Origin of the sequence: Verrucosispora sp. TAA-831, from assembly GCF_050780145.1 — a bacterium.
Taxonomy (GTDB): Bacteria; Actinomycetota; Actinomycetes; order Mycobacteriales; family Micromonosporaceae; genus Micromonospora.
Genome location: NZ_CP192240.1, coordinates 2577100 through 2633002, shown reverse-complemented (window position 1 = coordinate 2633002; position 55903 = coordinate 2577100). Strand labels below are relative to the sequence as shown.

53 protein-coding genes (1 of these 53 cut by a window edge) are annotated in these 55903 nt (G+C 73.2%); 15 read left to right on the top strand and 38 right to left on the bottom strand.

Annotated features, from left to right (window positions below):
• Window positions 1-1166, bottom strand: the 5' portion of a protein-coding gene (locus ACQVFL_RS11965) for a SpoIIE family protein phosphatase (RefSeq protein ID WP_431729364.1). 577 nt of this gene lie to the left of the window's left edge; only the first 1166 of its 1743 coding nucleotides appear in the window; its start codon is at window positions 1164-1166; the stop codon falls past the left edge of the window.
• Window positions 1167-1442: 276 nt separating this feature from the next.
• Here ACQVFL_RS11965 and ACQVFL_RS11960 point away from each other — a divergent pair, with 276 nt between their 5' ends.
• Both ACQVFL_RS11960 and ACQVFL_RS11955 read left to right on the top strand, forming a co-directional pair.
• Window positions 1443-1796, top strand: a complete 354-nt coding sequence (locus ACQVFL_RS11960) for an STAS domain-containing protein (protein WP_396694933.1) — start codon at window positions 1443-1445, stop codon at window positions 1794-1796.
• Between the two features lie 62 nt (window positions 1797-1858).
• Complete coding sequence (locus ACQVFL_RS11955) at window positions 1859-2215, top strand: STAS domain-containing protein (RefSeq protein WP_431729363.1); 357 nt, start codon at window positions 1859-1861, stop codon at window positions 2213-2215.
• A gap of 90 nt (window positions 2216-2305) precedes the next feature.
• Here ACQVFL_RS11955 and ACQVFL_RS11950 read toward each other — a convergent pair whose 3' ends face one another.
• Entirely contained in the window at window positions 2306-2608 is a 303-nt protein-coding gene (locus ACQVFL_RS11950; protein WP_396694937.1) for a hypothetical protein, read from the bottom strand.
• Window positions 2609-2837: 229 nt separating this feature from the next.
• Here ACQVFL_RS11950 and ACQVFL_RS11945 point away from each other — a divergent pair, with 229 nt between their 5' ends.
• A complete protein-coding gene (locus ACQVFL_RS11945; RefSeq protein ID WP_396694939.1) occupies window positions 2838-3818 on the top strand; it encodes a 4a-hydroxytetrahydrobiopterin dehydratase in 981 nt (326 codons plus the stop codon).
• A 39-nt stretch (window positions 3819-3857) separates the two neighbouring features.
• Here ACQVFL_RS11945 and ACQVFL_RS11940 read toward each other — a convergent pair whose 3' ends face one another.
• From ACQVFL_RS11940 to ACQVFL_RS11920, 5 genes are read right to left on the bottom strand one after another with little or no spacing between them, the layout of a single operon-like run.
• Complete coding sequence (locus ACQVFL_RS11940; RefSeq protein ID WP_431729362.1) at window positions 3858-5159, bottom strand: NAD(P)/FAD-dependent oxidoreductase; 1302 nt, start codon at window positions 5157-5159, stop codon at window positions 3858-3860.
• A 48-nt stretch (window positions 5160-5207) separates the two neighbouring features.
• A complete protein-coding gene (locus ACQVFL_RS11935; protein ID WP_396694943.1) occupies window positions 5208-5495 on the bottom strand; it encodes a DUF6510 family protein in 288 nt (95 codons plus the stop codon).
• A 12-nt stretch (window positions 5496-5507) separates the two neighbouring features.
• Window positions 5508-6230 carry a ferredoxin reductase gene (locus ACQVFL_RS11930; RefSeq protein ID WP_431729361.1) on the bottom strand — a complete coding sequence of 241 codons (723 nt, stop codon included), beginning with the start codon at window positions 6228-6230 and terminating at the stop codon, window positions 5508-5510.
• An 8-nt stretch (window positions 6231-6238) separates the two neighbouring features.
• Window positions 6239-6838 carry a sulfite oxidase-like oxidoreductase gene (locus tag ACQVFL_RS11925; protein ID WP_396694948.1) on the bottom strand — a complete coding sequence of 200 codons (600 nt, stop codon included), beginning with the start codon at window positions 6836-6838 and terminating at the stop codon, window positions 6239-6241.
• Between the two features lie 40 nt (window positions 6839-6878).
• Window positions 6879-7895, bottom strand: a complete 1017-nt coding sequence (locus tag ACQVFL_RS11920; protein ID WP_431729360.1) for a TerC/Alx family metal homeostasis membrane protein — start codon at window positions 7893-7895, stop codon at window positions 6879-6881.
• A 263-nt stretch (window positions 7896-8158) separates the two neighbouring features.
• Here ACQVFL_RS11920 and ACQVFL_RS11915 point away from each other — a divergent pair, with 263 nt between their 5' ends.
• Window positions 8159-9325: a CaiB/BaiF CoA transferase family protein gene (locus ACQVFL_RS11915; protein ID WP_431729359.1), complete on the top strand. Its 1167-nt coding sequence runs from the start codon at window positions 8159-8161 to the stop codon at window positions 9323-9325.
• A gap of 1 nt (window position 9326) precedes the next feature.
• Here ACQVFL_RS11915 and ACQVFL_RS11910 read toward each other — a convergent pair whose 3' ends face one another.
• Window positions 9327-9734, bottom strand: coding sequence for a DUF2267 domain-containing protein (locus ACQVFL_RS11910; RefSeq protein WP_396694954.1), 408 nt, complete (start codon window positions 9732-9734; stop codon window positions 9327-9329).
• A 142-nt stretch (window positions 9735-9876) separates the two neighbouring features.
• Here ACQVFL_RS11910 and ACQVFL_RS11905 point away from each other — a divergent pair, with 142 nt between their 5' ends.
• The gene (locus ACQVFL_RS11905; protein ID WP_396694957.1) at window positions 9877-10149 is read left to right on the top strand and encodes a DUF2795 domain-containing protein; all 273 of its coding nucleotides are present in this window, start codon (window positions 9877-9879) and stop codon (window positions 10147-10149) included.
• 267 nt (window positions 10150-10416) lie between these two features.
• Here the strand turns inward: ACQVFL_RS11905 and ACQVFL_RS11900 are convergent, their stop codons facing one another.
• The 6 genes from ACQVFL_RS11900 to ACQVFL_RS11875 all read right to left on the bottom strand — a co-directional run bounded on the left by ACQVFL_RS11900 (window position 10417) and on the right by ACQVFL_RS11875 (window position 15461).
• Window positions 10417-11079 carry a hypothetical protein gene (locus tag ACQVFL_RS11900; RefSeq protein ID WP_431729358.1) on the bottom strand — a complete coding sequence of 221 codons (663 nt, stop codon included), beginning with the start codon at window positions 11077-11079 and terminating at the stop codon, window positions 10417-10419.
• Window positions 11080-11123: 44 nt separating this feature from the next.
• A complete protein-coding gene (locus ACQVFL_RS11895; RefSeq protein ID WP_396694961.1) occupies window positions 11124-12095 on the bottom strand; it encodes a pirin family protein in 972 nt (323 codons plus the stop codon).
• A gap of 32 nt (window positions 12096-12127) precedes the next feature.
• Entirely contained in the window at window positions 12128-13063 is a 936-nt protein-coding gene (locus ACQVFL_RS11890) for a hypothetical protein (protein WP_396694963.1), read from the bottom strand.
• Window positions 13064-13258: 195 nt separating this feature from the next.
• Entirely contained in the window at window positions 13259-13603 is a 345-nt protein-coding gene (locus ACQVFL_RS11885; protein WP_396694965.1) for a MazG-like family protein, read from the bottom strand.
• A 287-nt stretch (window positions 13604-13890) separates the two neighbouring features.
• Complete coding sequence (locus ACQVFL_RS11880; RefSeq protein ID WP_431729357.1) at window positions 13891-15006, bottom strand: erythromycin esterase family protein; 1116 nt, start codon at window positions 15004-15006, stop codon at window positions 13891-13893.
• Between the two features lie 65 nt (window positions 15007-15071).
• A complete protein-coding gene (locus ACQVFL_RS11875) occupies window positions 15072-15461 on the bottom strand; it encodes a MerR family transcriptional regulator (protein WP_431729356.1) in 390 nt (129 codons plus the stop codon).
• Window positions 15462-15524: 63 nt separating this feature from the next.
• Between ACQVFL_RS11875 and ACQVFL_RS11870 the strand changes: the two genes are divergently transcribed.
• On the top strand, window positions 15525-16121 hold the full coding sequence (locus ACQVFL_RS11870; protein WP_431729355.1) for an NADPH-dependent FMN reductase: 597 nt from the start codon (window positions 15525-15527) through the stop codon (window positions 16119-16121).
• Between the two features lie 104 nt (window positions 16122-16225).
• Here ACQVFL_RS11870 and ACQVFL_RS11865 read toward each other — a convergent pair whose 3' ends face one another.
• From ACQVFL_RS11865 to ACQVFL_RS11855, 3 genes are all read right to left on the bottom strand, one after another.
• A complete protein-coding gene (locus tag ACQVFL_RS11865; protein WP_431729354.1) occupies window positions 16226-16843 on the bottom strand; it encodes a hypothetical protein in 618 nt (205 codons plus the stop codon).
• 13 nt (window positions 16844-16856) lie between these two features.
• Window positions 16857-18641 carry a DUF4012 domain-containing protein gene (locus ACQVFL_RS11860; RefSeq protein ID WP_431729353.1) on the bottom strand — a complete coding sequence of 595 codons (1785 nt, stop codon included), beginning with the start codon at window positions 18639-18641 and terminating at the stop codon, window positions 16857-16859.
• A 79-nt stretch (window positions 18642-18720) separates the two neighbouring features.
• A complete protein-coding gene (locus tag ACQVFL_RS11855) occupies window positions 18721-19971 on the bottom strand; it encodes a glycosyltransferase family 4 protein (RefSeq protein ID WP_431729352.1) in 1251 nt (416 codons plus the stop codon).
• A gap of 162 nt (window positions 19972-20133) precedes the next feature.
• On the opposite strand from ACQVFL_RS11855, the gene ACQVFL_RS11850 reads away from it, so the two are divergent.
• Entirely contained in the window at window positions 20134-20688 is a 555-nt protein-coding gene (locus tag ACQVFL_RS11850) for a low molecular weight phosphatase family protein (protein WP_396694981.1), read from the top strand.
• Here ACQVFL_RS11850 and ACQVFL_RS11845 read toward each other — a convergent pair.
• Window positions 20669-22135: a polysaccharide biosynthesis tyrosine autokinase gene (locus tag ACQVFL_RS11845; RefSeq protein ID WP_431729351.1), complete on the bottom strand. Its 1467-nt coding sequence runs from the start codon at window positions 22133-22135 to the stop codon at window positions 20669-20671. The genes ACQVFL_RS11850 and ACQVFL_RS11845 overlap by 20 nt on opposite strands.
• A 366-nt stretch (window positions 22136-22501) precedes the next feature.
• Here ACQVFL_RS11845 and nhaA point away from each other — a divergent pair, with 366 nt between their 5' ends.
• Window positions 22502-23827 (top strand): Na+/H+ antiporter NhaA, encoded by a 1326-nt coding sequence (gene nhaA, locus ACQVFL_RS11840; RefSeq protein ID WP_396694985.1) that lies wholly within the window; start codon window positions 22502-22504, stop codon window positions 23825-23827.
• A 15-nt stretch (window positions 23828-23842) separates the two neighbouring features.
• On the opposite strand, the gene ACQVFL_RS11835 is transcribed toward nhaA, so the two are convergent.
• The 9 genes from ACQVFL_RS11835 to ACQVFL_RS11795 all read right to left on the bottom strand — a co-directional run bounded on the left by ACQVFL_RS11835 (window position 23843) and on the right by ACQVFL_RS11795 (window position 31222).
• On the bottom strand, window positions 23843-24121 hold the full coding sequence (locus ACQVFL_RS11835; RefSeq protein WP_396694987.1) for a hypothetical protein: 279 nt from the start codon (window positions 24119-24121) through the stop codon (window positions 23843-23845).
• On the bottom strand, window positions 24118-24480 hold the full coding sequence (locus tag ACQVFL_RS11830) for a DUF1622 domain-containing protein (RefSeq protein WP_396694989.1): 363 nt from the start codon (window positions 24478-24480) through the stop codon (window positions 24118-24120). The genes ACQVFL_RS11835 and ACQVFL_RS11830 overlap by 4 nt, the downstream gene beginning before the upstream one ends.
• Before the next feature lie 48 nt (window positions 24481-24528).
• Window positions 24529-25116 carry a TMEM165/GDT1 family protein gene (locus ACQVFL_RS11825; protein WP_396694991.1) on the bottom strand — a complete coding sequence of 196 codons (588 nt, stop codon included), beginning with the start codon at window positions 25114-25116 and terminating at the stop codon, window positions 24529-24531.
• A gap of 248 nt (window positions 25117-25364) precedes the next feature.
• On the bottom strand, window positions 25365-26330 hold the full coding sequence (gene egtD / locus ACQVFL_RS11820) for an L-histidine N(alpha)-methyltransferase (RefSeq protein ID WP_396694993.1): 966 nt from the start codon (window positions 26328-26330) through the stop codon (window positions 25365-25367).
• The gene (gene egtC, locus ACQVFL_RS11815; protein WP_396694995.1) at window positions 26327-27109 is read right to left on the bottom strand and encodes an ergothioneine biosynthesis protein EgtC; all 783 of its coding nucleotides are present in this window, start codon (window positions 27107-27109) and stop codon (window positions 26327-26329) included. Before egtC ends, egtD begins: the two co-directional genes overlap by 4 nt.
• 22 nt (window positions 27110-27131) lie before the next feature.
• Window positions 27132-28466 carry an ergothioneine biosynthesis protein EgtB gene (gene egtB, locus ACQVFL_RS11810; protein WP_396694997.1) on the bottom strand — a complete coding sequence of 445 codons (1335 nt, stop codon included), beginning with the start codon at window positions 28464-28466 and terminating at the stop codon, window positions 27132-27134.
• A complete protein-coding gene (egtA, locus tag ACQVFL_RS11805; RefSeq protein WP_396694999.1) occupies window positions 28463-29698 on the bottom strand; it encodes an ergothioneine biosynthesis glutamate--cysteine ligase EgtA in 1236 nt (411 codons plus the stop codon). Before egtA ends, egtB begins: the two co-directional genes overlap by 4 nt.
• A gap of 143 nt (window positions 29699-29841) precedes the next feature.
• Window positions 29842-30597 carry a hypothetical protein gene (locus ACQVFL_RS11800; protein ID WP_431729350.1) on the bottom strand — a complete coding sequence of 252 codons (756 nt, stop codon included), beginning with the start codon at window positions 30595-30597 and terminating at the stop codon, window positions 29842-29844.
• Window positions 30598-30613: 16 nt separating this feature from the next.
• A complete protein-coding gene (locus ACQVFL_RS11795; protein ID WP_431729349.1) occupies window positions 30614-31222 on the bottom strand; it encodes an RNA polymerase sigma factor in 609 nt (202 codons plus the stop codon).
• Between the two features lie 497 nt (window positions 31223-31719).
• On the opposite strand from ACQVFL_RS11795, the gene ACQVFL_RS11790 reads away from it, so the two are divergent.
• Window positions 31720-33075 (top strand): protein kinase domain-containing protein, encoded by a 1356-nt coding sequence (locus tag ACQVFL_RS11790; protein WP_431729348.1) that lies wholly within the window; start codon window positions 31720-31722, stop codon window positions 33073-33075.
• Window positions 33076-33172: 97 nt separating this feature from the next.
• A complete protein-coding gene (locus tag ACQVFL_RS11785; RefSeq protein ID WP_396695007.1) occupies window positions 33173-34435 on the top strand; it encodes a nucleotide sugar dehydrogenase in 1263 nt (420 codons plus the stop codon).
• A gap of 35 nt (window positions 34436-34470) precedes the next feature.
• Here the strand turns inward: ACQVFL_RS11785 and ACQVFL_RS11780 are convergent, their stop codons facing one another.
• From ACQVFL_RS11780 to ACQVFL_RS11760, 5 genes are all read right to left on the bottom strand, one after another.
• A complete protein-coding gene (locus ACQVFL_RS11780; RefSeq protein WP_431729347.1) occupies window positions 34471-36957 on the bottom strand; it encodes an ABC transporter permease in 2487 nt (828 codons plus the stop codon).
• Complete coding sequence (locus ACQVFL_RS11775) at window positions 36954-37745, bottom strand: ABC transporter ATP-binding protein (protein ID WP_396695011.1); 792 nt, start codon at window positions 37743-37745, stop codon at window positions 36954-36956. Before ACQVFL_RS11775 ends, ACQVFL_RS11780 begins: the two co-directional genes overlap by 4 nt.
• Before the next feature lie 132 nt (window positions 37746-37877).
• Window positions 37878-38561 (bottom strand): response regulator, encoded by a 684-nt coding sequence (locus ACQVFL_RS11770; RefSeq protein WP_396695013.1) that lies wholly within the window; start codon window positions 38559-38561, stop codon window positions 37878-37880.
• On the bottom strand, window positions 38558-39835 hold the full coding sequence (locus ACQVFL_RS11765; RefSeq protein WP_431729346.1) for a histidine kinase: 1278 nt from the start codon (window positions 39833-39835) through the stop codon (window positions 38558-38560). The genes ACQVFL_RS11770 and ACQVFL_RS11765 overlap by 4 nt, the downstream gene beginning before the upstream one ends.
• Window positions 39836-39878: 43 nt before the next feature.
• Window positions 39879-40574: a DUF305 domain-containing protein gene (locus ACQVFL_RS11760; protein WP_431729345.1), complete on the bottom strand. Its 696-nt coding sequence runs from the start codon at window positions 40572-40574 to the stop codon at window positions 39879-39881.
• A 141-nt stretch (window positions 40575-40715) separates the two neighbouring features.
• Between ACQVFL_RS11760 and ACQVFL_RS11755 the strand changes: the two genes are divergently transcribed.
• Entirely contained in the window at window positions 40716-42170 is a 1455-nt protein-coding gene (locus ACQVFL_RS11755; protein ID WP_396695020.1) for an LVIVD repeat-containing protein, read from the top strand.
• A 429-nt stretch (window positions 42171-42599) separates the two neighbouring features.
• Window positions 42600-43814 carry an SLC13 family permease gene (locus ACQVFL_RS11750; RefSeq protein ID WP_431729344.1) on the top strand — a complete coding sequence of 405 codons (1215 nt, stop codon included), beginning with the start codon at window positions 42600-42602 and terminating at the stop codon, window positions 43812-43814.
• Window positions 43815-43834: 20 nt separating this feature from the next.
• Here ACQVFL_RS11750 and ACQVFL_RS11745 read toward each other — a convergent pair whose 3' ends face one another.
• From ACQVFL_RS11745 to ACQVFL_RS11730, 4 genes are all read right to left on the bottom strand, one after another.
• Window positions 43835-45445, bottom strand: a complete 1611-nt coding sequence (locus ACQVFL_RS11745; RefSeq protein WP_431729343.1) for an asparagine synthetase B family protein — start codon at window positions 45443-45445, stop codon at window positions 43835-43837.
• 2 nt (window positions 45446-45447) lie between these two features.
• Window positions 45448-46401, bottom strand: a complete 954-nt coding sequence (locus tag ACQVFL_RS11740; protein ID WP_396695026.1) for a DUF5715 family protein — start codon at window positions 46399-46401, stop codon at window positions 45448-45450.
• A gap of 159 nt (window positions 46402-46560) precedes the next feature.
• Window positions 46561-47166 (bottom strand): response regulator, encoded by a 606-nt coding sequence (locus tag ACQVFL_RS11735; protein WP_396695028.1) that lies wholly within the window; start codon window positions 47164-47166, stop codon window positions 46561-46563.
• Entirely contained in the window at window positions 47163-48320 is a 1158-nt protein-coding gene (locus ACQVFL_RS11730) for a sensor histidine kinase (protein ID WP_431729342.1), read from the bottom strand. Before ACQVFL_RS11730 ends, ACQVFL_RS11735 begins: the two co-directional genes overlap by 4 nt.
• Before the next feature lie 133 nt (window positions 48321-48453).
• Between ACQVFL_RS11730 and ACQVFL_RS11725 the strand changes: the two genes are divergently transcribed.
• Both ACQVFL_RS11725 and ACQVFL_RS11720 read left to right on the top strand, forming a co-directional pair.
• Window positions 48454-49341, top strand: coding sequence for a hypothetical protein (locus ACQVFL_RS11725; protein ID WP_431729341.1), 888 nt, complete (start codon window positions 48454-48456; stop codon window positions 49339-49341).
• Window positions 49342-49445: 104 nt separating this feature from the next.
• Window positions 49446-51143: a DEAD/DEAH box helicase gene (locus ACQVFL_RS11720; protein WP_396695034.1), complete on the top strand. Its 1698-nt coding sequence runs from the start codon at window positions 49446-49448 to the stop codon at window positions 51141-51143.
• Between the two features lie 201 nt (window positions 51144-51344).
• Here the strand turns inward: ACQVFL_RS11720 and lon are convergent, their stop codons facing one another.
• The gene (lon, locus tag ACQVFL_RS11715) at window positions 51345-53681 is read right to left on the bottom strand and encodes an endopeptidase La (RefSeq protein WP_396695036.1); all 2337 of its coding nucleotides are present in this window, start codon (window positions 53679-53681) and stop codon (window positions 51345-51347) included.
• A 267-nt stretch (window positions 53682-53948) separates the two neighbouring features.
• Here lon and ACQVFL_RS11710 point away from each other — a divergent pair, with 267 nt between their 5' ends.
• Entirely contained in the window at window positions 53949-54293 is a 345-nt protein-coding gene (locus ACQVFL_RS11710) for a histone-like nucleoid-structuring protein Lsr2 (protein ID WP_396695038.1), read from the top strand.
• 73 nt (window positions 54294-54366) lie between these two features.
• On the opposite strand, the gene ACQVFL_RS11705 is transcribed toward ACQVFL_RS11710, so the two are convergent.
• A complete protein-coding gene (locus ACQVFL_RS11705; protein ID WP_431729340.1) occupies window positions 54367-55644 on the bottom strand; it encodes a hypothetical protein in 1278 nt (425 codons plus the stop codon).
• Window positions 55645-55903 lie beyond the last annotated feature (259 nt).

Below are 55903 nucleotides of genomic sequence, written 5' to 3'. Positions count from 1 at the left end.
TGCAGCGCGTGCAGGCACTGCCGGAGCTGGCCGGTGAAGACGGCCGCCTCCACCCCCTTGCCCGAGACGTCGCCGAGGAAGAACACCGAGCCGCCGTCGGGCAGCCGGTGGGAGCCGTAGAAGTCGCCGCCGATGCGCAGCCCCGCCTGGGCCGGGCGGTACGCCGTACCCCACTGCACGCCCGGCGCCTCCGCCGGTGCCACCGGCAGCAGGCTGGACTGCAGGGTGTCGGCCACCTCCGCCTGCTCGCGATAGAGCAGCGCGGTGGTCAGCGCGGCACCGGCGCGGGCGGCGAACGCCCGGAGCAGGTCGACGTCCTCCTCGGCGTACCAGTCGGTGGCCGCGCGGGCCACCAGCAGCACTCCTGCGGGTGCGTCCCGACCGGGCAACTGCACCAGTCGGGCACAGACGTCGGCGGCGGCCAACCCGGGCAGCCAGCCCGCTTCGACGGCCTGTTCGACGAGCCAGTCGACGGTGTGCGGCTGGACGCCCTCAAGACTGTCCGCAACAGCCGGCGGCAGGTCGGTGGCGGAGAGCACTCCCCGGTCCACCACCGGTGCCTCGTCGTCGGCGCGGCGGGCCCGCCACCAGCGGGCCCGGCCGGAGCGCGGTGCCAGGACCAGCACCGCCACCTCCGCCAGGGTGGGTACGGCGAGCCGGACCACGGCAGCGGCGGCCCGGTCCGGATGCAGCGGATTGCCCAGCTTCTCGCCGACGACGGCCAGGAAGGCGGACCGGGCGCGCTCGGCGGCGAGCGCCTCGACACGCTCGGCGCTCTCGCTGACGTCCTCCACGTACCAGCAGCTCCGACCGGCCGTCAGCGGCACCCGGCGGGCCCGGAGTCGACGGCCGTGGTGGAGGAAGTCGGTCTGCCCGGTGCGCAGCCCGTCGACCGTGGCCGGCGTGCCGCCGACGGCGATCTCCGGCAGGAGGCGTTCGGCGACCGGGCTGACGTGCCACACGATGTCGTCGGGGCCGCACACCACGATTCCCTCGCGGAGGTGCTCGACCACCTCGGGCCAGTCGGCTGCCGAGTGGGAGCGCTCCAGGGCGGAGAGACCGGTGGGCCGGGGCGTCTCCGGGCGCCATGCCGGGACCCGGGCGACTCGTGGCGGGGTAAACCGTCCGTCGCCGGGCTCGAGATCCCTGACGTCGGCACCCGTCACCAGCTCGGCCCTACTCCTTGTCGATTCCGCACCCGCGTTGCGCGGGGCGCACGGTCGTGGTTCCTCCACCCACCCTACGCTGCTCGCGGCATACCGCCACCTGGCAGCGACGGCGGCCGGCGCCCCGCCCGGTACGGCTCACCCGGGGTCGGCCGCGCCCGAGAGGCGGTGCAGCTCAGGGATTGTTACGATCCGGAACGCCGCTGCCCACCCACCCCCGCGGAAGGCTGATCGTTGCTGTCACACGGTCGGAGACCCGAGTCGACGCCACTGAGCATGTCCGTCGACCGGGCCGATCCCCGGGCACCCGTCATCCGGGTCGGCGGCGACCTGGCCTACACCACGGCGACCCCACTCCGGGTGGAGATCGACCGGCTGCTGACCGGCGGTCCGGCCAGGGTCGTGCTGGACTTCGCGGACCTGCAGTTCATCGACAGCACCGGGCTCAGCGTGATCGTGCACGCCTGGCGGGAGGGACAGCGGTACGGCAGCACGGTGGAGCTGTGCGCGGTGCCGCGGTTCCTGGAGACCATCCTCGACATGACCGGCGTCACCGGGCTGCTCGCCCGTCCGGTCGGTGACGGTGGACCGGCGACCGGGCCGGAGGACCAGCCGACCGTCACCGCGTGAAAGTTGTTCTCCGGGCGAAAACGCCGACCCCGCGACTTGCGTCAGACGCAGAGGCTGGGAGCATGGAGTCCATGTCCTCCCCGCTGTTGGCCATCGAGGTCAGCCGTCTCGACGCCGGACGCGCCGAGCTGCGGCTGACCGGTGACCTGGACTTCGACAGCGCACCCGACCTGATCGCCGCCGTCGCGGAACTGCGCCGCTCCGGCTACGGGCAGCTCGTCATCGACCTCGCCGGGGTCGGCCTGTGCGACTCCTCCGGGCTGAGCGCCTTCGTGGTGGCCCATCGCAGCGGGTCCGACCCGATCCGGCTGGTCAACGTCAACCCGATCCTGCGTCAACTGCTGGACCGCACCGGCTTGGCCGAGCTGCTGCAACTGCCGCCGGCCGTGGACGGCGACGGCGTCACCGCGGTCGGCTGAGTCACCGCGCGGTCGGCCGAGCGCGCGAGGCGCGGCCCGACCGGGGTGGCCCCCGACCCTGGGACCAGGGGCCGGGGGCCGGAGGAAGGCTCAGGGCGTCGGGACCGGACGGGTTCCCACGCGATGCGGCTCGGCGGTGCTCTCCGCGTCGTCGGGCGGTCCCGCCTCCGGCGGCTGGAACAGATACCGGACGAACTCCCCGTCCGTGCCGTCGTCCTCCGCACCGGGCCACTGGCCGGCGCAATCGACGCCGATCACCTCGCGGCCGGTGCCGTCGGGCTCCTCCAGCAACGCCCACAGCGTCACCGGGTAGCACCGGGTGTTCTCGGCGGTCAGACGCCATCGCGCGTACCAGCCCGGTCGGGCGGGGACGATCTCGACAATCTGCTTCATCGGACCTTCCCTTCCGCGTGCCTCGGAAGTTCGTGCCTCACACCGGGTTCTCCGGCGACCCCGATCGTCCGGCCGGCCCGGGTGAGCGCCCCTCACCCGGGCCGGATGAAGCCCTCCGGCCCGTCCGGGAACGATCGTCTCGCGGGCCGAGCGATCGTTTCCTGCTCGCTGGCAACGGGAACGCGGCACGGTGAGGCCCGACGAGAACCGACGGAAGCGAGGTGTCACCGTGCGCAAGCAGATGGAGGGCGACAACCAGCGCCGCCGCGCTCTGGCCCGGCAGGCCCGTGAGCGCGGTATTCAGGCCGCCGACACCGGTGCGAGTCTGAGCGCCTCCAAGCAGCTCACGCACCTGGAGCAGAGCAAACGCGCCGGTCCGCCGCCGGCCGGAAAGAACCACAAACCGGACACGACGCGCGGTGGGCCCGCGCCTCCGCCGGCCGGGGTCGCCGCGAACCCTCGGCCCCGACCCGAGCCGGGCACGAACGCCCCGGGAGTCACCAGCATGGGCTACCGCGAACTCGTCGAGGACGTCGTCCGGCGGTCCGGCGTCGACTTCCGTACCGCCAAGGTCGGGGTCGAGTCGACGGTGCTCGTACTGGCCACGGCCCTGGAGGCTAGCGAGCGCCGGCGCCTGCTGCGGGCGGTACCGACCTCGCTGCACGACGTCGTGCCGGTCGACGGCATCCGACGCCACCGGGACCTGTCCGGATTCCTGTCCGAGGTGGGCCGGATCAGCGGACGTACCCCGGAGCAGGCCCGATACCAGGCTGAGGCCACCCTGGCGGCGCTCGCCGAGCAGGACCGCGACCTGGTCGACTCGCTGCACGTCCCGGACGAGTTGCGCGACCTGCTCGACCCGCCGGCAGCCGGCGGCGGTGTGGTCGGCGTCGACGGCAGCACCCCGCCGCTCACCGACGGCGAACTGCGCGACGCGCTGAGCGGGCTGCCCTACTGGTCCGGCGACGGCGAGGCGCTGTCCCGGACGCTGGAACTGCCCGCGGACAACCTCGACCGGGTGCTCGACCGGCTCGACCTGCTCCGGGACGAGACCGGCCGACGGCCGCGCATCGGCCGCGCCGGCCCCACCACGGCGGTGCTGACCGTCAGCAGCCGCAACGCCGGAGCGGTGACCGCGATGGACGTCGACCTGGCCCACGCCGTCGACGACGCGATCGACGAGGCGGGCGCCGGGTTGGCCGCCGGCTGATCACCGCCGCCGGGCGGGCGTCCCCCGCCCGGCGGCCGGTCAGCGGGCGTGGCTCGGCAGCTCCGGCGACTCGCTCTCCAACGGCACCGCGTCGGCGGGGATCAGACCCAACTGGGCCGCCGACCGAGGCAACGCGGCGTCGAGCAGCCAGTCCGCGCTCACCCGGGCCCGGTTGCCCGGCATGGCCAACAGGTGGTAGCCACGGGTCACGGCCTTCGCCGGCAGGCCCGACAGGGGCACCTTGAGCGGGTTCGCCGCCGCCTGCTTGCCGCCGAGGTCGACCACCCAACCGAGGTCGTGGTGCTTGTACGGCCGACGCCGACCCTGCCCGTACGAGGCGGCGATGTTGTGCGCGGCGAGCTTGCCCTGCCGCTGGGCGTGCTGCGCGGTCATCGTGCAGATCTCGCCGGGCCGGGTCAGGTCGGGCACGGCGGCGGCGTCACCGCAGGCGTACACCTCGGGGAAGCCCGGCACGTTGAGGTACTCGTCGACGACCAGCCGTCCCTTCTCCGTCCGCAGGCCCAGTTGCGCCACGAACGGGTCGGGACGGACGCCGACGCACCAGATCAACGAGCAGGTCGGCACGTACTCCCCGTCGGTGAGGGTGACCCCGTCGGCGGTGGCGACCGCCACCGAGGTGCCCATCCGGACGTCGACGCCGCGGCGGCGCAGCACCCGGTCGGCGGTACGCGACATCCGCCGGTCCAGCTCCGGCAGCACCCGGGGCGCGACGTCCAGCAGCATCCACTTCGGGCGGATCGGCAACCGGGGACGCTGGGCGGTCAACGCGTCGGTGAAGAGTTGCCCGTGCGCGGCCACCTCGGTCCCGGTGTAGCCGGCGCCCACCACCACGAACGTGGCCCGGGCCTGCTGTTCGGCCGGGTCCTCGGCCTGCTCGGCCAACTCGATCTGACGGACCACGTGGTCGTGCAGGTAGAGCGCCTCCGGCAGACCCCGGAAGCCGTGCGCGTACTCGGTCACGCCGGGAATCGGCAGCAGCTTGTTCACGCTGCCGACGGCGAGGACCAGCCGGTCGTACGCCAGGCGGTTGTGCTCCCCCTCGGGCTGGGTGAACCCCACCCACCGGTTCTGCAGGTCGACGTGGTCCGCCTCGCCGATGACCACCCGCACCCCGTCCAGCGTGCCGGTCAGCGGCACCGCGATCCGACCCGGCTCCACCACACCGGCGGCCACCTCGGGCAGCAGCGGCAGATAGAGGAAGTAGTCGGTCGAGTTCAGCAGGACGATCTCGGCCCGGTCGCGGGCCAGGCGGCTGAGCGTCTTCGCCGCGTGGTACCCGGCGAAACCGGCCCCCACGATCACCACACGAGGCTTCGTCATTCCGGGGCCGTTCCCACCCCGCAGGCCGACAAACGTCGCCCCGGCCACCTACCGGCCGAAGGGCCGGTCCGACGGCATCGGGAACTGGAGGAACGTTGCTCCGCGCAGGTCCAGCCAGGCCCGGTCCGGTGCGCGGACCAGCCGGAGCATCACGTCCGCGCAGGCCGGACAACGGGCCACCAGCCCCGGGGCGTGCGAGTAGACCCGTAGGCCGGCCATCGGGCCGGCGGTACCGCAGTGGGCGCAGCGACCGGTGGCCGTGCTCAGGTCCACCGCGAACACCTCCCCCAGCGGGCCGTCGAGCATGTTCCCGTCCACGTACGGCAGCGCGGTCATCCGTGGCTCCTCTCAGCCGGTCGGGCCGAAGCGTTCGGTGCGCACCCGCCGGGCCGGGTGGCCCAGGCCGACGAGCAGGTCGGAGACGGTCTCCACGAAGCCGGTCGGGCCGCAGACGTAGACCAGCGGTGTCAGCTCCGGTGGCCAGCCGTGCGTGTTGACGTCGGCGAGGCCGAGCCGGTGCGGTTCGCCCGACCAGCCGTCCGGGGCCTCGCGGGTGTAGACGTACGCGACGTCGAGACCGGCGTCGTCGCGGACCCGCCGCCGCAGCTCGTCGGCGTAGAACACGTCGGTCGGGGTGCGCACGGAGTAGATCAGCCGGAACGGGGTGCGGCTGCCGGCGGACCGGCGGGACCGGATCATCGCCATCAACGGCACCACACCCGAGCCTCCGGCGACCAGCAGCACCGGGTCGGTCTGGGTGGGCCGCCAGACGAACCAGCCGCCGATCGGGCCGCGCACCTCGATCGGGTCACCCTCGCGGTAGCCGTCGACCAGGAACGGCGACACCTCGCCGTCGGGCACCCGTTGCACGGTCACCTCGATGTGGTCGCCGTCGGCCGGCGCGGCCAGCGAGTACGACCGGGCCGCCTGGTACCCGTCCGCAGCGGTGAGCCGCAGGTCGACGTGCTGCCCGGGCACGTGGGCGGGCCAGCCCGGCACCTGGAGCACCAGGGTGTGCGCGGTGGGCGTCTCGACCCGGCGGTGCACCAGCCGGGCCTGCTGCCACCGCATCCGCCCGCTCAATCGCCCTGGTACCGCTGCTCACGCCACGGATCCCCGTAGTCGTGGTAGCCGGCGGTCTCCCAGAAACCGGGGGTGTCCTCCAGGCCCAGCCGGATGCCGCGCACCCACTTGGCGGACTTCCAGAAGTACAGGTGCGGCACCAGCAGCCGGGCCGGTCCGCCGTGCTCGGCGGGCAGCTCCGCGTCGTCGTACGTGTGCACCAGCCAGGCCCGACCGTCCATCAGGTCCTCCAGCGGCAGGTTCGTGCTGTAGCCGCCGTAGGAGTGGGCGAGGGCGTAGTCCGCCGCGGTGTCCACCCCGTCCAGCAGGGTGTCCAGCGAGACGCCCCGCCAGGTGGTGCCGAGCTTCGACCAGCGGGTGACGCAGTGGATGTCGACCGTCGGGGTCTCCTGCGGCAACGCCATCATCTCGGCCCAGGACCAGCGGTACTCCGTGCCGGTCTCGGTGGTGATGACGAACTCCCAGCTCTCGCGCGGCACCTTCGGTGTGGGGCCGGCGGAGAGCACGGGGAAGTCGGGTGTCAGGTACTGACCGGGTGGCAGGTCCGGTGCGTCGGCGCGTGGCCGACCCTGGAAGCCGGGCGTGACGATACCCACCGCACAGTCGTACCACGCCCGGCCCCGTCACGGGGGCGGGTCACTTCCGTTCGGTGACGACCTCCTTGGAGCCCGGCACCACGTTGCGGGTGGCACGCAGGCTGGTGATCGTCACGACCGTCAGCACACCGATGATGACCAGCAGGGACGCCACGGTCGGGATCTCCGGCACGCCCTCCCAGATGCCGTGCGCCCAGTGCAGGCCGAGCTTGACGCCGATGAACGCCAGGATGATCGCCAGGCCGTAGGTGAGGTGGACCAGGCGGCTGAGCGCGGCGTGCAGCACGAAATAGAGCGCCCGCAGACCCAGCAACGCGAACGCGTTCGTGGCGAAGACGAGGTACGGGTCCTCGGTGATGCCGTAGACCGCCGGCACCGAGTCCACCGCGAAGACCACGTCGGTGGCGAAGACGGCCACCACCACCAGCGCCAGCGGCGTGAGGGCGCGCCGACCGTCGACCCGGACGACCATCTTGGTGCCGTGGTACTCGCGCACGACGGGCATGAACTTGCGCAGCAGTCGCACCGAGCGCATGTTGCCGATGTCGACCGACTGCTCGTGCCCGGTGAACGCGTCCCGCAACAGCTTCGCCGCAGTGAACAACAGGATCAACGCGAAGATCAGGAACGCGAAGTCCAGCGTCTGCAACGCCGCCGCACCCAACGCGATGAAGATGCCCCGCAGCACCAACGCGCCGGTAATCCCGAACAGCAGCACCCGCTGGGCCAACTCGGCCGGCACCGCGAATGCCGCCAGCAGCAGCATGAACACGAACAGGTTGTCCACCGACAGCGACTTCTCGACCAGATAGCCGGTCAGGTACTCGAAGCCCCGTTCCGAACCGAACTCGGACCACACCCAGGCACCGAAGGCCAGCGGCAGCGCGATGTAGAAGGTCGACCAGCCCAGTGCCTCCCGCAGGGACACCTCGTGGGGCTTGCGCGTCACCACGAAGTCGAGTACCAGCAGGGCCAGCACGCCGGCGATCGTCACCGCCCAGAGAGTGGGCGTACCCACCGACTGCAAACCGGCAGCAGCATAGGACAATTCGGACATGGGGCCTCCTCGAACACCGTGTCATGTTCGAGGTCTCCTTCACCCACGTTTCGGTGGGCAACCACCCGAGGCACACCCGGGGTGCGCCGTACTGACCGGTATGGTTCGTGGGAAGTACTCCCCTCGTACCGCCAAGGTTAGGACAGCCCGATCCGACCCGCCAGACGGGGGCTCCCATCGGCGTGGACCGCGTCCGACCAGGTCGGAACGCGGAGTGACGATGCCGGTACCGGACTCGGACACGAGCGCCTATCGTGATGACGATGACCGCAGAACGGGCGGCCGGCCCACTCGCCGGAGTACGCGTGGTCGAGCTGGCCGGGATCGGTCCCGGCCCCTTCGCCGCGATGATGCTGGCCGATCTCGGCGCGGACGTGATCCGGGTGGACCGGGTCACCGAGGTGGACCCCACCGCCTTCGGCACCGCCCATCCGGACCTGCTCAACCGGGGCCGACGCTCGGTCGGCGTGGATCTCAAGTCCGCCGGTGGACGCGAGGTGGTGCTGGCGCTGGTGGAGGGCGCGGACGCGCTGGTCGAGGGGTTCCGGCCCGGCGTGACCGAGCGCCTCGGCCTCGGCCCGGCCGACTGCCACGCGGTCAACCCGAGACTGGTGTACGGCCGGATGACCGGTTGGGGGCAGGACGGCCCGAGCGCCCCGTACGCCGGGCACGACATCGACTACCTCGCGTTGACCGGCGCGCTGCACGGCATCGGGCGGGCCGACGATCGGCCGGTGCCCCCGCTCAACCTGCTCGGCGACTTCGGCGGCGGCGGGATGATGCTGGCCCTGGGCGTGGTCTGTGCGCTCTACGCGGTGCGCGGCGGCGCCACCGGCCAGGTGATCGACGCGGCCATCGTGGACGGGGTGGCGGTGCTCGGCACGCAGATCCACGCGTTACGGGGACTCGGCCTCTGGCAGGACCCGCGCGGGGTCAACCTGCTCGACGGCGGCGCGCCGTTCTACGACACCTACGAGTGCGCGGACGGACGGCATGTCGCGGTCGGTGCGCTGGAGCCGCGCTTCTACGAGGAACTGGTCCGCCGTACCGGCTTCCCGGTGTCGGGCGACGAGGCGCCGGACCGGACCGACCCGGCGAACTGGCCGGCGTTGCGGGCCGCCTGGGCGCGGCTGTTCCGGACGCGGACCCGGGACGAGTGGGCGGCACTGCTCACCGCCTCGGACGCGTGCGTGGCGCCGGTGCTGGACTGTGCCGAGGCGCCGCAGCACCCGCACCTGGCCGCCCGGGACACGTTCGTGGTCCGGGACGGGGTGGTGCAACCGGCCCCGGCCCCCCGCTTCTCCGGCACCCCCACCTCGGTACGCCGGCCGCCGCCCTGGCCCGGCGAGCACACCGACGAGGTCCTCGGCGAGGTCGGCTACGGTCCGGAGCGGGTGGCGGCCCTGCGGGCCGACGGGGCGGTGGGCTGAGTCACCGGCGGCGCAGGGTCGCGCCGGGAGCCAGTGCGGGTTCGACCAGGTCGCGATAGTCGCGGGGCAACTGGACCACCAGCGTGTCGAACTCGCCGGCCAGCGCCTCGCGCAGCGCGGTGAAGACGGCGCGGACCCCGCCCCGGGCCGCCGACGTCTCGACGCCGAGACGGAACGCCACCCGGGCCGCGAACTCGTCGGCGTCGAACCGCTGTGCCGCCTCGCTGTCGGGGGTCGACCGCATCGACTGCCGCAGCGGCACCGGCAGTTGCAGAGCCAGGTCCAGGGCCTCGCCGCCGGTGAGCCGCTCGGCCAGGGTGACCAGCGTCGCCCGGGTCAGCTCCACCGCCCGCTCCGGCGTGGTGCCCGCCCGACGGGCGACCCGGTCGACGAAGGTGTCGTAGTCCATCGCGTACCCCCTCGGGCGGCGGTTACCCGGCGCAGCGGGCCGGAAACGGCGGCCGATTCTGCACCGGGTCGGGCGTGACGGCAGCCGCGGCGGGTAACCGCGCCCGGTCGTGGCCGGATCGAAGCCGGGAGGAGCCGAACCGATGGCGAGTTACGCCGACGTCCTGCAGTACCTGTCCAGCCTGGACTACCCCGCCGGCAAGGACGACGTGGTCCGCGAGGCCGAACGTGAGGGGGCGCCGCCGGACGTGGTGCAGGCCCTGCGCGCACTGCCGCCGGTGGACTACGCGAACAGCACCGAGGTGGCACGTTCCGCCCACATCGACGCGAGCGAGGACGCCGACGACGCGCAGCGCGGCGCGGCCGGACGCGACAAGCGTCACCAACGGGTGTCCCAGCACCTGCGCAGCATCTGATCCGGCGGCCGGTCCACGGGCGAGGGCCCGGACCGGCTGTCGGCATGTCGAGGGGACGGCGCTCGACGGGGCGCCGACAGGCGGGCGCCCCGGTCGCGAACCGCGACCGGGAGCGCCGCTACGTAAACGCCTGCCCTGGTGGCACTGCCGACCCGAACCGGGTCGACATGACCAGACGGCGACAACCACCCGAACCGGGCGGCTGCTACTGCGACCACCTTACCCCACGCCATCAGCCGAACGGACAGGGGGTGCCGACGAAGGTATTCATCCGGTCGGTGCGGCGTACCGCCGCTCCAGATCGACCCGTGCCAGAGCCCCTACCAGCCAGGCGAAGCGCTCCGATTCGCGCCCCCCGGACAGCGCGGCGAGATCCTCGGCGGACCGGCCCAGACCGAGGCGGCGGGCTGCGGTCAGGGCACGCCGGTCGGCCACCGGTCCGACCTCCCGCCACAGCGCCTGCGCCTCGCGGAGGAACAGGTCGACCGCCTCTCCGTCCGCCCCGGGCAACGCCGCCAGCAGGGCCCGCTGCCGCGCCGGGTCGTAGCCGGCCGCGGACTGCAGCCGGCGCAGGTCGCCGCCGTACTCGTCGCGCACCGTCCGGGCCAGATCGCCGAGCAGCGTCGCCACCGCGTCCACGTCACCGCGCCGGCCGCGCTCGCGCAACACCCGGACCAGGTCGGCGTGAGTGGCACGGGCCAACCGGGCCGCGCTGTCCCACCCGGCGTCGGGCAGCGCGTGCGCGCTGTCCAGAGCCCGCCGGAAGTCCCCCCGGCGGGCCAGCAGGACCGCGAGGCAGAGCACCTGGAACAGGCTGGACGGGTTGTTGGTGACCCGGAAGCCGTACTGCTCGGCGAAGCCCCGGCCGCTGCCGGCGAGCCGCCGGGCCAGGCGTCTACGGTCCTCGACGGTGGTCACGGTGCTGGTCATGTCGGCTGTTACCCGCGCCGACGGCGGCCACGCCTGCGACGCGGTCAGTCCCGGAAGCCGCCCGAACGGTCCCGGGCCTTGAGCCGGACCGTGGGCAGCGCCGGGGCGGGCAGCGGCGGGTCGGGGTCGTCGGCGACGGTGCCGAACCGCCGACCGGCCATCCAGTCCTCCCGGGCGGTGGCGATCTCCTCGTGGCTGCGGCCGACGAAGTTCCACCACATCACCAGCGGCTCCTCGAACGGCGTCCCGCCGAGCAGCATCAGCCGGGTCCCCGGCCCGCCGCGCACGGTCAGGACGTCCCGGCCGGTGCCGAGCCAGAGCAGCGCCCCGGGTTCGAGCGCCACCTCGTCCACCTCGGCGGCGCCGTCGAGCGCCAGCAGCGCGTACTCGAAGTCGCGGCGCAACGGCACCGCGACCGGACCGGCACCGCGCAGGTCGAGCTGCGCGCCGAGCAGCGGGGTGTGCACCCGGGCGGGCGAGACCTCGCCGCCGAGGTCGCCGACCAGCAGCGTGACGTCCAGGTCGCCGTCGCGCCACCGGGGCAGCTCGGCGTGGTGGGCGAAGTCGGCCGCGCCGGCCCGGGCCGGGTCCGGCAACGCCACCCAGAGCTGCACGCCGTGCATCAGCGGCGGATGGGCCGCCGGGGACCGTTCGGAGTGCGCGATGCCGTGACCGGAGGTCATCACGTTGAGCTGGCCGGGCCGGATCGGCTGCACGTTGCCGAGGCTGTCGCGGTGCAGGATCTCGCCGTCGAGCAGCCAGGTCACGGTCTGTAGCCCGGTGTGCGGATGCGGTGGCACCTCCATGCCGGGCCGTTGCGCCACGTCGTCCGGACCGAAGTGGTCCACGAAGCACCAGGCGCCGACCATCCGGCGGGTGCGTTGCGGCAGCAGCCGACGCACCGTGGTGTAGCGCCCCAACGGCACGTCGTGGCCGGGCAGCAGGACGCTGCCGGGGTCGACGGTGGCCACACCGGGTGGTCGGGTCTGCGCGGGCATCGACTCGGCACGTTCCACCATCCGACTGTACGCCCGTGCGTCCGGCCCGCTCAGCCGCCGCGTACGGTCACCCGGTTCGCGCCCGCCACCAGGTCCAGGAAGATCCGGTCGCCGGCCCGGTCCCAGCCCGGCGACCCGAGCACCGTCTGCGGGGCGACCCCGTCGAGGCGCTCGTCGTACACGGCGACCGCGCCGGCACCGGCGACCGACCGGACGCGGACCGGCACGCTACCGACCACGGTGACGTCGAACCGGTTGACCCCACCGGTGACCCGCACCACGACCAGGCCCTCCACCGCGGGCAGCCGCAGCGTGGTCCGGGTCGCCCCGCCGGCCAGTTCCAGGCCGCTGAGTCGGGCGGCGGCGAGGTCCAGCCGCCGGTCGGTGCTGCCGCCGGTGAGCGACACCTGCCAGCGCACCCGGGCGTTGAGCAGCACCTCGACCTCGCCCGGCCCGTCACCCTCCCGGGACAGGCGCAGCCGCACCCGGTCGCCGACCAGTTCCGGACGCAGCCGGGTCACCGACTCGGCCGGGGTGATGATCCGGTACAGCTCCTCCCCCAGGTCCGCCACCCGCAGGTCGAACCGGGTCACCCCGTCGACCAGTTCGAAGGTGGCCTGTCGGCGGCCGTCCAGCGGCGCGGTCTCCACCTGCTCGGGGCTCTGCGCCGCCGCCCGGGCCGCGCCGCCCAGTCCGCTGGTGCCCTCGGGCGCGGCGGTGACCTCGGGCAGGTCGCCGGAGAAGACCCGACCGAGCCGGTGCGGGTCGGAGAGGATCACCACCACGGCGGTCGCGCCCAGCCCGAGCATCAGCACCGCGGCGGCGGCGAGCAGCCGCGCCCCGGCCGACCAGGTCGGTCGTCCGGCCGCGACGTCGGCCGGGCCCCCCGGCTCGTCCCGACGTGCGGGCTGGTCCCGCTCGTCCTCTTCGCCGGGTGGGCCCTGGGACTCGGGTCCGTCCGGGGCGCCGGCCTCGTGTCGACTCACGGCCGCTTCGTCACCCAGGGTCACACCGCCCGCGTGTCGCGGCTCGTCACCGACGGTCACCGGTGGCGCCGGCACCTCGTCTCCCGACCCCTGTCCCGAGGGTCTCGGACGGTACGCCTCGTGCTCCGACTCGGCCATGCCACGTCCCCTTCCACGGTCCCCTACCAGCAGGTACGCGCCAGAGGGCGGGTCGGATCAGTCAACCCGGCGACGAACCTCGCCCCCGGCCGGCGGATCCAGTCGTCCGGCGACCTTGCCGGCACAGTCGCCGAGGACCTCCCGGGCGTCCAGACCCAGGCTCTCGATGGCCACCAGCGCGGTGAACGCCACGTCGGCCAGCTCCGCCGCCACGTCCGCCCGGGTGTGCGTGACCCCCTTGCGCGGGTTCTGGCCGAGGCACCCGATCCAGGCGCCCGCCACCTCACCCGCCTCCTCGGTGAGCTTGAGCATCCGACAGGTCAGCTCCGCCTCCCCGGTGCCGTTGGTCGCGTCCAGCCAGTCACGCGCGGTGCGTACCGTCGTCCAGATCGTCTCGTCCACTCCGCCAGTGAACCGGACGGCGGTCACCATCCGTATCCGGGGCACCGCCGTGACGGCGGTGCCGAGGCGCGGCGACGACGCCGTGCGCGGACCGCAAGGACGTGTCGGTGATGCCGGAGACGGTCGAGTCGGTGTTCGCCGCTGTGGTCGACCGCAACCCGGGTGAGCCCGATTTCCACCAGCCCCCCCCGCCTCCACCCTGTTGATCAAGGAGTTTTGGTGCTCGACGCGCCCCGAAAGCACCGAAACCTCTTGATCGACAGGGCGGGACGGCGGCGCGGGACGGTCTAGATCGGGTGGACGGCGGTGATCGTGGGGAGGACCGCGACGACGTCGAAACTGTGTCGGGGGGACGGCAGCTCGTGGTAGTGCTCCTCGTCGCGCTCGGGGTCGTACCTGCCGGAGACCACCCGGGTCCGCGCGGGACGGTCGAGAAGCGGGGCCAGCTCGGTCGGAGACGGCGAGCGCAGGTCCACGATCCGTACGTCGACGCCACCGCCGGCCAGCAGCACCGACTCCAGCGAGTTCGGGCTCGCCCGGGGAAGGTCCCGGCCGGGAATCCGGCCCTGGCCGAAGGTGAGGTGCACGGCGGCGTATCCGTCGCCGAGAGCCGCCCGGAGATGGCCGCCGGTCATCACCTCGTGTGCCGCGACCCGCGTGCTGCCCTCCCAGAAGACGATGCGGGCGCCGGTGCGCCGCTGATGGGCGAGGAGCCGGTCGGCAGTCTCCCGTTCCTCCCGCGCCAGGTCGTGACCCACCCCGATGGCGTTGGCGTGGTGCGCCACGATCGCGTCGAGCAGCGACAGTGCCTCGTCGCGCTCCGGGCCGGGGTCGAGCCCGACGACCAGATCGTGGGCGGCGCGGGCGAGGTCGACGAAGGGCGTGCCGGGGTGGGTGCCCCGCGCCCGTCGGACGTGCTCGCCGTCGTCGTGGGCGGTGCGGATGATGTCGAGCAGGCTCTTGGCCTGCGTCGCCGTCGTCGGGTCCAGCCGCGCGAGCAGCCTCACGACACGGTCGTAGTCGGCGGGCAGCACGCGCGAACCGCCGACCGCGACGATCCGCACCGGGTCCGTGGGGTGCCGCTCGTTGTGCCGGCGGAGCCCACCGAGCGCCTCGCGCATCTCGGCCGTCCGCCACGGCCCCCACGCCTGGCCGAGCGCCGCGTCGAGATCGATCGCCCTGCCCTGAACGAAATCGTCGTACCGCTCACCGAGGCGCGGGTTGTCGACCACCGCGACGACGCGGAATCCGGATTCGATCAGCGCGTGGGTGCTCTGCTCGACGAGGCCGAAGAGTTCGTGTGCCTCGCGGGTGGAGGTGCCGAGACCGACGATCGTGGCGTGGCCGACGAGGGATGCGATGCGGTGCCCGGTCTGCCGGAGGTCGTACGTCCGTCCGCTCATACGACGCACGATCACAGTTCAACATATGGTGAAGTCAAGCCTCGTCACCGAGGCCGTCCGCGTGCTCACCGGATCGTGTGGCCGCGCCCGATGTCGCACAGCCGGGTGCCGGATCCCAGGGCGGCGAGGTGCGTCCTGAGGTCGGCCAGTCGCTCCTCGGCCTCACTGACCAGCCGGTGCGCGACCTGACCCCACTCCTCGGGCGTCGGGTCCGCCGACAGTCCGTCGAAGAGGGCGGCGATCTCGCGCACGGTCAGGCCGACCCGCTGAGCGACCCTGGCGACCTCGATGCGGCACACGGCCGACGCCTCGAAACGGCGCTGGTTGCCGGTGGTGCGGCCGGCGCTGATCACGCCATGGTTCGCATAGAAGCGCACGGCGGACGGTGCGACGCGACTGCGGGCGGCGACGTCGCCGACGGTGAGCGTCATCGGGGCGTCCGGCTTCACGGTCATACCCGGACGGTAGTCACGCCCCGACTTGACTTCAACCAATGGTGAACCTGGAACCTCGCTGCCATGACCACTTCGCACGCACCGCACGACGACACCCCGCCCTCCGGCGTACGCGTGGCGGTGATCTCGGCGAGCGTACGCAAGGACCGGATGGGGCCGACGGTCGCCGACTGGGTCGTCGCCGCACTGGAGGGTTCCGCCGACGTCGATCTGATCGACCTGGCCGACACGCTCCTGCCCGACGACAGTCTGCTGTATCCCGGCGGTGGGCCGAGGAGCGCCGTGGCCGACCGGATCGACGCGGCCGACGCCTTCGTCTTCGTGATGCCGGAGTACAACCACGGCTACCCGGCCTCGCTCAAGCGCCTGATCGACTGGCACTACCGGGAGTGGCGCCTGAAACCCGCGACGATCGTGGCGTACGGCGTGCACGGCGGATACGCCGCGATCGAGCAACTCCGCGGTGTGCTGGCCGAACTCAACGTCGTGACCACCCGCCGGGTCGTCGGCCTCCCCGCACCCTGGGACCGCCTGGACGAACAGCAGCGGTACGCGCCGGACGACCGCCTCACCCGTGGCCTGGCCGGTTGCCTCGACGAGCTGCGGTGGTGGGCCGACGTGCTGGCGGACGCCCGCCGGAGCCGCCCCTTCCCCGCGTAGGACCGGCCGGGCGGGCCAGGCCATGAAACGGTGCCGGTGCCCGCCGGAGGGAACGGCGGGCACCAGCACCGGTGTTCACTGCGGGCCGGGCCCGCGGTGTCGGATCAGTTCGCGCTGCCGAAGCGGCGGCGGCGCCAGAGCACCGTGCCGAGCAGCATGACCGCGCCTGCCGCGACGAGACCGCCACCGACCTTCATCGGCGTGCTCGTGTTGCTGCCGGTGACCGGCAGGTGGTGCTTCTTCTTGTGCAGCACGCGCAGTTCGGTCGAGGCGGTCCGGCCGGACTCCCGGCCGACGGCGGTGAAGGTGAGCAGACCGGTCACCGACGGGGTGTACCGGCGGCTGAACTCGCCGCGCGCGTTGGTCCGGGCCGTGAAGGTCAACGGCGCGCTGGCCTGGAAGGCGACCGGGGCCATCGCGACGGTGCTGCCGTCGCTGCGGCGGGCGGTGCCGGCGGCGGGTGCCGCCAGCGGCTGGGTGGTGACGGTGATGTCGACCGTCTCGTTCGGCCCGAAGTTGCGGCCGGTCAGGACGACCGTCTCACCGAGGAAGATGGTCGGTCGGTTCACCGTGAGCGAGGCCAGCACCGGCGGATAGGGCGGTGGCTGGGGTGTTCCACTCACGGATGGCGTCGGCTGCGGCTGCGCCGCCCCCGCCGCGGTCGGCACGGCGACCACGGCCAAACCGACCGTGAGCGCCATGATGATGCGGGATAGCCGCATTGTTGGTTCCCTCCTACTGAGTACAGCTTGGTGCGGTGACAACATGGGTGGTCCATGGGGTGGCGGTGGGCGTGAGCCACAACTCGGCCGAGCCGCTGCCCGTCTTGCCGGTCAGCAACGAGACCTGCAGCGTCCGGGTGTCCCCCGGTCCTGTCTCGACGTTCACCGTGGCCACCTGGCGGCGTCGCTCGGTGCCGTTGCCGACCGACGTCTCGGCCCCGTCGAGACGGGTGTCGAGCACCGCCCCGCCGGCCGGGCTGTAGACCGAGACCAGGGTCCGAACCGTGTACGGGTCTCCTGCCTGGGCCAGTCCGAGCACGGACTCGGTGAGACCCGAGGCCGGCGCGGTGGATCGCAACGTCACCCGGAGGTGCAGTTCGCGACGACCGTCGGCGAGGCAGTCGCCGACGGTGAGGTCGGCGGTCTGCCGGAGGTAGTAGCCGAGCTTCGCGCCACTGCCGTCGTTGAGGAACACGCCGACAGTGGGCACGGTGTCCTGTTCCGGAAGCGTCCCGGCCATTCGGCTCTCGCCGAACACCCGCTGTTCCTCCGGACGGGCACTCCAGAACAGTATCCGACGTTCTTGTATAGAGCGGCTAAAAGCGGACAATAGCCCGTTCGGGTGTGTGTTACGGGCGAAAAGGGTGTCGAACACGGTCGCGGCGGCGGCGGCGAAGAAGATGTCCTGCTCCGCCGGGGCCATCCGCTGGTACGTGTCGCTGAGCAGGGTCCGCACCGCGTTCTCGGCGCTGAGCGACACCCCGCCGGGCACCCGGACCGGCCCGGTGGCCTGCAACAGGTACGACAGCACCACCGGGTCGACGGCGAGCACCCCGTCCACGGTGTCGCCGCTGTGCCGCCGGTACATCTCCCGGTAGAGCGCGGCGGCGGTCGGGAAGTGCGGGCTGAGGTTGACGTCGGCCGGGTACATCCCGGGCAGCTCGCCCCAGAGCGCCTGCTGCTCGGCCGGGATCTTCAACGGCTTGGCGAACATCCCCAGGCCACTGCTAGCCCCCTGGTCGCCCATCTCGATCCGACCCTTGTTGGCCTTGATCACCGCGTACGCGCCGAACATGCCGCCGGTGGACCGCAGCTCCGCGGAGTTCTGCGACACCAGCAGGTACTGCCGTGCGCCGTCCACGCCGAGCAGCGGCGGCAGCAGTTGGGCGGCCTTGCCGGAGGCCGAGGTCATGTCGGCCAGCCGGTCGATCTCGCCGCGCAGTTCCTGGAGCGCCTCGCGTACCTGCCCGACCAGCCGGTCGACGGGCACCACGGACAGTTCGGCGCGGATCCGCTGGACGGTGGCGTCGACCTCGACCAACTCGTCGCCGACGCCCCGCAGCCCGCCCAGGTCCAGCCGCCCCGACTGCGGCACCAGGCCACCGAGGTCGACCCGCAGCAGTGCCGGGAACGCCTGGCGGGCCAGGTCGTCGACGGCGATGGCGATCTGCCGGACGGCCGCGAGGTTGGCGCCCGCGTACGGCGCGTGCTGGGCCGTCCACCAACCCGGGTCGGCGGTGGCCGCGCGGGCGGCGCCGGACTGCACCTGCAACGCGGCGAGCGTCCGCTGCGCCCGGTCGGTGTCGCCACCGACCAGGTGCGCGCTCAGCTCACCGGCCAGTCCGGCGGCGTTGACCAGGTGCGCGCGGGCCTGCCAGCCCCGGAATCCCACCCATCCGACGACGCCGGCCAGCAGCGAGCCGACCACCAGCGTGACGAGTAGGGCACGACGCAGACGGGCGCGCCGCCGTCGGCGGGACCGGCCGCGGATACGGCGCGGGCTCTCGCGTTCCGTCACACCACTCTCCACTCCGAAATTCGGACAGAAGCCACCATTGTTCCTAACAGGTAACGACATTGTTGGGGAATTGATGACGCTATCGGGCTGTATGTGAGTTTCGGTCGTGACTCGCGTTCCGGGCGCTGCTGCCGGCCGCCGCCCGCAGCAGCGCCTCGATGCGGTCCACCCCGGCCGGCATCGACATCTCCCGCAGGTACGCCTCGCGACCGCGCCGACCCATCTCGGCGCGGGCCGGCGGCGGGATGTGCGCGGCCAGCCAGAACCGGTCCGCCAGGGTGGCCCAGTCCTCCGGCGGGCAGGAGAGCCCGGCCCGGGTGCGCTCGACCAGCGCGGCCGTGTCGCCGCCGGTCGAGGCGACGACCGGCGCGCCACAGGAGAGCGCCGCCTGGAGCTTGTCCGGCACGGCGCTGCGCAGCGCCGGCAGGTCCCGGGACATGACCAGTTGATAGTCGGCGGCGGCGTACAGCTCCGGCATGTCCAACGGCGAACGCCGGTCGACGAACCGGACGTTGTCGGCACGCAGTTCGTCGGCGAGCCCCCGCACCCGCCGCTCGTCCGCGCCCGAGCCCACCAGGACCAGGTCGACGGTCTTGTCCAGCGCGGCCGCCGCCCGGACCGCCGTCTCCAGTCCCTGCCGCGCCCCGATGGTGCCGGCGTGCATCACCACGCACCGGTCGTCGCGACGCACCAGTCGACGCGCGGCCGGACCCGCCGTCGCGGGCTGGAAGATCCGCTCGTCGGTCCAGTTCAGCACCACGCGGACCTTGGCCGCATCGACACCGACCCCGACGACCGCGTCCCGCAACGACGGCGAGGTCACCGCCACCACCGTGGCGGCCTGGTAGGTCCGGGTCATCGCGGCGCGCACCCGGGCCGCCCACCGCCCGTCGGCGCCGTCCGGCAGGTCCTCGGCCCACACGTCCGGCACGTGCAGCACCAGCGGCACCGGGCCGAGCAGGCGCAGCAGCGCCGCCGTGGCGAACGCGGCGGCCGGGGGCTGGTGCACGTAGAGCACGTCGATCCCGGTGAGGAACCGGCGTCCGACCAGCGCCGCGCTCCCCGCGAAGGAGAGCCAGGAGGCCGTCCGGCCGCGCGGGGAGAGGTCGCCGGTGCTGTACCGGGGCACCCGCCGCACGGTCAGCCCCCGGCTGCGCGTCTCGTGACGCCAGCGCTGGCGCCACCCCGGGTACACGTGCCCGCCCGGGTAGTCCGGGAAGCCGGTCAGCACCCGCACCTCGTGGCCCCGGGCGGTCAACTCCTCGGCCAGGCTGCCGGGGATGAAGGCCGGTTCCGGCGGAAAGTGGTACGTCAGCAGGCCGATCCGCATCCCGCCACCTCCTCTGCCGGGCGCCGGTCCGGCGCGGCGGCCGGGGACCACGACGACCCGGCTGCGTACGATCTCGGCATCCCCTCACCGGGCGGCCACCACCGGCGGTCGTCCCCCGTCGCGGCGTTGCCGTCGACGGCCACGTCGTCGAAGGGGTCACCCATGCTCACCGGGGTGCTGTTCGTCTGCCACGCCAACCTGTGCCGGTCGCCGATGGCCGAGTACACCGCGCGCCGCCTGCTCGCCGGGCGTCCGCTGACCGTCGCGAGCGCCGGCACCGACGCCGTCGAGGGCTTGGAGATGCACCCGTACGCGGCCGAGATCGCCGCCGGAACCGGTGCGGACCCGGCGGCGTTCCGCAGTCGGCGGCTGCTCGCCGCGCACCTCACCGAGGCGGTGCTGGTGCTGACCGCCACCCGACGCCAGCGTTCGCTCTGCACCTCGCTGGCCCCGGCTGCGCTGCACCGGACGTTCACGGTGCGCCAGTTCGGTCGGCTCGCCGCGGCGGCGGAACCCGCCGAGGACGAGCCGGACGACTCGCTGGCGGCCGCGGTGGCCGCCGCCGCCCTGGCCCGGGGGCGACTGCAACCCGCTCCGGCGGAGGCCGACGACCTGCGCGACCCGGTCGCCGGCACACCCGCCGACTTCCGCGCCTGCGCGGAGGAGATCGAGCGGTCGTTGCGCCCCCTGGCGGCGCTCATCGGGGCAGCCGGGTGAGTTCCTGGGTGTGATCGGTCAGGTCGGCCACCGGCTTGCGCTCGGCGTGCCGACCGGCACCGGCCCGCCCGCCCGTCGCGGTCGTCGTCGGCGGTGTCTCGGCGACCACCCGGTACGCCTCGTACTGGTAGGCCTCCGCCTTGGGCACCCGGGCCATGTTCAGCACGCAGCCGAGCAGCCGTACCGAGACCGAGTGCAGCGCCCGCGCCGCCGCGGCGACCTGCGCCCGCGAGGTACGACCCTGCTGGGTGACCAGCAGCGCGCCGTCGGCCTGTACCGCGACCACCACACCGTCGGTGACCGCGAGGAGCGGCGCGGTGTCGATGACGACGATGTCCGCGGACTCGCGCAGGGCGGTCAGCAGGTCGGACATGGCCTTGGAGCCGAGCAGCTCGCTCGGGTTCGGCGGGGCCGAGCCGCTGGGCAGCACCAGCAGGGACTTGTCGCCCCAGCGCTGGACCACGTCGCCGACCTGGACGTCACCGACGAGCACGTCGGTGAGCCCGACGCCGGAGTCGATGCCGAGGTAGTCGCCGACCTTCGGCCGGCGCAGGTCGGCGTCGACCAGCAGTACCCGCCAGCCCGCCTCGGCCAGCGCGATGGCCAGGTTGCACGACATGGTGGTCTTGCCCTCGCCCTGCAACGCGCTGGTGACGGCGATGACCCGGGCGGGTTCGTGCACGTCGACGAAGCGCAGGTTGGTGCGGAGCTTGCGGACCGCCTCGGCCCGCGCCGAGGTGGCGGCGTCGCCGACGATCAGCGGGGCGGTGCGGGCGCTGGCGTCGATCGGGATCTCGCCGAGCAGTGGGCTGCCGGTCACCCGTTGCAGACCGGCCGCGTCCCGCAGGCGTACGTCCGCAATGCCGCGCAGGATCGCCAGGGCCACGCCGGCCAGCAGGCCGATCAGGGTGCCGATGGCGGTGTTACGCAGCGGCTGCGGCGAGACCGGGGTGGGGGTGACCCGGGGACCGCTGACCACTTCGATCTTGATGGGTCCGGGGCTGCCGTCCGGCCGGGCCTCGACCTTCTGCACCAGCTCGACGAACTTCGCCGAGAGCGCCTCGGTCACCCGCAGCGCGCGGGTCTGGTCGGTGTCGGTCACCGACGCCCGTAGCAGGACCGTGCCGGTCTCGGTGGAGGTGCTGACCCGCTGCTGGATCTCCTCGGCGGTCAGCCCGAGCTGGTTGTCCGCGACCGCGGCCTGCGCCAGCCGGTCGCTGGTCAGCAGCTCGGCGTAGGACTTGACGCGCTGCTGGAGGAAGAGGCCACCCTGGTAGGCGTCGGTGACGCCCTGGCTGGGGGTGGTGACGAAGAAGGTGACCGAGGCGACGTAGCGGGGCTGCGCCCGAACGGTGACCAGGGCGGTCAGTCCGAGGGCCACCACGAGGGTGACCAGGACGATCCACCAGCGTTGACGAACGAGACGCAGTTGGCGGTACAGGTCCATCAGGCGCGCCTCCGTACCGGGCCGGTAACGCCAAAGAAACTCACGAAAACCCCCAAGGTCTACTTAATCTCGTGAACCATTAAAGCCGCTCATAAGCGTTATGTCCGGAGTTAGGGGTTTTCCTCGGCAGAGGACCGCGCCCGCAATGCCCAACCGGACCGACCGTCCGTCGGAATCGCCTGCCGACCGGGAAAAATGCGATTTCTCCGCCGGGGGCGTACCGGATCCGCCGCAGGTGATCGGGGCGGGGCACTCCCCCGGGCGCGCCGCCACCGGCACCGCTGGATAGGCTCGTGGACGGTGTGCCGGGAAGCCTGGTCGGCGTGGCAGTCGCGCTGTCCCCGACCGGCGAGGTGAGAACCAGGCATGTCCACATCCCCACCACCCCGACGCCGCGGCCTGCGGCGTCTCTTCGCGCGTACCTCCTGGCCGGAGGCCCGCTTCCTGGCCGAGGTGCTGCGCACCGAGACCGTCGGCGGCGCGCTCCTGCTCGTCGGCGCGGTGATCGCCCTGATCTGGGCGAACTCCCCCTGGTCCGGCGGGTACGCCGCGCTGGGCGCGTGGGTGCCCTGGCCCGGCGGCGCCGCCCTGCACCTCGATCTCGACCTGGCGACCTGGGCCGCGGACGGCCTGCTGGCGGTCTTCTTCTTCGTGGTCGGGCTGGAACTCAAACGGGAGTTCGTCGCCGGTGGGCTGCGCGACCCACGCCGCGCCGCGTTGCCCATCGTGGCCGCCGTGGGCGGGATGGTGGCCCCCGCCCTGATCTACGTCGGGGTGAACCTCGCGGCCGGCGGCGAGGGCCTGCGCGGCTGGGCCGTCCCGACCGCCACCGACATCGCCTTCGCGCTGGCCGTGCTGGCGGTGATCGGGGCGTACCTGCCGCAGGGGTTGCGCGCCTTCCTGCTCACCCTCGCCGTGGTCGACGACCTGCTCGCCATCACCGTCATCGCGATCTTCTACACCGCCGAGTTCCACCCGCTGCCACTGCTCGGCGCCGTGGCGCCGATCGCGCTGTTCGGCCTGCTGGTGCAGCGTCGGCACACCTGGTGGTGGGCGCTCGGTCCGCTCGCCCTGCTGGCCTGGACGCTGGTGCACGCCTCCGGCGTGCACGCCACGGTGGCCGGCGTCGCGCTCGGCTTCACCGTGCCGGTGCTCGCCGGGCGCGGGCGCGACGGCCGCCACCGTCCCGGCCTGGCCGCCCACCTGGAACACCGGTGGCGACCGGTGTCGGCCGGACTCGCCGTGCCGGTGTTCGCGTTCTTCGCCGCCGGTGTGTCGCTACGCGGCGCCGACCTGGGCGCGGTGGTCACCGATCCGATCGTGGTCGGCATCGTGCTCGGTCTGGTGGTCGGCAAGTGCGTCGGCGTCCTCGGCGCCACCTTCCTGCTGGCCCGGTTCACCCGGGCCCGGCTGGCCGAGGACATCACCTGGCCGGACCTGCTCGGCGTGGCCCTGCTGGCGGGCATCGGCTTCACCGTGTCGCTGCTGATCGGCGAGCTGGCCTTCGGCGCGGCCGGCACGGCCGGGGACAACGTCACGGTGGCGGTCCTCGGTGGTTCGCTGATCTCGGCACTCTGCGCCGCGCTGGTGCTGGCTCCGCGCAACCGCAGGTACCGGGCGATCGCCCGCAAGGAACGGGTGGACGCGAACCGGGACGGCGTGCCGGACGTCTACCAGCGGCCCGCCGACTGAGCCGGGCACGCCCGATCAGCCCTCGGACGCCCGGCCGACCCGCTCGGCCGGGCGGGCCGACCAGCGGAAGTTCTCCGTCAACGCGCTGCTGAGCATCCGCCGCAGCAGCACGATCAGGACGGTGGCGGCGAGTTCCCGCCAGGTCTGCTCCCCGGTCAGCCGCAGCAGGCCGGCGGCGACGAGCATGTCCAGCAGCACCCGCAGTGCGGTCGACCGGGACCCGGTGGTGACCAGCGCGACCCCGGCGCCGAGTACGCCGAGCGCCGCGACGACCAAGGCCAACGCCGGGATCACGACGCCCGTCCCGGTCGACCGACCTGTTCCTGCTCGTGCTCGATCTCCCGGCCGAGGACGTGGTTCAGCACGGTCCGGATGGCGGCGATCGCGGCGAGCTGGCCGATCTGGGTGAAGGTCGGCGACAGCGCGGTCCGCAGGATGTCCGCCGCCAACTGGAACTCCAGCCCGAGCACCAGGAACCGGCCGAGCGTCAACCGGATCCGGGTGAACACGGTCGCGTCGCGGTAGCGGATCCCGTCCACCACGAACCGCAGCGCGGCCCAGGCCGCCCCGATGACGATCACTGCTGCGCCGACCAGCTCCACCGCGATCACCAGGATGTGGTGACCGCGTTCCAGGAGCACGTCGACGTCCACGCGGGCGACTACCCGGGCAGGGCCCGGGTAGTCGCCCGCTCCGCTCGGTCAGGTGAGTTCCGCGACCGCCTCCAGGATCAACCAGATGCCGCTGATGGCGAACAGGGCCGCGGCACCGTACTTGATGGTCCGCTCCGGGAGCTTGCGGCCGAGGAGCCGACCGACGACGATGGCGAGCGCGTCGGCGGCGACCATGCCGATGGTCGAGCCGATCCAGGTGCCGAACCAGCCGTACTGGGTGGCGAGCGTGATCGTGGCGAGCATGGTCTTGTCGCCCAGCTCGGCGAGGAAGAACGCGACACCGACGGCCAGCACGGCCGACTTGCCGCCCTTGGCGGCCTTGCGCTTCTCCTCCTCGGTGAGCGTGTCCCCGCGCAGGGTCCAGAGGCCGAAACCGATGAAGGCCACACCCGCGAGCAACGAGATCCAGCCGGTGGGCAGCGCGGCGCCCAGCCCGACACCGATCGCCACCGAGGCCAGGTGAACCACGGCGGTGGCCACGGTGATACCGATCAGGATCGGCACGGTGCGATATCGGGTGGCGAATGCCAGAGCCATGAGCTGGGACTTGTCTCCCAGCTCGGCAACGAAGATCACGCCGAAGCTGACCGCCAGCGCGACGAGGAACCCCTCCATGACGTCCTTCCGGGTCGGGCCGGGAGGAGGAGACGGGGTGCCCTCGACCCGGCTGTCAAGCCTGGGTCGAAGGTCTCGCCCGCCCCGTCATGACGAGGCCGCGTGGCCGGATGCGGAACGCACCAGTATGTCGACCACGGCGTTGCGGGCTACTCCCCTTCGCTGCGGCACAGCCTAGCCGATCGTCGCCCGCCCGGACCGCCGGGTGACCCGACACACACGCCCGCCGTCGCGGTGCGCCCGCCGGATCAGTCCGCCCGCGCCAGGGTCACGCCGAACAGGCCGCCGGGGTCGGTCCAGAAACGCTCGGCGTGGAACCCCGCCGAGGCGAGTTCCGCCGCGATCCGCTCCGGACGGAACTTCGCCGACACCTCTGTGCGCAGTTCCTCCCCCTCCGCGAAGGTCACGTCGAGGTCGAGTACGCGTACCCGGACCGGCCGCAGTGCCCGCAGCCGCATCTCGATCCACTCCTGCTCCGGATCCCAGAGCGCGACGTGGGCGAAGGCCGCCGGATCGAAGTCGGCGTCCAACTCGCGGTTGAGCACCCGCAGCACGTTGCGGTTGAACTCCGCGGTCACCCCCGCCGCGTCGTCGTACGCGGGCACGATCACCGCCGGGTCCTTCACCAGGTCGGTACCGACCAGCAGCCAGTCCCCCACCTCCAGCGCGGCCCGCATCCGGGCGAGGAACTCGGCCCGCTCGGCCGGCAGCAGGTTGCCGATGGTGCCGCCGAGGAAGATCACCAGCCGCCGCCCACCGGCGGGGAGCCGGTCCAGGTGCCGGGTGAAGTCGCCGACGATGCCGCGTACCCGCAGCCCGGGATAGTCGGCGGCGAGCGCGGCGGTGGACGCGGCGAGCGCGCTGGCCGACACGTCCAGGGGCACGAACGTGCCCAGCCCGCGTCGCCGGGTGAAGGCGTCCAGCAACAGCCGGGTCTTCTCCGACGAGCCGGACCCGAGCTCGATGAGCGTCTTCGCGCCGGTCAGCTCGGCGATCTCGGGCGCGTGTGCGGCCAGTACCGCGCGTTCGGCCCGGGTCGGGTAGTACTCCGGCAGCCGGGTGATCTCCTCGAAGAGTTCACTTCCCCGCGCGTCGTAGAACCACTTCGGCGGCAACCACTTCGGCTCGGCGGTCAGCCCGACCCGGACGTCGTGCCGCAGGCTGCGCTCGATGTCCCGGTCGTCGAGGTGGATCTCCAGCGGCTCGGTGCTCATCCGTTGTCCCTTCCGTCGGACGGTCGGTGGTGGGGCCCGGGCAGGGGGCGCAGGTGCAGGTCGGTGGCGGTGGCGGTGACGAGGTGGCCGTCCGGCACCTCCCGCCAGGCCGGGTCGTCGTCGTGCGGTTCGGAGGAGAGCAGCACCGAGTCCGGCGTGGTGCGGACGGAGAGGGCGTGCCCGACCACGCTGGCGACCACCGTCACGCCGTCGGTGAGCAACAGATTGAGCCGTGACCCCGGGGCCGCCGCGGTGACCGAGGTGACCGTCTCGGCGATCGCCTGCTCGGGTGGCAGACCGGCGCGCAACCGGTGCCGGACCAGCGCCCACAGCAGCGCCGAGTCGGTGCTGGCGTCCAGCGTGAGCAGATCGCGGACGGGCAGCGCGGCGGCCAGCGGCACCACCGCGTCCGGCCAGCCGCGCACCACCCCGTTGTGGCTGAACAGCCACCGGCCCGCGGCGAAGGGCGCGGCGGCGGCGTCCACCACCGCCATGCCGACCGTGGCCGACCGCACCGCGGCCAGCACCGCACCGGTCGAGGTGACCGCCGCCAGGTCGACGATGGTCGGGTCGCTCCAGATCGGCTGGGCCCGCCGGTACCGCACCGGATCGCCGCCGGTCGACGGATACCAGCCGACCCCGAACCCGTCCGCGTTGATCGTCCCGCCGCCGCGCATGTCGCGGGGCGCCCAGGACTGGCGTACCAGCGAGTGCGGCGGGTCGAACAGCAGTTCCCGCAGCGTCCGTGATGGCCCGAGATAGGCCAGGTGGCGGCACATCAGGCGGCTCGGAGCACGACCGTCACCGGTCGGCCTCCTCGGGCCGGGCGTCGCGGGCCAGGCGGAAGCCGCTGAAGATCTGCCGGCGGATCGGGTAGTCCCAGTTGCGGAAGGTGCCCCGACAGGCGGCCCGGTCGGTGCCGAACGACCCGCCGCGCAGCACCTGGTAGTCGTCACCGAAGAAGACCTCGGAGTACTCCCGGTAGGGGAAGGCGGCGAAGCCGGGATAACCCCGCAGCGGCGTCGACACCCACTCCCACACGTCGCCCACCAACTGGTGCACGCCGAGCGGGGACGCCCCGGCCGGGTACGCGCCGACCGGCGCCGGCCACAGATGCCGCTGCCCCAGGTTGGCGTGGGCCGAGGTGGGATCCTCGTCGCCCCACGGGTACCGGCGGGACCGGCCGGTGGCCGGATCCCAGCGGGCCGCCTTCTCCCACTCCGCCTCGGTGGGCAGCCGCTTGCCGGCCCAGGCGGCGTACGCGCGCGCCTCGTGGAAGCAGACGTGCACCACCGGCTCGTCGTCGCGCACCCGGTCCCACCGGCCGAACCGCCGGTACGCCCAGCCGTCGCCGTCGCGCCGCCAGTGCATCGGCGCGCCCAGTCCGGCCTCCTGCCGGTGCCGCCAGCCCGCCTCGCTCCACCAGCGCGGGTCGTCGTACCCGCCGTCGGCGATGAACTCCCGGTACGCCCCGTTGGTCACCGGGGCGGCGTCGATGACGTACGCGGGCAGCTCCACCCGGTGGGCCGGGCGTTCGTTGTCCAGCGCCCACGGGTCGGTGTCGGTGCCCATGGTGAACGGACCGGCCGGCACCAGCACCTCCCCGGCCACCCGGGCGGTCGGCTCGGGCGGCGGTGGCGCGTGCAGCACCGCGGGACCGGAGCGCAGTTGGTGGGTGGCGAGCATGGTCTCGTCGTGCTGCTGCTCGTGCTGCACGATCATCCCGAAGGCGAACCCGTCGGTGACCAGGCGACGCTCCTCGAAGGAGACGCCGTCGAGCAGGTCGTACACCTTCTCGCGGACGGTCGACACGTACGCCCTCGCCTCGGTCGGCGGCAGCAGCGGCAGCGACGGGCGGTCCCTGCGCGGCTGCTTGAAGGCGTCGTACAGGTCGTCGATGTCGCACCGGACCGGCTCGCGTCCGCCGACGTCCCGGACCAGCCAGAGTTCCTCCTGGTTGCCGATGTGGGCGAAGTCCCAGACCAGTGGGGACATCAGCGGCGAGTGCTGGCGGGTCAGGTCGCCGTCGTCGACCGTCTCGGTCAGCACGACGGTGCGGGCCCGGGTGCGGTCCAGCTCCGCGGCGATCCGGGCGCGCAGCTCCTCCGCGCCGAGGCCGGTGGTGGTGTCGGTCATCGCTGCCTCCTCTGGGCGGCGTCGCGCCGTCGTCGTACTCCCTGGTCGATCTCGTCGTGCAGGGCACCCGGCAGGTCGAGCCGGGGCAGCGCCGCCAGGGCCAGGTCGAGCAGGCCCACGGCGACGGTGGCCAGGCACGGGTCGTGCAGTCCGTGCCGGGCGGCGATGAGCCAGCGGTCGGCCACCGGGGCGGCCAGCACCATCGCGGCGTCGGTGGTCTCGCTGTCGCCGAGCAGCGCGGCGAGCACCGCCAGCGGCAGCGTCCAGCCGCGCCCGGGCTGGGCGTCGACGTAGCGCAGTTCCAGGTAGCCACGGGGCCGTACCGGCGGGAACAGTGTGCTGACGTGGTATTCGAGGTCGTCGACGGTGGGCGCGCGGGGTAACGCCCCGTCGATCCAGTCGGCGAACGTCACGTCCGGGGGCGGGGTCCAGTCGCCGCTGTCGTCGCGGACGCAGAGCAGCGGGGCGGCCAGTGCGTACCGGGTCCAGGCGGCGACCGGGTCGACGCCGGCCACCTCGGGTGTCCAGACCGGGGCGGTGCGGGCCGGGTCGATCCGGGCCCACGCGCCCATCCGGGCCGACGCCCATCCGGTGTTCCGGCCGGCATGGCGGTCGGCGGTGGCGAAGGCGGCCAGCAGCGGCGGTCCGACCGCGTGCACCAGCGCCCACCGGGCGGTGACCTGCTCGGGCCGCCCCGCGTCGAGGCAGACCTGTAGGCCGGCGGTGCTGTACATCATCGTGCGGCCGTCCGGACCGTACCGGTCGAAGACCCGGCGCATGGCCCGGTAGCGGGGTGTGTCGATGACCGGTCGGGGTGGCCGGTACGCGTCGATGCCGGCGCGGCCGAGGCGCAGCCCGGCCGCGCCGAGCAGGCGGGTGACCTGGTCGATGTCGGACTGGGTGGCCTCGATCAGCGCGGTGACGGAGGCTTGCGGCGGGGTGGAGATCTCCACCTGCCCGCCGGGCTCGACGGTCACCGTGCCGCCCCGCAGCAGACGGCGGGCGGGGCTGGTCCGATCCAGTGTGACGGGGCTGTAGGGCCCCAGTGCCGCTCTCAGCCGGGCGGCGTCGACGGGACGCGTGGGGTCGACGGCCTCGTGGACCGTCCATTCGAGCTCGACACCGGTGTAGGTCGGTGGGCCGGTCTTGAAGCAGATCCGGGCGAGATGTCGGGCGGCTGCGGCGCGGTCCCGCAGCACGGGGATGTGATCGACGTCCGGTGAGGTGACCACGCAACGGCTCCCTTGTCCGATGCCGGCTCGGTAATCGTCACCGTAACCCGTCGCAGTGACATCTTCACGTTGTCGGCACATCCGTCGAACCGAATTCACGTTCCCGTCGCAATCGAGGGGCGGGGCGTCGGCGGCCTCCGCCGCTATCCGGTGGCGGACGTGTCGTCCGGGTCGGCGCCGTGCTTGGCCAGCCAGTCCGGGTCGACCTCGGCCAGCAGCGCCCGGCAGTACGCGGCCACGTTCTCGGCGCCACCGGCCGCGTCCCGCAGCTCGGCGAAGCCCGGACTGTCCATCGCCTTCTCCCGCTGCCGCTCGGACTTCGACAGGTACGACCGGCAGTGGCCGGTGTGACCGGGGTCGAGCGGTCCGCCGTACGTCGACGCCTCGGGGGTGCCCGTCTCGGACGGGCTGGGCGAGCCGGTGGGCGACGAGGTGGGCGAGGGCGACGCGGAGGTGGACGTACTCCCCGTCGGGTCGGCGGTGGCGTCCGGCCGGGTCTCGGACGGGGTCGGGGTGGCGGGCGCGGAGGTCTCGGCGGGGGCGGAGGTGGCCGGCGGCACCGGTGGCGGGGCCGGGCGGTCGAGGTTGACCGCGGCGAGGGCGGCCCCGGCGGTGGCGGTCGCCGCGACAGCGGCGATCCAGGCCACCGCACCGGCGGTGAGGCGGCGGCGACGCGGCCGGGCCGACGGGACCGGCGCGTCCCCCCGGCGGGCCGCCCGGAACGCGGCGAGCGCGGCCTGCTCCCCGGTGAGTTCGTGATCGCGCGGCGGGGCGGCGGCGGCCCGCAGCAGCCCGGCGAGCGGGTCTCCGGTCCCGGCTGACGAGGGCGCGGCGGCGGTGTCGAGCAGCCGGTCGGACTCGGCCCGGGAGACGGCCGGATCCGACCGGCGCCACCTCATCCACAGTCCGCCCACGTCAGCCGTCCACCGACTCGGCGTGCGGCGCCTGTGCGGGGCCGGTACGCGGACGTGGCGGGACGTCGCCCGGCGCGGCCTGCCGGTCCAGCATCAACGCCAACCGCCGCAGTCCCCGGTGCGCGGCGGTACGGACCGCTCCGGCGCGGCGGCCGAGCACCCGCCCGGCGGTCGCGGCGTCGAGTCCGACGACCGCACGCAGCAGGACCGCCTCGGCCTCGCGGGGTGGCAGGCTGGCGATCATGGCGAGGGCGGCCTCCGTGCCGATGGTCTCCCCGGCGCGTTCGGCGGTGTCGGCGTCACCGGCCACTTCGCTGAGTTCCTGGACCGGCACCGGGAGTGCCGGCCGACGACGTTGCCGCCGCAGGTGGTCCATGGCCCGGTTGCGGGCGATGGTGACGACCCAGGCACGGAACTCTCCACCCGTGAAGTTGGGCAGGTCGCGCGCGACCTGCAACCACGTCTCCGAGGCCACGTCCTCGGCGTCCCCGCCGACCAGCGCGGTCAGGTACCGCAACAGCCCCGGCTGGAGGCTGCGGTAGAGGAAGCGGAATGCCTCCTCGTCCCCGCTCCTGGCCGCCTCGACCGCCTGGCTCAGTTCACCGGTCATGGCTCTGCCGCTTCCGTCCACCGGTTCGCTCGCGGGACGTGGGCCGGGCGGGCGATCGGGTGCCGGCGCGGTCCACCATCCGGACCTCTTCCCGCACCCCGCCCCCGTGACCTGTTCGCTGACGGACCGCCGTGGCCCGGAAGCGGATTTTTCCCGACCGCGTCGCGATCCACAACCAGCGGTGGAACTTCCGCGACCTCGCCGGATCGGGCTGACGTTAGAGCTTCCGCCCAGGTCGGACAAGCCGCCGGGGGCCGGCAGGCACAGTGACAATTCTCAACCGGGCGGGACGGCGTTTCGCCGTAACGAACCGTGGTCCACCGACGCTACCGTCGGCGGGTCCGACCGCCTGACCTCGACCGGTCGACGGAGCATCCCCGCGCTGTGACTCACGGTACACGTGACATCACGACACGCCCCGTGTCGGGTACGGCCGACGGTAAGATGCGCCGTCATGCCGGCGCGCCGTCCGGCCCCCGGGTGGGTACGGTGGTCCCGTGTTGTCTTCGGAGGTCGTACTCAGCGGTCGGTACCGCCTGGACGAACGTGTCGCCACCGGCGGCATGGGTGACGTCTGGCGCGCGTCCGACCTGATCCTCGGCCGGCAGGTCGCGGTGAAGGTGCTGCTGCCCTCGCTGGTCTCCGACCCCGACTTCATCGCCCGTTTCCGCGCCGAGGCCCGGATCATGGCGGCGCTGCGCCACCCGGGCATCGTCCAGGTCTTCGACTGCGGCGAGGACGACCTGCCCGACGGCGGCCGGGCCGACTACCTGGTCATGGAGTTCGTCACCGGCCAGCCGCTGTCCAAGCGGATCGAGGCCGAGGGTCGCCTGGACGTGGGCCTGGCGATGTCGGTGGTGGCCCAGGCGGCGCAGGCGCTGCACGCCGCGCACCTCGGCGGCATCGTGCACCGCGACGTGAAGCCGAGCAACCTGCTGGTGCAGGAGGACGGCACGGTCGTCCTGGTCGACTTCGGCGTGGCCCGGTCGGCGAACGTGACGAGCATCACCAGCACCAACGCGGTGCCCGGCACCGCGCTCTACATGGCGCCCGAACAGGCCGCCGGCCGCCCGGTCTCCGGCGCGACCGACCTGTACGCGCTCGGCGCCGTCGCCTACTGCTGCCTGACCGGCAGCCCGCCGTTCACCGGGGACAACCCGCTCCAGGTCGCCGTGCGGCACCTCGACGACCCGCCGCCGGACCTGCCGTCCGACATCCCGGAGGCGGTCCGCGTCCTGGTCGCCCGCGCGCTGGCCAAGGACCCGGCGGACCGGTTCGGCAGCGGCGCGGCGATGGCCGAGGCGGCGCGGGCGGCGGTCTCCGACGGCTCGCTGCCGACCGCACTGGTCCCGGCCGCCGCCGGGTTGCGGGAGCCCGGCCCGGACACCCGCACGGACGTCCCGGCGGGCGACCCCGCCCCGCCCGGTCGACGGCGGCGCGGCGCGCTGGTCGGCGCGCTCACCGCCGTACTGGTCGGGTTCGTGGCCCTGGGCGCCGCGCTCGGCGCGACCAGCGAGGCGGACACCCCGGCGGTGAACCTGCCGACGAACTCACCGAGCCCCGACGCGACCGGTCCCGCCGAGACGTCGTCGAGCACCGAGGAGAGCAGTCCCGCCCGGGTGCCGCCGCTGCGCCCGGCCGGCTCCACGGCCAGCCCGACCGAGTCGCCGTCGGCGCAGCCGAGCACCTCACAGACCGGCGAGCCGACCGGGTCCCCGTCGCCGACGCCCAGCGCGACCAGCGCCGAGCCGACCGCGACCAGCCCCGCCCCGTCGCAGACGCCGGGCACGACGCCGACCACCACCACCGCACCGCCACCGGTCGATCCGCCGGACAACGGCGAGGCGAGCTGAGTCCCACCAGCCCCTATATCACCGAAACGGACGTACGGGGTCACACTCCGCTCTAGGCTCCTGACCAGCAGGTACTGTCTACCGGTCAGGAGCTCGGGTGAGCCTGGAGAAGTTGGTCGTCATCGGGCAGGGGTACGTCGGCCTGCCGCTGGCCATGCGCGCCGTCGAAGCCGGGCTGGACGTGGTCGGCCTCGACGTCGACACCGACCGGGTCAAGCGGCTCGCCTCGGGTGAGTCGTTCGTGGCCGACATCCCCGCCGACCGCCTCGGCCGGGCCCTGTCCAGCGGGCGGTACCGGCCCAGCAGCGAGTACGCCGACGCGCGGGACTTCGACATCTGTGTCATCACGGTGCCCACTCCGCTGCGCGACGGCACCCCGGACCTGAGCTACGTGGAGCAGGCCGGCACCGGCATCGCGCCGTACCTGCGGCCCGGCTGCACGGTGATCCTGGAGTCCACCACCTACCCGGGCACCACCGAGGAGTTGCTGCGCCCGCTGCTGGAGTCGGCCAGCGGGCTGCGCAGCCCCGGTGACTACCACCTCGGGTACAGCCCGGAGCGGATCGACCCGGGCAACCCGAGCTGGCGGCTGGAGAACACCCCGAAGGTGGTCTCCGGGGTCGACGAGGTCTCCCTGGCCCGGGTCGACGAGTTCTATCGGCGGCTGGTGGAGCGGACGGTCCCGGTCGACTCGACCCGGGTGGCCGAGTTGACCAAGCTGATCGAGAACACCTTCCGCCAGGTCAACATCGCCCTGGTCAACGAGCTGACGATGCTGTCGCACCAGCTCGACATCGACGTCTGGCAGGCCATCGACGCGGCCGAGAGCAAGCCGTTCGGCTTCATGCCGTTCCGGCCCGGCCCCGGCGTCGGCGGGCACTGCCTGCCGATCGACCCGTGCTACCTGTCCTGGCAGGTCAAGCGACGCCTGGGCCGGCAGTTCCGGTTCATCGAGCTGGCCAACGACATCAACCACGAGATGCCCGAGCACGTGGCACAACGGGTGATGGCCGGGCTGAACCGCTCCGGCCGGGCGGTCAGTGGCGCGCGACTGCTGCTGCTCGGGCTGGCGTACAAGCGCAACACCGGCGACATGCGCGACTCCCCGGCGGTGGACGTGGCCCGGCGGCTGCGGGACCTCGGTGCCGAGGTCCGCGCGGTGGAGCCGTACGCCGAGGCACACCACCTGCCGGACGGGGTGGTGATCGTGGACCTGACCGAACGCGAGTTGCGGGAGGCCGACGGCGTGGTGGTGGTGACCGACCACGACACGTTCGACTACGACCTGGTGGCCCGCGAGTCCCGCTACGTCTTCGACACCCGCAACCGCTGCACCGGCCCCACCGTCGAACGCCTCTGACCACTGCGCCTCACCGCGCCCCATCGCGGCGATCCTCACTGATCAGCCAGCGCCTCGACGACCGGGCGAGCCAGCGCGCGCCGCGCCGGCAGCACCGACGCCGACAGCGCGGCCAGTAGCGCGACGGCCAGCACCCCGGCGAGTCGGGCCCAGGGCACGACCAGGGTGAACTCTCCGGCGAGCCGGGCCAGCAACGCCATCGCCCCGGCGGTGACGCCGGTGCCCAGCGCGACCCCGAGCACCGCGCCGACCAGCGCGGTGAGGACCGCCTCGACGGCCAGCATGGCGCGCATCCGGCCACCGGTCAGCCCCACGGCCCGCAGCACGGCGTTCTCCCGGGTCCGTTCGACCACCGACAGGCTCAACGTGTTCGCCACCCCGACCAGGGCGATCACCACCGCCAGCCCGAGCAACGCGACCACGAACGCGAGCAGCATGTCCACCGTGGAGGTGAGCATCCGCTTGTACGCCGCCTGGTCCAGCAGGTTGACCGTCGGGTAGTCGACCAGTACCGCCGCGATGGCGGCACGCGCCGTACCGTCCGGCACGCCCTGGGCCGGGTCGATCTCGGCCTGGAAGCCGCGCTCGTCGGGGAAGAGTCGACGGTGGTCGGTGTCGACCAGGCCCACCGCGTGCCCGGGTGGTACCGCCGATCCGGTGCCGCCGGCCGCCAGTCCGTCGACCACCGCCGCCACCTCGAACGGCTGGGCGCGCAGGGTGACCCGGTCCCCCGCCGACCAGCCGCGTCGCTGGGCCAACTCGCGGTCCACCAGGATCCGCCCCGGTGCGAGCCGGTCGAGTTGCCCGGCCACCACCTGCTCGATCCGGTCGCCGACCAGTGCCGGGTGCACCGTCCGGTACTCGACGTCGTCGACGGTCCGGGTCCGGGCCTCGTGCACCACGCCCAGCTCGGGCCGGGCGGCCAGCGCGTCGGTCAGACCGGCGGGCAGGTCCACGCCGATGCCGGTGACCAGGAAGTCCACCCCGATCTCGGCGTCCACGGTCCGTTCGATGGCCACCTTGGTGCTCTGCGCGCCGACCAGGAACGAGGTGACCAGCCCGATGCCGATCACCAACGCGGTGGCGGTCGCGGCCACCCGTCGGGGGTTACGCACCGCGTTGGCCACGGCGAGTGCGCCGGTGACGCCGAGGATCCGCCGCAGCGGCGACCCGAACACCCGGACCAGCGCCGGCACCAGCACCGGGCCGAACAGCACGATGCCGAGGAAGCTCAGCACTCCGCCGAGGGCGACCAGCATGATCTGTCCGGCGGAGGCCGCGCCGGCCAGGGCGGCGGTCCCGGCGGCGAGGACCACCGCGCCACCGGCCAGCCGGACCCGGCCGGCGGGGCGGGTGACCTGCACGGCGGCGTCGGTGAGTGCGGCCACCGGGGCGACCCGGGTGCCCTGCCAGGCCGGTACACAGGCGGCGGCGACGGTGAGTGCGGTGCCGGCGACCAGGCAGCCCAGCACGGTGCCGCCGGTGACGGTCAGCTCACCGCGCAGCGGCATGTCCAGTCGCGACACCAGCGCGGTCAGCGCGGCGGCGAGTCCGGTTCCGACCAGGACGCCGAGCGCCGAGGCGGCCAGGCCCACCACCGCCGACTCCAGCACTGCGGCCCGGAACACCTGCCCCCGGGTGGCCCCGACCAGGCGCAGCAGCGCGGTCCGGCGGGTGCGTTGGGCCAGCACGATGGTGAAGGTGTTGCCGATGACGAAGGCCGCCACCACCACCGCCACCGCGGCGAAGGTGAGCAGCACCAGGTGGAACTGGTCCACGTCGCGGACCGCGTCGGCGACGGCGGCGTCCAGGATCTCCGCGCGGGTCCGCACGGTGGTGCCCGCCCCGGCGACGTCGGCGATCCGGGCGGCCAACTCGGTCTCGGTGATCCCGGGCTCGGCCGCGACCATGATCCGCCCGTACCCGGACCAGCCGGTGACGGCGAGCGCGTCGGCGCCGACCAGCCCGACGAACGGCCCGCCGATGTCGCGCGGGGTGTCGGCCACGTCGACCACGCCGACCAGCGTGTACGGCCGGGCCGCTCCGGCGGCGCCGCCGACGCGTACCGTGCCGCCGAGGCGGAACGACTGGTCGTCGACGGTCCGCCGGTCGAGCACCACCTCGCCGGTCCGGACCGGCAGCCGCCCGGTCACCACGTCGTAGGACTGGAGCGCCGGATCGGTCGGGACGGCGGCGAGGACGCCGAAGCCGAGCACCGGCCGCCCGTCCGAGCCCACCACCCCGGCGGTGTCGATCAGTTCGCCCTCGGCGGCGCGGACGCCGTCGAGGGCACGGACCCGGTCGACGAGCGTCGGGTCGATCGGCTCCCGGTCGGCGTAGATCCCGGCGTCGGTGTGTCGGTCGAAGGTGCCGGCGCGGTCGTACGCACCGGCCCGCATCCCGTCGACGAAGATCAGCGTACCGGCGACGAAGGCCACGCCGAGCACCACGGCGACGGTGGACATCACCATCCGGGCCGCCTCGGCACGCAGCGAACGAAGCGTCAGTCGGAGCACGGTCACCGCCCCCGCGTCGGTGCGCCGGCCCCGGCGGCGGACGGGTCCAGGTGGGCGAGCACGTCGAGGACCAGCTCGGCGGTGGGCTCGGCCAGGTCCCGGACCGGGCGGCCGTCGGCGAGGAAGACCACCCGGTCGGCGTACCCGGCGGCGACCGGGTCGTGGGTCACCATCACCACCGTCTGGCCGAGGCTGTCCACCGCGTCGCGCAGCAGCCGCAGCACCTCGGCCCCGGCCCGGGAGTCCAGGTTGCCGGTCGGCTCGTCGGCGAAGATCACCCACGGTTTGGTGATCAGCGCCCGGGCCACCGCGACGCGCTGCTGCTGGCCGCCGGAGAGTTCGGCCGGGCGGTGCCGTACCCGGTCGGTCAGCCCGACGGCGGCGACCACCTGACGCAGCCAGGCCGGGTCGGCCCGGCGACCGGCGATGTCCAGCGGCAGCGTGATGTTCTCCGCCGCGCGCAGCGCGGGCAGCAGGTTGAACCTCTGGAACACGAAACCGACCCGGTCCCGGCGCAGCAGGGTGAGCCGTCGGTCGTCCAGGCGGCCCAGCTCGGCGTCACCGACGCACACCGTGCCCGTGCTCGGCCGGTCCAGCCCGGCCAGACAGTGCATCAGCGTCGACTTGCCGGAGCCTGACGGTCCCATGATGGCGGTGAACCGGCCGGCGGCCACGTCGAGGTCGACCCGGTCGAGCGCGACGACGGCGGCCGGGCCGGTGCCGTACCGCTTGGACAGGCCCCGGGCGGTGACGGCGACACCGGCGACGGCGTGGACGGGTGGGGCGAGAGACACGTGCGACTCCCCGTGCGGAGGACGGAATGGGACGTCCCCGACGCTAGGAAGTGCACCGCCCGGTCGAGATCAACCCGCGCGCTCGACCTCGGTACGCCGCAGGTCGTCCCGGGCCGGGCGGTCCCGTACGCCTCAGGTCGTACGCCGGTTCTCCGCGCCCGGGGTGACCAGGCCGCTCTCGTACGCCAACACCACGGCCTGCACCCGGTCGCGCACCTCCAGCTTGGCCAGGATCCGCCCGACGTGCGTCTTCACCGTCGCCTCGGCGACGTGCACCCGGGTGGCGATCTCGGCGTTGGCCAGACCCTGCGCGACCAGCAGCAGGATCTCCCGTTCCCGCTCGGTGAGCCGGGCCAGCCGGGGCTCCTCGGTCGGCCCGGCGCCGAGCTGCCCGGCGAACCGGTCCAGCAGGCGTCGGGTGATCGGCGGGGCCACCACCGAGTCGCCCTGGGCGACCACCCGGATCGCGGTGAGCAACTCCTCGGGCGGCACGTTCTTGAGCAGGAAGCCGCTGGCACCGGCGCGCAGCGCGGCGAAGGCGTCCGCCTCGGTGTCGAACGTGGTCAGCACCAGCACCCGGGGACCGGCGGAGGGCTGGTCGGCGCAGAGCCGGCGGGTGGCCTCCACGCCGTCCATGGTCGGCATCCGCACGTCCATCACCACCACGTCGGCCTCGACGCGGGCGAGCAGCCGTAGGGCGTCGGCGCCGTCGATCGCCTCGCCGACCACCTCCAGGTCGGGCTGGGAGTCGAGCACCATCCGGAAGCCGGCCCGGACCAGGGCCTGGTCGTCCACGATCACCACCCGGACCGTCATGCCGTGACCACCTCCGTCCCGGGGGACGAGGGTAGCGGCAGTCGCGCCCGCAGCAGCCATCCCCCGGTCGGGCGAGGGCCGGCGGTGAGGTTGCCGTCGTACACGGAGACGCGTTCGCGCATGCCGACCAGGCCGTGCCCGCCGGGCGACGCCGGGGTGGCCGGGACGCGGCCCCGTCCGTCGTCGAGGACCTCGAGCACGACGGTGTCTTCGTGGTGCGCCAGGCTGACCTCGGCGGTGGCGCCGACCCCGGCGTGCTTGAGCGTGTTGGTCAGCGCCTCCTGCACCAGCCGGTAGACGGTCAGCTCCACCGCTGGCGGCAGTGCCCCGGGGCGGCCGGTGACCTCGTAGCGCACCTGGAGCCCGGCGGCGCGGAACCGGTCCAGCAGGGCGGGCAGCTCGGCGACGGAGGGACGCCGGTGGGTCGGCTCGGCGGGTTCCGGCACCCGGTCGGGCCCGGCCGACGGGTCCGGTGCCGCGTGGGGTCCGGTCGATGATCCCGGTGCCGCGTCGGGTCCGGTGGCCGGGTCCGGTCGACTCGGTTCCCGTAGGACGTCCACCAGCCGCCGCATGTCGGCCAACGCCTGTCGGCCGGTGTCCGCGACGATCCGGACCGCCTCACGGGCCGCCTGCGGGTCCTTGTCGAGCACGTACCGGGCACCGTCGGCCTGCACGATCATCACCGCCATGCCGTGCGCCACCACGTCGTGCAGCTCGCGCGCGATCCGGGTGCGTTCCTCGGCCACCGCCGCCCGCGCCTGCGCCTCCCGTTCCCGCTCCAGGGTGGCCGCCCGTTCCTCCAGGCTGAGCACGTACAGCCGACGGGTCCGCACGTTCAGCGCCGCCAGCCAGACCGCGCCGACGACCAGCCCGTAGAAGACGGCGGTGAAGACCCAGGCGACCTGGGACGGCGTCCGCACCGCGGCGAACACCACCCCGAGCGCGGCGACGATCCCGGCCAGGACCCCGTCGCGCAGCCGGTCGGCGTACTTGACCAGGCTGTAGAGGGCGATCAGCACCGCGATGTCGTACGGCAGGGGTGCCCAGTCGAGGGCGACCTGGGCGTACGCCAGCACCGCCACGACCGCCGTGACGGCGACCGGACGCACCCGTCGCCACAGCAGCGCCACCGCCATGCCCAGCCCGAGCATGGTGCCGGGCCACCCGGCGGCGCTGCCGGCGGTGGAAGCCAGCGCGAGCAACGCCACGGCACCGGAGACCGCCACGTCGAAGGCGACCCCGCGCAGCGGGCGGCCCAGGACCGTCGTTCTCATCGTCACCCAGCGTACGGGTGGTGTGGGGTCCGCCCGGTGCCGGTCAGCCGACGAGGTCGCGCATCCGGCCGATCTCCACGCCCTGCTCGGTGGCGACCGAGGTGGCGAACTCCGACATCCGCTGGTCGAGGCCCACCTTGAGCAGGTCGGTCGCCATCACCACAGCGCCCTCGTGGTGTTCGGTCATCATCCGCAGGAAGAGGCGGTCGAAGTCGACGCCCCGGGCGGCGGCGAGCCGACCCATCGCCTCGGGCGACTGCATGCCCTTCATCGTGGCGTGGTCGTGCCCGGACACGTCGGTGGAGAGGTGGCGCTCGGCCAGCCAGGCTCGCAGCACGCCGATCTCGGGTCGCTGGCCGGCGCGGATCCGGGCGGCCAGGGCGCGTACCCGGGGGTCGGCGGCCCGGTCCGGGGCGAGCGCCGACATCTCCAGCGCCTGCTCGTGGTGCGGGATCATCATCCGCGCGAACCAGGCGTCCAGGGTGTTGAACCGCGGTGGCGAGTCGTCGCGCACCTCGGAGCCGGGCCGCTCGACGGCCGGTTCGCCGGGACGTCCGGGCACGATCACCAGCGGCGCGTCCGGATCCGGCGACGGACCGACCGACGACGCGGCCTCGGCGGCGGGCGCCGGCCCGGGTGGCGTGGGCTCGTCGCCGTCGCGCAACGCGTACGCCGACACCGCGAGCACCACCACGACCGATGTGACGACAGCCAGGAGGCGTCCACGTCGGGCGGTCATGCGACACCCCCTCAGGGTCGAGGTCGCAGCGATCGTATCCATTCACGATGTTAGCTAGATGTGAGCCAGATCACATCGATGAGCGTCGTCGCGGAGTTATGGTACGGCCCATCGCCACTCGCCTCTCGAAGGGCATCGCCGATGGTCGGATCGACCCCGCCGCGGGGGCGGCAGCTACGCGTCGTCAGCGTGGCCGCCACCGGGCTCCTCCTCGCCAGCATCGCCGTCGCCTCACCCGGCAACGCGCAGACGGTCACGCGGACGACCACCCAGTCCGCCGCCGTCGAGGCACCCCTCGGTGTCGACGAGATCTCCCACAGCCCCAACCTCAAGCAGATCGCCAACCTGCCCAAGCAGGCCCCGTTCGACACCACGGCGGCGCTCGGCACCGACATCGCCTTCCAGGGCAAGTACGCCTTCGTCGGCAACTACGACGGCTTCGTCATCTACGACGTCGCCAAGCCGAGCAAGCCGAAGATCGTGTCGCAGGTGCTCTGCCCGGGCGCGCAGAACGACATCTCCATCTACGGTGACCTGCTCTTCCTGTCGACCGACGCGTCCCGCAGCGACGACTCGTGCAGCAGCGTCTCCCAGCCCGCCACGATCAAGGAGTCGTGGGAGGGCATCAAGATCTTCGACGTGAAGGACAAGAAGAAGCCGCGCTACCTCAAGGCGGTCGAGACCGCCTGCGGCTCGCACACCCACACGCTGGTGCCGGCGAAGGACAAGAAGTCGGTCTACCTGTACGTCTCCTCGTACAGCCCGCAGGCAACCTTCCCCGACTGCCAGCCGCCGCACGACTCGATCAGCATCGTCAAGGTCCCGCTGAAGAAGCCGACCGACGCGGCCGTGGTCGCCACCCCGAACCTCTTCCCGGACGGCGGCTACGAGGGCCGTACGGGCGGATCGGCGACCAGCGGCTGCCACGACATCACCGCCTACCCGGAGAAGGACCTCGCCGCCGGGGCGTGCATGGGTGACGGCGTGCTGCTGGACATCAGCAAGCGGGAGGCCCCCCGCGTGCTGCACACGGTGCGCGACACGGTCAACTTCGCGTTCTGGCACTCGGCCACCTTCAACAACCGCGGCACCAAGGTCGTCTTCACCGACGAACTCGGCGGCGGTGGCGGCGCCACCTGCAACGAGGAGATCGGCCCGAACCGGGGCGCCAACGCGATCTACGACCTCACCGGCCGGGGCGCCAACCGGAAGCTGGAGTTCCGCAGCTACTACAAGATCCCGCGGACCAACGGCGACACCGAGAACTGCGTGGCGCACAACGGCTCGCTGATCCCGGTCCTCGGCAAGGACATCATGGTCCAGGCGTGGTATCAGGGCGGCATCTCGGTGTGGGACTTCACCGACTCCCGCAAGCCCACCGAGATCGGCTTCTGGGAGCGGGGACCGCTCTCGGACAGCCAGTTGATCGTCGGCGGCTCCTGGTCGGCCTACTACTACAACGGGCACATCTACTCCTCCGACATCCAGAAGGGGCTGGACGTCCTCGAACTCAACGACTGGCGGACGTGGTCGGCCAAGCTGGTCCACTACCGCGAGTTCAACGTCCAGACCCAGCCCAGCTACCTGAGCTGGTAGCACCACCCGCACCTCACCGGGCCCGGTCCCCGTCCCGGGGGCCGGGCCCGCACCACGTGCGCCCCGCGTCGTGTTTTGCCCCGCCGGTCCCGGGTACCTCGTCCGGCACGTTCCGTCACGCAGCTGAGGGGTGCAGCAATGGCGCGGACCGAGTACACCTACCAGGACGACCCGTACCCGCCCGCGGGCTGACCCGCGACCCCCCGGCGGCCTGCCGACCGCACCAACCCCGGTGCCGCCGGCAGGCCGCCGTCGCGTCTCGGCCACGGTCCCGGCGGGCCGCCGTCATGCTCCGCGGGTCTCCGGTTCGCCGCCGTCGCGTCCGGGGCCGCATCCGCCCGGGTCACCGTCGTCAGCCCCGCCGGTACCGGTCGTCACCTCGACCGGCACCCGAACGGATCGGGCCGTCCGGGCGTGCGAAGATGCGCCGTGACCTCCCCGAAGGCCGTCCCGGCCGCACCCGGCCGACGTCGGCCGCACCCGCTGGACGTGGTCGCCGTCGGGCTGGCCGTCCTCGGTACCGCGTGCGTGGCGACCGGCCTGCTGCCCCGCGCCGACGCCGCCGACACCCTCGCCCGGGTCCTGCCGCTGCTGGTCTTCCTCGGCACCGTGGTGGTCCTGGCCGAACTCACCGCCGCCGCCGGGGTCTTCGACGTGCTCGCCACCCGGCTGGCGGTCGCCGCCCGGGGCCGCTGGCCGCTCCTGTTCGCGCTCTGCGTCGGCTTCGCCGCGCTCACCACCGTCGTGCTCAACCTGGACACCACTGCGGTGCTGCTCACGCCGGTGATGCTCGCGCTGGCGGTCACTCTGCGCACGGCGGTGGCCCCGCTGGCGGTCACCACGGTCTGGCTGGCGAACACGGCCAGCCTGCTGCTGCCGGTCTCCAACCTGACCAACCTGTTGGCCGCCGACCGGATCGGGCTCGCCCCGCTGGCGTACGCGAGCGTCATGTGGCTGCCCCAACTCGCCGCGCTCGCGGTCACCACGATCCTGCTCTGGTACTTCTGGTGGCGACGCGACCGCCCCGCCGACGGCCGGTTCCCGCCACCCTCGGTACACCGGCCCGCCGACCCGGTGCTCTACCGCACCGCGCTCGCCGCCTGCCTGATCTTCGTCGGCGCGATCGTGGCCGGCGCACCGGTCGGCCTCGCCTCAGCGGTCGCCGCCGGCCTGCTGCTGGTCGTCTTCGCGGTCCGCTCCCCCGGCACGCTGCGCCCCGCCCTGCTGCCCTGGCGGCTGCTGCTCTTCGTCACCGGCCTGTTCCTGGTGGTCCAGACCATCGGCGCGTTCGGCCTGAACGACCTCGTCGCCCGCCTCGCCGGGAACGACGGCGGGGTGCCCGGGCTGCTCCGCGCGGGCGGCACCGGCGCGCTGCTGTCCAACCTGGTCAACAACCTGCCCGCCTACCTGGCCGGCGAGGCGGTGCTGCCGGCCGGTGACCGGCAACGCCTGCTCGCCCTGCTGATCGGCACCAACATCGGCCCGTTGGCACTGCCGTGGGCGTCCCTGGCCACCCTGCTCTGGTTGGAGCGCTGCCGAGCCGCCCGGGTCCGGGTGCCGGTGGCCCGCTTCCTCGCCACCAGCGCCGCCGTCGCGACCCTCGGCACCCTCGCCGCCGTCAGCGCCCTCCTGCTCACCACCTGACCACGGCACCGCGAGACGGTTCAGCCGGGCAGAGGTGCCTCGTCGCCCCGAGTGCGACGTGGGGTGACCAGGCGACGCACCATCGGGGCGGCGTTCCAGCGGGCCGCACCCACCAGGTCCCGGGCGTGCTCCAGCACCGTGTAGTCCGGTCGCGCCCGGCCGGCGGCGATCGCCGCGTCCAGGTCGTTGCCGCAGCGCGTCAGCACGCTGTCGAAGTCACGCCGGACCGGTTCCAGCAGGTCGTAGCCGAACGAGCGGTGCAGGCGGGCGAAGAACGGCTTGTACAGCCGGGCCCGCTCGTGCAGGCCTGAGGAGTACGACATGGGGTTCTTCGGCCGGCGACGGATGTAGTCGGGCAGCAGGTCGGCGAAGGCCCGGCGGACGATCCACTTCTCCTGGCCGTCGCGCATCTTGAGATCGAGCGGGAGTCGCATGGCCAACTCGACCAGAGCCAGGTCCAGGAAGGGCACCCGGGCCTCGACGCCGAAGCCCATGCTGGTCCGGTCGACGCGCTGCAACTCGGTGCGGCACAGGTTGCGGATCTTGTGGAGGAACAGCCGACGGGACGCCGCCGGGCCGACCTCGTGGTACATCGGGTAGCCGCCGAACAGCTCGTCGGAGCCGTCCCCGGTGAGCACCACCTTGACGCCCAGCTCGCGCAGCCGACGGAAGATCGGCACCGAGACCACCGCGTTGATGATGTCGCCGTACTCGGTCAGCTCGGAGATGCGGATCGCCTCGCGGACGTCGGCGAGGCGGATGTCGCGCGGGCGCAACTCGACCACCTCGTGCGGCACCCCCAGCTCCTTGGCCAGCCGCCGGGCGTACGCCAGGTCGGGGCTGCCCGGCGCGCCGACGGTGACCGCGACGCAGTCCGGGTGCGCCTGTGCCGTGTGCAGCAACGCCAGCGAGCTGTCCAGCCCGCCGGAGAGCACCACACCCACCGTGAGGTCGGTGTCCAGGCGTACCCGGATGCTGTCGGTGAGGGTGTCCCGGACGAGCAGGGCGGCCTCGTCCGGGTCCGTCACCGGCGGTCGGTCCGCGCCGAGGGTGAGCAGGTCCACGTACGGGCGGAGCCGGACCCGGTGGTCCCCGTCGACCCAGCCGTGGTGCCCCGGCGGCACCTCGGTCACCGGCGCCCGTGCCGGCACCAGCGCCTTGACCTCGCTGGCCACGTGCAGGCACCCCGGCGCGCGGGACCAGTACAGCGGTTTCACGCCGAGCGGGTCCCGCGCCAGGTAGACCCGGCCCGTGGTCCGTTCCACGATGGCGAGGGCGTACTCGCCGCGCAGCCGGGTCACCATCTCCTCGCCCCAGCGTTCGAAGGCGGCGAGCACCACCTCGGTGTCGCTGGCGCTGGTGAAGCGGTGGCCGAGGGCGGTCAGCTCGGCGCGCAGCTCGTGGTGGTTGAAGACCTCGCCGTTGTAGCAGAGCAGCCACCGCTCGTCGGCGGAGAGCCAGGGCTGGACCGCGCGGTCCCGGTCCACCACGCGCAGCCGCCGGGTGCCGGCGAGCAGGCCGCTCTCGTACCGCGTCTCGGTGACCTCACCGCGCGGAACCAGCGTGGCGAGCATCCGCCGGAAGATCGCCGGGTCGGCCTCCGGACCGACACTCAGCACGATGCCGCACATCGTCAGATCCCCATCTCCGCCTCGTACGCCCGACGAAGCCGCCGCGTCGCCGAGGGCGCGAGGCAGATGTGCCAGGCCTGCCCCTCGTCGATCACGTTGAGTTCGCCGGCCCGTTGGCGGTCCAGCAGGATCCCGGCCAGCGTGTCCCGCGCCCCGAAGCGCTCGTACCAGGCCATCTCCACGTCCACCGCCCAACCCAGGCAGTGCCCGCTCGGCACCATCGCGGCGTACCCGAGACGACGCAGCCGGTACTGGTGCTCGGCGCTGCGGACCAGACTGGTCACCCAGAGCGGCGGCGTGCCGACCGTGGTGGCCGCGGTGAACTCCCGGCCGATGTCGTTGAGCAGCGCCACGACCTCCCGCCGGGCCCGGCGGAACAGCAACCCGGCGGTACGCGGGGTGGCGTCCGGCAGCACCCGCCGCCGCACCGCGCGTACGCCCCGGCCGAGCACCGTGCGGGGCTGTTCGGTGTAGCGGAACCGCAGCAGGCCCCGGCGGCGCAGCCACTCCAGGTCGACGAGTTGGGCGCTGTGGTGCACCTCGGCGTCGGTGACGAAGGTGGACGCGTCACGCCACCACATCACGTCGATGCGGGACAGCAGATAGATCCGGACCAGCGCGGCCAGATCGCCCGCAGAGCTGCGGGCGTTCGGCTGGTATCGGGCCATCTCCAGCAGCAGGGTCTCCCGCGCGCCGATCAACCCCTGCGGCGTGTCGTCGAGCACGGCGGCGATGGCCGGCTCCCGCAGCCGCTGGTCGATCAGCACCTGGCGGGCCTTCGTGCTGCTCGCCGCCGCGAGCGCGCCCACCTCGACCAGCAGCTCGCCCACCGCTTCCCGGTAGGCGTCCAGGTCCGGCCCGTCCGTCGTGCGGGGACGGCTCGGGACGCGGGGACGCCGACGGGTCGGCGAGGGAGGACCGGACTGGTGTCCCGGGCTTCGGCTCGGCACTCGCATGGTGGGTCCCCTCTCCCGTCGTGCGGTGATCGCCTGTAGCAGACGGTAATCACACCGATCGGGATGGGTCCGAACAATCCTCCGCTCTCCCTCGAAGGGGACCAGTCCGGGCCAGACCGCGCGGACCGGTGGCATCGCCTCCGGTCTCGGACGAAACGGTCACAGCCAGCCGTTGTCCCGCGCGATCCGGCGGGCCTCCGCCCGGCTGTCCGCGCCGAGCTTCTGCACGGCGAGAGCCAGGTAGTTGCGCACCGTCCCCGGGGAGAGCCGGGCTCGGCGGGCGATGACGGCGACGGAGGCGTCCTCCTCGGCGAGCCGCAGCGTCTCCAGTTCGCGCGGGGTCAGCGGGCACGGCGGGATGCTCAGCGCGTCGGCCGCCAGCGCCGGGTCGACGTACCGACCACCGGCGTGGACCCGGCGGATCACGTCGGCGAGTGCTCCGCCCGGCGCGCCCTTGGGCAGGAAGCCGCGGGCTCCCGCGGAGAGCGCGCGGGCCAGGTGCGGCGGGCGTCCCTGCCCGGTGAGGATGACCACCGCGCAGTCCGGCAGCACCCGGGCCAGCTCGGCGGCGACTCCGAAGCCGTCCTGGCCGGGCATGGCCAGGTCGACCACGGCAACGTCGGGTCGGTGGGCGAGGGCGGCGGTGACCGCCGCGCTGCCGTCGGCCGCCTGCGCGACGACCGTCAGGTCCGCCTCCAGCTCCAGCAGGGCGGCCAGGGCGGTACGGATCAGTTCCTCGTCGTCGGCGAGCAGGACCCTGATCATGCGACGGCCGGTACGGTCGCCTCGACGGTGAACACGTCGTCGGTCCGCTCGACGCGTAGCCGTCCACCGGCACCGGCGAGCCGGTCGGCCAGTCCGCGCAGGCCGTGACTGTGCCGGTCAGCCGTCCCCGTCTCGGTCGCCCCGTCGTTCGTCACGGTCATCCGCACCTCGTCCTCCCGCTGGCTGATCTCGATCCGGCACCAGCCGGCCCGGCTGTGTCGCAGCACGTTGGTGCCGGCCTCGCGGAGCACCGCCGCGAGTTGGGTGGCCGCCTCCGGCGGCAACTCACCGGCGGGCGGCACGACGGTGCACCGTACGCCGGACGACCGCAGTACCTGCGCGACCGCCGTCACCTGCTCACCGAGGTCGACCCGGCGGTAGCCGTGCACCGTCCGGCGCAGCTCGGTGAGGGCGGTGGCCGCGAGCCGCTGCGCCTCGCCCGCCTCCCGGGCCGCCCGCGCCGGGTCGGCGGTGGTCAGCCGGGCGGCCAGCTCGGCCTTCAGCGTGATCACGGTCAGGTGGTGTCCGAGCAGGTCGTGCACGTCCGCCGCGAAGCGCAACCGTTCCTGGGCGGCAGCCAGCCGGGCCTGGGCCGCGCGCCCCTGCTCCGCCTGCACCAGCAGCCGCCAGAACCACACCTGGAAGCCGTTCACCACGGCGACGCCGGGCCCGGCGGTGCCGACGACCAGCAACGCCTGCCCGATCGACGCGCCGGTCGCCTGCGCCACCGCCCCGGCGACCACCATCGCCAGCACGGTGGCCGGAAGCGCCGCCCGCAGCGGGGCAAGCAGGGGCACCCCGCCGACCGTCGCCGCGCCCAGCCAGGCCCAGGTGGGCCAGTCGCCGACGGCGACCGGTGCGGCCAGCGGCACACCGAGCACCGCGACGGCGGCGTACCCGATCCGCAGCCGTCGGCGCCGCGCGGCGGACCACCCGGTGGTCAGTGCCGCGCCCACCGCGCCCGCCAGGACCAGCGCGAACGCGCCGATGGCGAGTACGCCGGAGGCCACCCACCACGAATCCGGCTCCCGACCGAGCCCGACCGCCGGCAGGAGCAGGGTGGCGGCCATGCCGACGGCGAGGGAGACCATGGTGGCCGTCCGGGCGCGGCGGAGCGTCCGCTCGCTGCCCGACACCGTCCCGTCCGTCCCCACGCCGGTCAGGGTAGAACCCGTCACCGCACCGGCGGAGCCCCCGTTCCGCCCGGCCCGACCGGGCGTCGTGCCCGGCCGACCGGGGACGGAACGCGGATTGTCGCCGACGTCGCCCGCCACGACGATCGACGTCATGACCGACGCCCTCGCCGCCCCCGGCAAACCGACCCCGTCCACCCCGACGATCCACGGGCAACCGGCCGCGCCGGTTCGCCACTCGCGCCTGCCGCCGCTGGCCCGGCACCTGGTGGAGATGGCGCTGGCCATGGTGGCCGGCATGCTGGCGCTCGGTGCGGCCCGCGCCGCCCTGGCCGGGCTGCTCGGGCTGGGCCCGGCCGCCCCCGGCCTCGCGGCGCTGCTGATGGCCACCGACATGAGCATCGGCATGGCGGTCTGGATGTGGTACCGGGGCCACTCCGGCCCGGCCGTCGGCGAGATGGTCCTGGCCATGTACGTGCCCGTGCTGGTGCTGCTGGTGCCGTACCGGGCCGGGCTGCTCGACGGCGACGCCCTGATGATGGGCACGCACGTGCTGATGGTGCCGGCGATGGTGGCGGCGGTGCTGCGGCGTCGGGCCGAGTACGCCGTGCACCACCCGAACCGCGCCGCGCCGCGACACCCGTGGGCACGGGCGGTGGCACAGCGCTGGCCGGCCGGGCTGGCGCTGCTGATGACCGCCGACAACTGGAGCTCACCCGTACCGCTGGCCGCGTACACGCTGCTGGTCCTGCCGGCCGGGTATCTGATCATCGGTACCGTCCGACGGCAGTGGGGCGTACCGGGTGCGCTCCGGCTCCAGCTCGCCGGCCTGGCCGGCTGGTCCGGCCTGGCGCTGCTCGCCGTGATCGTCGGCGGCCCGGCCGGGCAGTGGCTGGTCGCGATCGGCTGGCTGGCCCACGCGGGCTGGGACGTGATCCATCACCGGACCGGCCAGGTGGTGCCCCGCGCCTACGCCCAGTGGTGCGGCGTGATCGACGCGGTCCTCGGGATCACCATCATCCTGGCGCTGGTCACCGCGTAGCCGACCGCCTCCGTGGGGCCCGTCGCCACCCTGCGGCGGGCCCCGCCCGCGTGTTGCCGGTGGTCGCCGCAGCGGCCGGGTGGGCGTGATGAAAGGCTTGACCCATGAGTTCCACGCCCGTACCGCCCGACGCGACCATGGATCCGCCCGCCTTCACGGACCTCGGCCTGCGGCCAGAACTGCTCGCCGCGCTGTCCGCACTCGGCTACGAGGAGCCGACGCCGATCCAGCGGGAGGCCATCCCGACCCTGCTGACCGGCCGTGACCTGCTCGGGCAGGCAGCCACGGGTACGGGCAAGACGGCCGCGTTCGCGCTGCCCCTGCTGCACCGGATGCCGACCGACCGGCCCGGCGGTGAGCCGCTGGCGTTGGTGCTGGTGCCCACCCGGGAACTCGCCGTGCAGGTGTCCGAGGCGTTCCACCGGTACGGCAAGGACCTCGGCGCGCGGGTGCTGCCGATCTACGGCGGACAGCCGATCGGCCGCCAACTGCGGGCGCTGGACCTCGGCGTGGACGTGGTGGTGGCCACTCCCGGCCGGGCCCTGGACCACATCGCCCGGGGCACGCTACGGCTGGGCAACCTGGCCACCGTGGTCCTCGACGAGGCCGACGAGATGCTGGACATGGGATTCGCAGAGGACATCGAGGCGATCCTGGAGCACGCGCCCGCGCAGCGCCAGACGGTGCTCTTCTCGGCGACCATGCCGTCGCGTATCGAGGGCATGGCCCAGGCGCACCTGACCGACCCGGTCCGCATCCTCATCGCCCGCGAGCAGCCGGTGGCCGGTACGGCGCCCCGGGTACGCCAGAGCGCGTACCTGGTGGCGCGGGCGCACAAGCCGGCGGCGCTGGGCCGGGTGCTGGACGTCGAGTCGCCCACCGCGGCGATCGTCTTCTGCCGCAGCCGGGAGGAGGTCGACCGGCTCACCGAGACGATGAACGGGCGCGGCTACCGGGCCGAGGCCCTGCACGGCGGGATGAGCCAGGAACAGCGGGACCGGGTGATGGGCCGACTGCGCTCCGGCACCGCCGACCTGCTGGTGGCCACCGACGTCGCTGCCCGGGGACTGGACGTCGAGCAGCTCAGCCACGTGGTCAACTACGACGTGCCGTCGGCTCCCGAGTCGTACGTGCACCGCATCGGCCGGGTCGGTCGCGCCGGCCGGGAGGGCGTGGCGATCACCCTGGCCGAGCCCCGGGAACACCGGATGCTCAAGACCATCGAACGGGTCACCGGCCAACGCATCACGATCGACAAGATCCCCACCGTCGCCGACCTGCGCACCCGCCGCCTGGAGCTGACTCAGGCAGCACTGCGGGAGAGCCTGCTGGAGGACGACCTGGAGCCGTTCCGGGTCATCGTGGAGACGCTCAGCGACGAGTTCGACCTGATGGAGGTGGCGCTCGCCGCGGTGAAACTGTCCCACGAGGCGACCCTGCCCGGCTCCGACGAGGCCGAGGAGGAGATCCCGCAGGTGGCGGTCCGCCCGACCCGTGACACCCGGCCCGGCCAGGACGCTCGGGGTGACCGACGGCCGGCACGGCCCCGCACCGGCGGCACCACCCAGGTCTTCATCGGGCTGGGCCGACGCGCCGGGGTCCGGCCGCAGGACCTGGTGGGTGCGATCACCGGGGAGACCGGCATCCGGGGGCGGGACATCGGCTCGATCGAGATCGCCGACCGGTTCTCCCTGGTCGAGGTGCCCAACGGGGTGGCCGACGAGGTGATCGCCGGGCTGCGCGGCAGCACCATCAAGGGCCGCAAGGCCACCGTACGCCGCGACCGCGACGAGCGCCGCTGAGGCTTCGTTTCGTCGTGAGGAAGGGCCCCCTGCTAACGCCTGCGGCATAGCAGGGGGCCCTTCCTCACGCGGCATGCGCCCGTGCACGGCGACCGGCGCCACCCCGCACGGGATGGCGCCGGTCGGCGGTGCCTGGTGTGAGCAGGGGACCCCTGCTCTACCGCAGGCGTCAGCAAGGGCCCCCTCCTTTCATCCAGCCTCTCACGCGGCGGCGAGCGCCTCGCCGTCCAACGCCGCCGGGTCGATCTCGGCCGGGCGCAGCGCCAGGGCGAGTACGTCGGCCACGTCGGCGAGCGTGTGCACGGTCAGCGCCTCGCGGACCTCGGTGGGCAGGTCGTCGAGGTCCGGCTCGTTACGGGCCGGGATGATCACCTCGGTCAGACCGGCCCGGTGCGCGGCGAGCAGCTTCTGCTTCACCCCGCCGATGGGCAGCACCCGGCCGGAGAGCGTCACCTCGCCGGTCATCCCGAACTCGGGGCGGACCGGTCGGCCGCTGGCCAGCGAGGCCAACGCGGTGACCATCGTGATACCGGCGCTGGGGCCGTCCTTGGGCACCGCGCCCGCCGGGACGTGCAGGTGGATCCGCCGCCCGGCGAGGGCGTTCGGGTCCAGGCCGAGCCGACGGCCGTTGGCGCGCAGGTAGGAGAGGGCGATGTGCGCCGACTCCTTCATCACGTCGCCGAGTTGGCCGGTCAGGGTCAGCCCCGGTTCGCCGTCCATGCTGGTCGCCTCGATGAACAGCACGTCGCCGCCGGCTCCGGTGACCGCCAGGCCGGTGGCCACGCCGGGCACCGCCGTCCGCTCCGCCGACTCCGGCGTGTGCTTGGGCCGCCCGAGGTAGCGGGTCAGGTCGTCGGCACCGACGCGGACCGGCGTCGGGTCGTCGGTGAGCGCCACCGCGACCTTGCGCATGACCTTCGCCAGCGCCCGCTCCAGTTGCCGTACGCCGGCCTCCCGGGTGTACTCCCCCGCGATCTTGGCCAGCGCCGGTGCGTCGACGTCGACCTCGTCGGCGGTCAGCCCGGCCCGTTCCCGCTGCCGGGGCAGCAGGTGGTCCCGGGCGATGGCCACCTTCTCGTCCTCGGTGTAGCCGTCCAGCGTGACCAGTTCCATCCGGTCCAGCAGGGGGCCGGGGATCGCCTCCACCACGTTGGCGGTGGCGAGGAACAGCACGTCGGACAGGTCGAGGTCGACCTCCAGGTAGTGGTCCCGGAAGGTGTGGTTCTGGGCGGGGTCGAGCACCTCCAGCAGGGCGGCGGCCGGGTCGCCGGCGTACCCGACGGAGAGCTTGTCGACCTCGTCGAGCAGCACCACCGGGTTCATCGAGCCGGCCTCGCGCAGCGCCCGCACGATCCGTCCGGGCAGCGCGCCGACGTAGGTGCGCCGGTGGCCCCGGATCTCGGCCTCGTCGCGGACACCGCCCAGGGAGACCCGGACGAACCTGCGGCCGAGCGCCCGGGCGACGGACTCGCCGAGGCTGGTCTTGCCGACTCCGGGCGGACCCGCCAGGGCCAGCACCGCGCCGGAGCCGCGACCGCCGACCACACCGAGGTTGCGGTCGGCCCGCCGGTTGCGCACCGCCAGGTACTCCAGGATGCGGTCCTTCACGTCGGCCAGCCCGGCGTGGTCGGCGTCGAGCACGGCCCGCGCCGCCGCCAGGTCGGTGTTGTCCTCGGTACGCGTGCTCCACGGCATCTCCAGCACCGTGTCGAGCCAGGTACGGATCCAGCCCGCCTCCGGGGAGGCGTCACTGGCCCGCTCCAGCTTGCCGACCTCGCGCAGTGCCGCCTCGCGTACCTTCTCGGGCAGGTCGGCGGACTCGACGCGGGACCGGTAGTCGGCGGAGCCGTCCGGGGCGTCCTCGCCGAGTTCCTTGCGGATCGCGGCGAGTTGCTGGCGCAGCAGGAACTCCCGCTGCGTCTTCTCCAACCCCTCGCGGACGTCGGAGTTGATCTGCTCGGTGACCTCCTGCTCGGCGAGGTGGTCCTTGACCCAGCCGACGAGCAGTTCCAGCCGGGCGGTGACGTCCGGCGCGGCGAGCAGTTCGGTCTTCTGCGCCAGGGTGAGCCAGGGTGCGTAGCCCGCCGAGTCGGCCAACTCGGAGAGGTCGGTCATCCGTTCCATCGCGTCGATGACCTGCCATGCGCCGCGCTGCTGGAGCACGGAGGTCACCAGGGCGCGGTACTCGCGGGCCAGTTCCCGTGCCCGGCCGGCCGGGGCGGGCTCGTCGATCTCGGTCGCCTCGACCCAGAGGGCCGCGCCGGGCCCGGGCACCCCGGAGCCGATGCGGGCGCGGGCGAGGCCACGGACGACGGCGGCGGGCTCGCCGCTGGGCAGCCGGCCGACCTTCTCGATGGTGGCGACCGCGCCGACGGAGCCGTACTCGCCGTCGAGGCGGGGCACGGCGAGCAGCCTGCGGTCGCCGGTGGTGCGGGCCGCGTCGACCGCGGCCTGGGTGGTCGGGTCGAGGGTCACCGGGATGACCATGCCGGGCAGCAGTACCGCGTCGGTCAGTGGAAGTACCGGAAGAGTTGCCATCGAACACCTGCTATCGCATTGAGTTGAGCGTGTCTGACTCAAGTCGAGGCGGGTCGTCGTTGTTCCACGGTGTGACCCAGCACACGAACGCCCCCTTGGCCGGATGCGCCGCCGACACATCCGTACCGACGGCGGGAACGCCGGGTAATCGGGATTTACGAGCGGCGCAAAACGCGAGAGCCGGTAAGGAGGGGCTTTTGTTGCGCAATTGCCGGGCGATGAGTCAAACTTTGACCACACCCCGCCAGACACAGGGAGTAATCGACGATGGCGAGAAAAGTAATCACGGTGCTGACTGACGACCTCGACGGCGGAAAGGCCGATCGCACGGTCGAGTTCAGCCTGGATGGCGTGAGCTACACCATCGACGTCTCCGACGAGAACGCGGGAGTCCTGCGCAAGGCGCTGGATCCGTTTATCAATGCGGGTCGGCGGCTCGGACGCGGCAGCGCCGACACCGGTCGCGGACCGCGTCGCGTCACCGCTGCGGCACCCGGAATGAACCGCGAGCAGAACCGCGCGATCCGGGAATGGGCGGTCAGCAACGGCTACAAGATTTCCGAGCGGGGTCGTATCCCGGTCGAGGTGGTCGAGGCGTACAAGAACCGCTGAACAGCAGCCCCGCCACACAAACGCCGCGGGCCGTCCGGAACCTGGTTCCGGACGGCCCGCGTGTCGTTTCGGGTCAGTTGACCTGGATCCGCACCGCGTCGAAGGCGGGGGTCTGGTTGGCCCGCTCCGACATCGGGATGCGGTGCGAACCGTCACCGGCCCAGACCGCGCACTGCGCGGTGCCGGAGTCCGGCAGACCCGGGATCTGGATGACCACGCTGTCCGGCTGGCGACCGCCGCCGCCGTCCTCGGTGGCCACGAAGAAGGCCGGGACCGGATCGGCTGCCGGCGCCTCGTCGGTGTTGTTCAGCATCCGGCACGCGGTGTGGAAGTGACCACGGGTCAGACCCTCACCGTTGAGCAGCGAGCTCTCCAGGTAGTAGCCACCCTGACCGGCCGGGAGGAAGCGGTCCCGGACCAGGTTGCGGGTGCTGACCCGCAGCGAGAAGCCCTCGTTGCGGTTGATCTGCTGCGGGAACTCGGTGATCAGCAGCGACGGGTTGTTCGCCGCGGCGCCGACCTCACCGAAGGCGGTGCTGATGCAGCGGTTGCCGTTCTGGAAGCCGTCGTGCGGCTGGAGCTGGCTGTTGTTGCAGTTGTTGGCCAGCACGTCGAGGCCGTTGTTGTTGCCCCCGCCGTTGTTGCCGCCGTTGTTGTTGCCCCCGCCGTTGTTCCCACCGTTGTTGGGGTTGTTGCCGCCGTTGTTCCCACCGTTGTTGTTGTTCACCGGCTGCACCTGGCAGGCGGCCAGACCGGCGAGGCCACGCGGCCGGGGGCCGAAGCGGTCGATGGCGATGGTGATCCGGTCGAGCGTGGCCCGCCGCTTGCTGGCCAGCGGGTCGAGGATCGCGTTGCGGATGAACGCCTGTCCCTTGTTGCCCTCGGCGGCCAGGCGCTGGTCGGCCTCGGTGATCTGGGTCTGCAGCAGGGCCAGGTTGCGGTCCACTTCGGCGCGGGCGCGGTCGGGCACCTGCGGCAGGCGGCTGACCACGTCGGGACAGGCCACGGCGAAGGCACCGGTGGTCGCGCCACCGTTACCGCTGCGGGTCTCCTGGCACTCCTCGACGGACTGCTGCCCGTCACCCCAGTGGTTGGTCACCCACCGACCGTTCTGGAAGGTACGGGTGGTGGTGGCGCCACGGGCGGTCGGCGCGGTCGCACCCGGGCTGGGCTCCACACACTCTGCCGAGATCGGGCGGGTCTGCTGCTTGTTCGGCCGTCGGTCACCGGCCGACGAGATCTGGGTAACGGCGACCACGCCACCGAAGACGGCGAGCGTGGCACCAACGGCCAGAAGTCGTTTGGTCCGCGTGTTACCTGATGGTCTGCGTGACCGGGTGGACCTGCGCATCGAATTGCTCTCCTTCTCGATCCGGTACCTGACGCGTGACTCGACGGACCGAACGGAATCGTGGTGGCGCGCTCGACGGAGGCCGTTCGAACGCACCGGTGGCACGTCGACAGACGACGATGCCCTTTCCGCACCGTCTCCCGCGCCGCCCGGCGCGGGTTGGGGAGATCCTGTCCATTCCCGGTGAGGTACGGCCCCGCCGTGGCGGGAGTTCAAAAGAAGGTGGACTTTTTTTCGACGGCCCCGACCGTACGGCTTC

What these genes read in the sequence shown, in the direction of transcription:
- ACQVFL_RS11950 (WP_396694937.1), bottom strand. Translation starts at nt 2,608, where the DNA reads ATGAAGCAGATTGTCGAGATCGTCCCCGCCCGACCGGGCTGGTACGCG.
- egtB (WP_396694997.1), bottom strand. Translation starts at nt 28,466, where the DNA reads ATGACCGACACCACCACCGGCCTCGGCGCGGAGGAGCTGCGCGCCCGG.
- ACQVFL_RS11800 (WP_431729350.1), bottom strand. Translation starts at nt 30,597, where the DNA reads ATGAGGTGGCGCCGGTCGGATCCGGCCGTCTCCCGGGCCGAGTCCGAC.
- ACQVFL_RS11710 (WP_396695038.1), top strand. Translation starts at nt 53,949, where the DNA reads ATGGCGAGAAAAGTAATCACGGTGCTGACTGACGACCTCGACGGCGGA.
- ACQVFL_RS11745 (WP_431729343.1), bottom strand. Translation starts at nt 45,445, where the DNA reads ATGTGCGGCATCGTGCTGAGTGTCGGTCCGGAGGCCGACCCGGCGATC.
- ACQVFL_RS11795 (WP_431729349.1), bottom strand. Translation starts at nt 31,222, where the DNA reads ATGACCGGTGAACTGAGCCAGGCGGTCGAGGCGGCCAGGAGCGGGGAC.
- ACQVFL_RS11760 (WP_431729345.1), bottom strand. Translation starts at nt 40,574, where the DNA reads ATGACCGCCCGACGTGGACGCCTCCTGGCTGTCGTCACATCGGTCGTG.
- ACQVFL_RS11920 (WP_431729360.1), bottom strand. Translation starts at nt 7,895, where the DNA reads ATGTCCGAATTGTCCTATGCTGCTGCCGGTTTGCAGTCGGTGGGTACG.
- ACQVFL_RS11735 (WP_396695028.1), bottom strand. Translation starts at nt 47,166, where the DNA reads ATGATCAGGGTCCTGCTCGCCGACGACGAGGAACTGATCCGTACCGCC.
- ACQVFL_RS11850 (WP_396694981.1), top strand. Translation starts at nt 20,134, where the DNA reads ATGCTCACCGGGGTGCTGTTCGTCTGCCACGCCAACCTGTGCCGGTCG.
- ACQVFL_RS11935 (WP_396694943.1), bottom strand. Translation starts at nt 5,495, where the DNA reads ATGACCGCGCTGCCGTACGTGGACGGGAACATGCTCGACGGCCCGCTG.
- ACQVFL_RS11960 (WP_396694933.1), top strand. Translation starts at nt 1,443, where the DNA reads ATGTCCGTCGACCGGGCCGATCCCCGGGCACCCGTCATCCGGGTCGGC.
- ACQVFL_RS11880 (WP_431729357.1), bottom strand. Translation starts at nt 15,006, where the DNA reads ATGAGCGGACGGACGTACGACCTCCGGCAGACCGGGCACCGCATCGCA.
- ACQVFL_RS11740 (WP_396695026.1), bottom strand. Translation starts at nt 46,401, where the DNA reads ATGCGAGTGCCGAGCCGAAGCCCGGGACACCAGTCCGGTCCTCCCTCG.
- ACQVFL_RS11940 (WP_431729362.1), bottom strand. Translation starts at nt 5,159, where the DNA reads ATGACGAAGCCTCGTGTGGTGATCGTGGGGGCCGGTTTCGCCGGGTAC.
- ACQVFL_RS11705 (WP_431729340.1), bottom strand. Translation starts at nt 55,644, where the DNA reads ATGCGCAGGTCCACCCGGTCACGCAGACCATCAGGTAACACGCGGACC.
- ACQVFL_RS11875 (WP_431729356.1), bottom strand. Translation starts at nt 15,461, where the DNA reads ATGACCGTGAAGCCGGACGCCCCGATGACGCTCACCGTCGGCGACGTC.
- ACQVFL_RS11825 (WP_396694991.1), bottom strand. Translation starts at nt 25,116, where the DNA reads ATGGAGGGGTTCCTCGTCGCGCTGGCGGTCAGCTTCGGCGTGATCTTC.
- ACQVFL_RS11915 (WP_431729359.1), top strand. Translation starts at nt 8,159, where the DNA reads ATGACCGCAGAACGGGCGGCCGGCCCACTCGCCGGAGTACGCGTGGTC.
- ACQVFL_RS11900 (WP_431729358.1), bottom strand. Translation starts at nt 11,079, where the DNA reads ATGACCAGCACCGTGACCACCGTCGAGGACCGTAGACGCCTGGCCCGG.
- egtD (WP_396694993.1), bottom strand. Translation starts at nt 26,330, where the DNA reads ATGAGCACCGAGCCGCTGGAGATCCACCTCGACGACCGGGACATCGAG.
- ACQVFL_RS11855 (WP_431729352.1), bottom strand. Translation starts at nt 19,971, where the DNA reads ATGCGGATCGGCCTGCTGACGTACCACTTTCCGCCGGAACCGGCCTTC.
- ACQVFL_RS11865 (WP_431729354.1), bottom strand. Translation starts at nt 16,843, where the DNA reads ATGCGGCTATCCCGCATCATCATGGCGCTCACGGTCGGTTTGGCCGTG.
- ACQVFL_RS11910 (WP_396694954.1), bottom strand. Translation starts at nt 9,734, where the DNA reads ATGGACTACGACACCTTCGTCGACCGGGTCGCCCGTCGGGCGGGCACC.
- nhaA (WP_396694985.1), top strand. Translation starts at nt 22,502, where the DNA reads ATGTCCACATCCCCACCACCCCGACGCCGCGGCCTGCGGCGTCTCTTC.
- ACQVFL_RS11755 (WP_396695020.1), top strand. Translation starts at nt 40,716, where the DNA reads ATGGTCGGATCGACCCCGCCGCGGGGGCGGCAGCTACGCGTCGTCAGC.
- ACQVFL_RS11725 (WP_431729341.1), top strand. Translation starts at nt 48,454, where the DNA reads ATGACCGACGCCCTCGCCGCCCCCGGCAAACCGACCCCGTCCACCCCG.
- ACQVFL_RS11955 (WP_431729363.1), top strand. Translation starts at nt 1,859, where the DNA reads ATGGAGTCCATGTCCTCCCCGCTGTTGGCCATCGAGGTCAGCCGTCTC.
- ACQVFL_RS11765 (WP_431729346.1), bottom strand. Translation starts at nt 39,835, where the DNA reads ATGAGAACGACGGTCCTGGGCCGCCCGCTGCGCGGGGTCGCCTTCGAC.
- egtC (WP_396694995.1), bottom strand. Translation starts at nt 27,109, where the DNA reads ATGTGCCGCCACCTGGCCTATCTCGGGCCATCACGGACGCTGCGGGAA.
- ACQVFL_RS11720 (WP_396695034.1), top strand. Translation starts at nt 49,446, where the DNA reads ATGAGTTCCACGCCCGTACCGCCCGACGCGACCATGGATCCGCCCGCC.
- ACQVFL_RS11845 (WP_431729351.1), bottom strand. Translation starts at nt 22,135, where the DNA reads ATGGACCTGTACCGCCAACTGCGTCTCGTTCGTCAACGCTGGTGGATC.
- ACQVFL_RS11770 (WP_396695013.1), bottom strand. Translation starts at nt 38,561, where the DNA reads ATGACGGTCCGGGTGGTGATCGTGGACGACCAGGCCCTGGTCCGGGCC.
- ACQVFL_RS11930 (WP_431729361.1), bottom strand. Translation starts at nt 6,230, where the DNA reads ATGCGGTGGCAGCAGGCCCGGCTGGTGCACCGCCGGGTCGAGACGCCC.
- lon (WP_396695036.1), bottom strand. Translation starts at nt 53,681, where the DNA reads ATGGCAACTCTTCCGGTACTTCCACTGACCGACGCGGTACTGCTGCCC.
- ACQVFL_RS11870 (WP_431729355.1), top strand. Translation starts at nt 15,525, where the DNA reads ATGACCACTTCGCACGCACCGCACGACGACACCCCGCCCTCCGGCGTA.
- ACQVFL_RS11905 (WP_396694957.1), top strand. Translation starts at nt 9,877, where the DNA reads ATGGCGAGTTACGCCGACGTCCTGCAGTACCTGTCCAGCCTGGACTAC.